The organism is Streptomyces sp. NPDC017056 (genome assembly GCF_044332485.1).
GTDB lineage: Bacteria > Actinomycetota > Actinomycetes > Streptomycetales > Streptomycetaceae > Streptomyces.
Genome location: NZ_JBIRPD010000021.1, coordinates 56,786 through 114,456 on the forward strand (window position 1 = coordinate 56,786; position 57,671 = coordinate 114,456).

40 protein-coding genes and 2 pseudogenes (2 of these 42 running past the window's edge) are annotated in these 57,671 nt (G+C 72.9%); 11 read left to right on the forward strand and 31 right to left on the reverse strand.

Annotated elements, in window-relative coordinates; genetic code table 11:
* The 3 genes from ACH4OW_RS31250 to ACH4OW_RS31260 all read left to right on the forward strand — a co-directional run.
* Positions 1-967: the 3' portion of a sucrase ferredoxin gene (locus ACH4OW_RS31250; RefSeq protein ID WP_398031145.1), read on the forward strand. Its footprint begins 86 nt before the window's first position; only the last 967 of its 1,053 coding nucleotides appear in the window; the start codon falls outside the window, past its left edge; the stop codon is at positions 965-967.
* Between the two features lie 510 nt (positions 968-1,477).
* On the forward strand, positions 1,478-3,175 hold the full coding sequence (locus ACH4OW_RS31255) for an ATP-binding protein (RefSeq protein ID WP_398031231.1): 1,698 nt from the start codon (positions 1,478-1,480) through the stop codon (positions 3,173-3,175).
* Positions 3,172-3,846, forward strand: coding sequence for a response regulator (locus ACH4OW_RS31260; RefSeq protein ID WP_398031147.1), 675 nt, complete (start codon positions 3,172-3,174; stop codon positions 3,844-3,846). The genes ACH4OW_RS31255 and ACH4OW_RS31260 overlap by 4 nt, the downstream gene beginning before the upstream one ends.
* Positions 3,847-3,918: 72 nt before the next feature.
* Here ACH4OW_RS31260 and ACH4OW_RS31265 read toward each other — a convergent pair whose 3' ends face one another.
* The 4 genes from ACH4OW_RS31265 to ACH4OW_RS31280 form a co-directional block, all read right to left on the reverse strand.
* Positions 3,919-4,590, reverse strand: a complete 672-nt coding sequence (locus ACH4OW_RS31265; protein ID WP_398031148.1) for a response regulator — start codon at positions 4,588-4,590, stop codon at positions 3,919-3,921.
* A complete protein-coding gene (locus ACH4OW_RS31270; protein ID WP_398031150.1) occupies positions 4,587-5,777 on the reverse strand; it encodes an ATP-binding protein in 1,191 nt (396 codons plus the stop codon). Before ACH4OW_RS31270 ends, ACH4OW_RS31265 begins: the two co-directional genes overlap by 4 nt.
* A 39-nt stretch (positions 5,778-5,816) precedes the next feature.
* On the reverse strand, positions 5,817-6,305 hold the full coding sequence (locus ACH4OW_RS31275) for a DUF1453 domain-containing protein (protein WP_398031152.1): 489 nt from the start codon (positions 6,303-6,305) through the stop codon (positions 5,817-5,819).
* Between the two features lie 179 nt (positions 6,306-6,484).
* Positions 6,485-8,605: a type IIA DNA topoisomerase subunit B gene (locus tag ACH4OW_RS31280; RefSeq protein WP_398031154.1), complete on the reverse strand. Its 2,121-nt coding sequence runs from the start codon at positions 8,603-8,605 to the stop codon at positions 6,485-6,487.
* A 446-nt stretch (positions 8,606-9,051) separates the two neighbouring features.
* Between ACH4OW_RS31280 and ACH4OW_RS31285 the strand changes: the two genes are divergently transcribed.
* Positions 9,052-9,282, forward strand: a complete 231-nt coding sequence (locus tag ACH4OW_RS31285; RefSeq protein WP_003981845.1) for a hypothetical protein — start codon at positions 9,052-9,054, stop codon at positions 9,280-9,282.
* A 209-nt stretch (positions 9,283-9,491) separates the two neighbouring features.
* Here ACH4OW_RS31285 and ACH4OW_RS31290 read toward each other — a convergent pair whose 3' ends face one another.
* From ACH4OW_RS31290 to ACH4OW_RS31320, 7 genes are all read right to left on the reverse strand, one after another.
* Positions 9,492-10,304, reverse strand: coding sequence for a S1 family peptidase (locus ACH4OW_RS31290; RefSeq protein ID WP_398031156.1), 813 nt, complete (start codon positions 10,302-10,304; stop codon positions 9,492-9,494).
* A 151-nt stretch (positions 10,305-10,455) separates the two neighbouring features.
* Entirely contained in the window at positions 10,456-12,012 is a 1,557-nt protein-coding gene (locus ACH4OW_RS31295; protein WP_398031158.1) for an RNA polymerase sigma factor, read from the reverse strand.
* 622 nt (positions 12,013-12,634) lie between these two features.
* Positions 12,635-13,570, reverse strand: coding sequence for a FadR/GntR family transcriptional regulator (locus tag ACH4OW_RS31300; RefSeq protein ID WP_398031232.1), 936 nt, complete (start codon positions 13,568-13,570; stop codon positions 12,635-12,637).
* A gap of 192 nt (positions 13,571-13,762) precedes the next feature.
* Positions 13,763-16,213 (reverse strand): ATP-binding cassette domain-containing protein, encoded by a 2,451-nt coding sequence (locus tag ACH4OW_RS31305; RefSeq protein ID WP_398031159.1) that lies wholly within the window; start codon positions 16,211-16,213, stop codon positions 13,763-13,765.
* Between the two features lie 219 nt (positions 16,214-16,432).
* Complete coding sequence (locus tag ACH4OW_RS31310) at positions 16,433-17,197, reverse strand: NUDIX domain-containing protein (protein WP_360133439.1); 765 nt, start codon at positions 17,195-17,197, stop codon at positions 16,433-16,435.
* Between the two features lie 48 nt (positions 17,198-17,245).
* Positions 17,246-19,330 carry a glycogen debranching N-terminal domain-containing protein gene (locus ACH4OW_RS31315; protein ID WP_398031160.1) on the reverse strand — a complete coding sequence of 695 codons (2,085 nt, stop codon included), beginning with the start codon at positions 19,328-19,330 and terminating at the stop codon, positions 17,246-17,248.
* Between the two features lie 113 nt (positions 19,331-19,443).
* Entirely contained in the window at positions 19,444-20,979 is a 1,536-nt protein-coding gene (locus ACH4OW_RS31320) for a DUF4192 family protein (protein WP_398031161.1), read from the reverse strand.
* 126 nt (positions 20,980-21,105) lie between these two features.
* Here ACH4OW_RS31320 and ACH4OW_RS31325 point away from each other — a divergent pair, with 126 nt between their 5' ends.
* Entirely contained in the window at positions 21,106-23,271 is a 2,166-nt protein-coding gene (locus tag ACH4OW_RS31325; protein WP_398031162.1) for a RecQ family ATP-dependent DNA helicase, read from the forward strand.
* A 230-nt stretch (positions 23,272-23,501) separates the two neighbouring features.
* Positions 23,502-24,065: pseudogene (locus ACH4OW_RS31330) on the forward strand (hypothetical protein); the annotation flags it as partial.
* 534 nt (positions 24,066-24,599) lie between these two features.
* Here ACH4OW_RS31330 and ACH4OW_RS31335 read toward each other — a convergent pair.
* From ACH4OW_RS31335 to abc-f, 5 genes are all read right to left on the reverse strand, one after another.
* Positions 24,600-25,241, reverse strand: coding sequence for a hypothetical protein (locus ACH4OW_RS31335; RefSeq protein WP_398031164.1), 642 nt, complete (start codon positions 25,239-25,241; stop codon positions 24,600-24,602).
* A gap of 66 nt (positions 25,242-25,307) precedes the next feature.
* Positions 25,308-26,009, reverse strand: a complete 702-nt coding sequence (locus ACH4OW_RS31340) for a ribonuclease HII (protein ID WP_360133425.1) — start codon at positions 26,007-26,009, stop codon at positions 25,308-25,310.
* Between the two features lie 354 nt (positions 26,010-26,363).
* Positions 26,364-27,269, reverse strand: coding sequence for an ADP-ribosylglycohydrolase family protein (locus ACH4OW_RS31345; RefSeq protein ID WP_398031165.1), 906 nt, complete (start codon positions 27,267-27,269; stop codon positions 26,364-26,366).
* Positions 27,270-27,280: 11 nt separating this feature from the next.
* On the reverse strand, positions 27,281-27,940 hold the full coding sequence (locus tag ACH4OW_RS31350) for a histidine phosphatase family protein (protein WP_360133420.1): 660 nt from the start codon (positions 27,938-27,940) through the stop codon (positions 27,281-27,283).
* Positions 27,941-28,045: 105 nt separating this feature from the next.
* Positions 28,046-29,668, reverse strand: coding sequence for a ribosomal protection-like ABC-F family protein (abc-f, locus tag ACH4OW_RS31355; RefSeq protein WP_398031167.1), 1,623 nt, complete (start codon positions 29,666-29,668; stop codon positions 28,046-28,048).
* 110 nt (positions 29,669-29,778) lie between these two features.
* Here abc-f and ACH4OW_RS31360 point away from each other — a divergent pair, with 110 nt between their 5' ends.
* Positions 29,779-30,462 carry a TetR/AcrR family transcriptional regulator gene (locus ACH4OW_RS31360; protein WP_398031169.1) on the forward strand — a complete coding sequence of 228 codons (684 nt, stop codon included), beginning with the start codon at positions 29,779-29,781 and terminating at the stop codon, positions 30,460-30,462.
* Positions 30,463-30,537: 75 nt separating this feature from the next.
* Here ACH4OW_RS31360 and ACH4OW_RS31365 read toward each other — a convergent pair whose 3' ends face one another.
* Together ACH4OW_RS31365 and ACH4OW_RS31370 are read right to left on the reverse strand one after the other, a co-directional pair.
* Complete coding sequence (locus ACH4OW_RS31365; protein ID WP_398031171.1) at positions 30,538-31,143, reverse strand: YdbC family protein; 606 nt, start codon at positions 31,141-31,143, stop codon at positions 30,538-30,540.
* A 68-nt stretch (positions 31,144-31,211) separates the two neighbouring features.
* The gene (locus tag ACH4OW_RS31370; protein WP_398031172.1) at positions 31,212-32,639 is read right to left on the reverse strand and encodes an amidase; all 1,428 of its coding nucleotides are present in this window, start codon (positions 32,637-32,639) and stop codon (positions 31,212-31,214) included.
* Positions 32,640-32,787: 148 nt separating this feature from the next.
* On the opposite strand from ACH4OW_RS31370, the gene ACH4OW_RS31375 reads away from it, so the two are divergent.
* Both ACH4OW_RS31375 and ACH4OW_RS31380 read left to right on the forward strand, forming a co-directional pair.
* Positions 32,788-33,375: a TetR/AcrR family transcriptional regulator gene (locus ACH4OW_RS31375; protein ID WP_398031173.1), complete on the forward strand. Its 588-nt coding sequence runs from the start codon at positions 32,788-32,790 to the stop codon at positions 33,373-33,375.
* Between the two features lie 208 nt (positions 33,376-33,583).
* Positions 33,584-34,105 (forward strand): TerD family protein, encoded by a 522-nt coding sequence (locus ACH4OW_RS31380; RefSeq protein WP_398031175.1) that lies wholly within the window; start codon positions 33,584-33,586, stop codon positions 34,103-34,105.
* 103 nt (positions 34,106-34,208) lie between these two features.
* Here ACH4OW_RS31380 and ACH4OW_RS31385 read toward each other — a convergent pair whose 3' ends face one another.
* Positions 34,209-37,085, reverse strand: a complete 2,877-nt coding sequence (locus ACH4OW_RS31385; RefSeq protein WP_360133400.1) for a vitamin B12-dependent ribonucleotide reductase — start codon at positions 37,083-37,085, stop codon at positions 34,209-34,211.
* Positions 37,086-37,205: 120 nt separating this feature from the next.
* Positions 37,206-37,736, reverse strand: a complete 531-nt coding sequence (nrdR, locus tag ACH4OW_RS31390) for a transcriptional regulator NrdR (protein ID WP_030679420.1) — start codon at positions 37,734-37,736, stop codon at positions 37,206-37,208.
* Positions 37,737-38,279: 543 nt separating this feature from the next.
* Between nrdR and lexA the strand changes: the two genes are divergently transcribed.
* Positions 38,280-39,068 carry a transcriptional repressor LexA gene (lexA, locus tag ACH4OW_RS31395; RefSeq protein WP_360133396.1) on the forward strand — a complete coding sequence of 263 codons (789 nt, stop codon included), beginning with the start codon at positions 38,280-38,282 and terminating at the stop codon, positions 39,066-39,068.
* A 65-nt stretch (positions 39,069-39,133) separates the two neighbouring features.
* Here the strand turns inward: lexA and ACH4OW_RS31400 are convergent, their stop codons facing one another.
* From ACH4OW_RS31400 to ACH4OW_RS31420, 5 genes and pseudogenes are all read right to left on the reverse strand, one after another.
* Complete coding sequence (locus ACH4OW_RS31400; RefSeq protein WP_398031176.1) at positions 39,134-41,107, reverse strand: ATP-dependent DNA helicase; 1,974 nt, start codon at positions 41,105-41,107, stop codon at positions 39,134-39,136.
* A gap of 41 nt (positions 41,108-41,148) precedes the next feature.
* A pseudogene (locus ACH4OW_RS31405) lies at positions 41,149-42,834 on the reverse strand (IucA/IucC family protein); the annotation flags it as partial.
* 856 nt (positions 42,835-43,690) lie between these two features.
* The gene (locus ACH4OW_RS31410; RefSeq protein ID WP_398031178.1) at positions 43,691-44,455 is read right to left on the reverse strand and encodes a GNAT family N-acetyltransferase; all 765 of its coding nucleotides are present in this window, start codon (positions 44,453-44,455) and stop codon (positions 43,691-43,693) included.
* A gap of 99 nt (positions 44,456-44,554) precedes the next feature.
* Entirely contained in the window at positions 44,555-46,690 is a 2,136-nt protein-coding gene (locus ACH4OW_RS31415; protein ID WP_398031180.1) for an IucA/IucC family protein, read from the reverse strand.
* Positions 46,691-46,838: 148 nt separating this feature from the next.
* The gene (locus tag ACH4OW_RS31420; protein WP_398031181.1) at positions 46,839-48,308 is read right to left on the reverse strand and encodes a diaminobutyrate--2-oxoglutarate transaminase family protein; all 1,470 of its coding nucleotides are present in this window, start codon (positions 48,306-48,308) and stop codon (positions 46,839-46,841) included.
* Positions 48,309-48,851: 543 nt separating this feature from the next.
* Here ACH4OW_RS31420 and ACH4OW_RS31425 point away from each other — a divergent pair.
* Entirely contained in the window at positions 48,852-50,039 is a 1,188-nt protein-coding gene (locus ACH4OW_RS31425) for a trypsin-like serine peptidase (protein ID WP_398031183.1), read from the forward strand.
* Between the two features lie 79 nt (positions 50,040-50,118).
* Here ACH4OW_RS31425 and hflX read toward each other — a convergent pair whose 3' ends face one another.
* The 6 genes from hflX to miaA form a co-directional block, all read right to left on the reverse strand.
* The gene (hflX, locus tag ACH4OW_RS31430; protein ID WP_360133375.1) at positions 50,119-51,606 is read right to left on the reverse strand and encodes a GTPase HflX; all 1,488 of its coding nucleotides are present in this window, start codon (positions 51,604-51,606) and stop codon (positions 50,119-50,121) included.
* 176 nt (positions 51,607-51,782) lie between these two features.
* Positions 51,783-53,417 carry a M1 family metallopeptidase gene (locus tag ACH4OW_RS31435; RefSeq protein ID WP_398031185.1) on the reverse strand — a complete coding sequence of 545 codons (1,635 nt, stop codon included), beginning with the start codon at positions 53,415-53,417 and terminating at the stop codon, positions 51,783-51,785.
* A gap of 150 nt (positions 53,418-53,567) precedes the next feature.
* Complete coding sequence (locus ACH4OW_RS31440; RefSeq protein WP_398031186.1) at positions 53,568-55,880, reverse strand: RelA/SpoT family protein; 2,313 nt, start codon at positions 55,878-55,880, stop codon at positions 53,568-53,570.
* Positions 55,881-56,020: 140 nt separating this feature from the next.
* Positions 56,021-56,950 (reverse strand): diaminopimelate epimerase, encoded by a 930-nt coding sequence (dapF, locus tag ACH4OW_RS31445; RefSeq protein WP_398031188.1) that lies wholly within the window; start codon positions 56,948-56,950, stop codon positions 56,021-56,023.
* A gap of 29 nt (positions 56,951-56,979) precedes the next feature.
* A complete protein-coding gene (locus ACH4OW_RS31450) occupies positions 56,980-57,540 on the reverse strand; it encodes a hypothetical protein (RefSeq protein WP_398031234.1) in 561 nt (186 codons plus the stop codon).
* A gap of 108 nt (positions 57,541-57,648) precedes the next feature.
* Positions 57,649-57,671, reverse strand: partial view of a tRNA (adenosine(37)-N6)-dimethylallyltransferase MiaA gene (gene miaA, locus ACH4OW_RS31455; RefSeq protein WP_398031189.1) — the final stretch only. 916 nt of this gene lie beyond the right edge of the window; only the last 23 of its 939 coding nucleotides appear in the window; its start codon lies off the right edge, out of view — the gene reads right to left on this strand; the stop codon is at positions 57,649-57,651.

Below are 57,671 nucleotides of genomic sequence, written 5' to 3' on the forward strand. Positions count from 1 at the left end.
ACAGACCGGGCCCTGGGGCACCGAAGCGCTGACCGAAAGTCACCTCGATCCGCGTATCGGCCGCGCCCTGGAGACGGCGGCGAACGGCACGGGCGTACGCGTCGCATTGGTCCGCCGGCCGGGGCGGCATGCGGATGGCCGTCGCCTCGACGGCTGCCGGGTCTTTGTCGCGCACACCGCGCCGGGCCGCCCCTGGATACGCACCACCACCCTCGCCGACGCAGAACCATTGCTGGGCCTCGACTTCGTCCGGCTGGGTGCCGGCGAGCACGACGGCCTCTGGGAGCCATATGACGGTGAGCCGCTGGTCTTCATCTGCACCAACGGCAAGCGTGACCGCTGCTGCGCCGTCCTCGGGCGGCCGCTGGCCGCGGAGCTTGCCGCCAGCGGGGCCGAGGCGTGGGAAGTGACCCACATCGGCGGTCACCGTTTCTCCCCCACCCTCTTCGTCCTGCCCTATGGATACGCCTACGGTCGGGCCTCCGCTCCCCTGGTCAAGGACGCCGTGGCGTCGGCGCGCGAGGGCCGGATCCTGTTGGACCACTGCCGGGGCCGATCGACCTGGGAGCGCCCGGCGCAAGCCGCCGACCTCGCGGTCCGTGAGCTGATACTTGAGGACCGAGCAGATGCGCTCGACGTCGTGCGCACCGAAGCCGCACCATTCCCCGCGGTCACGCCGCCCCTCGGGGGCCTGCCGCTCACCACGGTCACGCCGTTCCCTGCAGTCGCGCCACCCCCCGCGATGGCACTGTCCTCCGCGGCCGTGGCGACCTCTCCGGCCGCACCGCCGCGTCCTCGCGCCACCTCCACGCCCGCCTGGACTGTTACCGTCGCGCACCGCGACGGCCGGTCCTGGCAGGTCGCCGTCGAGCAACGCGCAGACGGCACCCCGGCCCCTGCCAGCTGCGGCTTTCCGCTCGGCAAGCCCGCCCGCATGGCCGTGTTGTCCATACGCCGCCTCGCCTGATGTCGTCCTGCCAGACGTGCCCTCCGCCGGGTTCTCACACCCCGTGCCGGTCGCTCGCCTCGCCCGGCGGCCGCGCCACCTGCCCAGTACTCGCCCCACCAAGCCCGTCGACCTCATGCCGTCGCCTCCCCCGTCCCGCTCCCGTCCACTCCTCGCGAACGGTAGCTTCGCTGTGACTCTGCGAGATTAGGCCGACGCGGAAAGCCCGCGAAAGGCCTGTGGATAACCTCCGCAGCGACGGCCGGAGCGCTTATCCACAGGGGATCGGCAGGAGTTCGTCAGGGGTTCGTCAGGTCCTTGTTTGTTGGCGTCCGCACCCAGCTCCTGCGGCCGGGCGGATTACCCGGCCGGCCGCCGCCCCGCTTACTGTCTGGTCGTATGGGCGTGAGGGACGAGATCGACGCGCGGCAGGGGGCCGGGCGGGGCACCGGCGGCGGGCTCCGCGCCGCGCTGTCGGGCCTGCGTTCCCGCCTGGGCTGGCCGCGCCGCGTCTTCGCCCAGGTGCTGCTCATGCAGCTCGCCATCGCCGCCGGCGTGACGGCGCTCGTCACCGGCCTTTTCCTCGCTCCGCTCAGCGCACAGCTCGACGACCAGGCGATGCGCCGTGCTCTCGCCATAGCCCAGACCACCGCAGCCGAGTCCCGCCTCGACGACGCGCTGGAGGGTTCCCGCCCGGCCCGCAACGGTCCCGTGCAGAACGAGGCGGAGCGGATCCGCCGCGCCACGGGGGCGGAGTACGTCGTGATCATGGACGTACGGGGCGTGCGCTGGTCCCACACCGACCCGGACGAGATCGGGCGGCGCGTCTCCACCGACCCCAGCGGCGTCCTGGCCGGTCATGAGGTCATGCAGATCGACGAGGGCACCCTCGGCCGCTCCGCGCGCGGCAAGGTGCCGCTGCGCGACGAGAAGGGTGAAATCGTCGGCGCCGTCTCGGTCGGCATCGCGTACGAGAGTGTCCAGGAACGGCTGCTGTCCACGGTGCCGCAACTGCTCGCGTACGCCGGCGGGGCGCTCGCCGTCGGCGCGCTGGCCGCCTATCTCGTCGCCCGGCGTCTCCAGCGCCGCACCCATGGCCTGGCCTTCTCCGACATCTCCGCGCTGCTCGCCGAGCGCGAGGCGATGCTGCACGGCATCCGGGAGGGGTTCATAGCGCTCGACGAGCGCGGCCGGATCCGGCTGCTGAACGACGAGGCGCAGCGCCTCCTCGACCTGCGTGCCGAGGACACCGGCCGTCCTCTGGAGGACGCGCTGCCACCGGGACGTACCGCCGAGGTCCTGGCCGGGCGGGTCCGCGGTGCCGACCTGCTCGCCGTCAGCGGGCAGCGCGTCCTGGTGGTCAACCGGATGCCGACCGACGACGGCGGTGCCGTGGTGACGTTGCGCGACCGTACCGAGCTGGAGCGCCTGGGCCGTGAGCTGGACGGCACCCGCGGGCTGATCGACGCGCTGCGCGCCCAGGACCACGAGCACGCCAACCGCCTCCACACCCTGCTCGGCCTCCTCGAACTCGGGCTGCACGAGGAGGCCGTGGAGTTCGTCACCCAGGCCGTGGGCGTGCACCGGGCGACCGCCGAGCAGGTCACGGAGCGGGTGCGCGATCCGCTGGTCGCGTCCCTCCTTGTCGGCAAGGCGACGGTCGCCACCGAACGCGGCGTCTCGTTGAGCATGTCCGCCGGCAGCCGGCTGCCTGACCGCGTGGTGGACCCGCACGGCCTGGTCACCGTCCTCGGCAATCTGGTCGACAACGCCCTGGACGCCACGGCCGGGCGGCCCGGTGGCCGGGTCGAGGTGGAGATCCTGGCCGAGGGGCGCACCGCCGTGGTGCGGGTCCGCGACAACGGTCCCGGCGTGCCCGAGTCCCGGCGCGCGGAGATCTTCACCGAGGGCTGGACGACCAAGGAGCCTCCGGCGCACGGGCAACGCGGCATCGGTCTCGCGCTCGTACGCCGGCTCGCGGAGCGGTACGGCGGTGCTGCCGAGGTGGGCGAGGGCCCTGGAGGCGGCGCGGTGTTCACCGTCACTCTTCCGGATGCGCTGTCCGACGCGCTCTCCGAGGACCCACCGGAGCAGCCGTCCGGCGTGCCCGGCACGGCGGATGGCGCCGTGCCGGGTGAGCGGCATTCGGAGGGTGGAGAAACCGCAGGTCCCGGTGGGTGTGTGGCGGACGGTCGGCGGTCCGGTGACGCTCCGGGGGGCGTTCGGTGATCGACGTACTGGTCGTGGACGACGACGTGCGGGTCGCCGAGATCAACGCCGCCTACGTCGCGAAGATCGCGGGCTTCCGCGTCATCCGCCTCGCCCACTCCGCCGCCGAAGCGCTGGCCGCCCTGGAGACGCTCCCCGTCGACCTCGTCCTCCTGGACCACTACCTGCCCGACGGAACCGGCCTCCAGCTGGTCTCCCATCTGCGGCAGCGCGGCCTGCAGACCGATGTGATCATGGTGACCGCGGCCCGCGACATCGCGACCGTCCAGGCGGCCATGCGCCAGGGCGCGTTGCAGTACCTGGTCAAGCCGTTCACTTTCGCCGGTCTCCGTTCCAAGCTGGAGGGTTACGCGGCTCTGCACCGCACCTTCGAGGGCGGCGGGCAGGCGGAGCAGTCGGAAGTCGACCGGATCTTCGGGGCGTTGGGCGGCGCCAACGCCGGGCCCGCCGAGCTGCCCAAGGGGCACTCGACGGCGACCGCCGACCGGGTCCGTTCCGTCCTGCGGTCGGCCGAAGCACCGCTGTCCGCCCAGGAGGTGGCCCGGCAGGCGGGCCTGAGCCGGCAGACCGCCCAGCGCTACCTGAAGCTCCTCGAACGCGCCGGACGGGTCCGCCTCAGCCTCAAGTACGGTGAGACCGGGCGCCCTGAGCACCGCTACGTGTGGGTCTGACGGCCGGCTCCACCGGCTCGCGTCACAGGTCGCCACGGCCGCGCGGCACGCCTGTGCTCCGCCATCACCCCATCAGGTGATGGACGCTCCGGGCGGCTGTGCGAGACCGTGCCGGTACGCGTAGTGGATCGCCTGGGCCCGGTCCCGCAGCCCGGCCTTGGCGAAGAGGTTGTTGATGTGCGTCTTCACGGTCGCGTTCGAGACGTGCAGCGACCGGGCGATCTCCGGGTTGGACAGCCCCTCGGCGACCAGCCGCAGCACCTCCACCTCGCGCGCGGTCAGCCCGTCCGGGGGCTGGGCCGGCGCCGCCGGCTTCCGTACGGGTTCGGCGAACCGTTCCAGCAGCCGCCGCTGCACCTTCGGCGACAGCCCCGCCTGCCCCGACAGGACGTCCTCGATGGCCCGTACGATCTCGTCGCCGTCCGCGTCCTTGGTCAGGTAGCCGCGCGCACCCGCCTCCAGGGCCGGGAAGAGGTGGTCGTCGTCGGCGTAGGTCGTCAGCACCACGACCTCGGTACCCGGGTGCTCCGCCCGGATGCGCCGGGTCGCCTCGACACCGTCGCAGCGCGGCATACGGAGGTCCATCAGGACGACGTCCGGGGCCAGTTCGGCGGCGAGCCGTACGGCTTCCTCGCCGTCGCCCGCCGAACCCACCACCTCGATGCCCGGCAGCAGCCCCAGCAGCATCACGATTCCCTCGCGCACCACGGTCTGATCGTCGGCGACCACCACTCGCGCCGTCACGCCGGCACCCTCAACCGCACCACGAAACCCTCCTCGGCGGGACCGGACTCCAGCGTTCCGCCGAGGAGTTCGGCGCGCTCCCGCATCCCCAGCAGACCGTACCCGGAACCGGACGTGCCGAGGTCCCGGAGGGCCCCCGGCCGGTCCGCCCTGGGCTTCCTGCGCGCTCCCGAGTCCCGTACTTCCAGGCCCACCTCGCCCTCCGCGTAGTCGAGCCGTACGGTCACCCGTGCGCCCGGAGCGTGCTTGCGTACGTTGGTGAGCGCCTCCTGCGCCACCCTGCGCAGCGCGAGTCCGGCCTCGGGGGGCAGTTCGCGGCGTTCTCCCGTCACTTCCAGGCGCGCGCTCTCAGCGGCCGTCAGATCGCGCAGGTAGTCCTCCACCGGGGCCATCTCGCCGCGCAGCGCCGACAGCGCCTGCCGGGTGCCGTCCAGCCCTTCCCTGGCCATGCTGCGGGCTGCCACGACCCGGTCCAGGATCTGTTCGCGCTCCTTCTCCAGGTCGTCGCTGCGCTGGATGAGCAGCCGCGCCGCTTCCAAGTGCACCAGCTGTGCGCTCAGGCTGTGCGCGAGTACGTCGTGGATCTCACGGGCGATGCGGCCCCGCTCCGCGAACGCCGCCGTCTCGGCCTCGGCCTTGCGGGCGGCCCGGTCCTGGGCCAGCAGCCGCCGCGCGTTGCCGCGCGCCTCGGAGTCCAGCCGGAGCACGTACCCGGCCAGCCCGAGCCCGATGACGGTCGTCCCAATCGACATCCAGTCGTCCGGGCTGCGCACGGCGTACGCGGCCAGGGAGAACACCATGCACGGCACCGCCGTCGCCAGCGGCAGCCGCTGCATCGAGACGACGGCACCGGCGCCCCACACCACGGCGGCCGGCGCCGTCGCGCCCTCCAGGTGGAAGACGACCGCGCTCGCCTCCAGAAGCGCCAGCAGGCCGAGCGACGGCCACAGCCGGTGCTGGAGCGTCGTACGGAAGAAGGCCCACAGGGCGGCCCCGCACAGCGCGACCCCGGCCAGGCCCAGCGCTACGCCCGTACCGCTGAACTGCCGGTTGGCCACGGCGCTCCACAGGAGGGCGGCCAGCACCAGAATGCGGATGGCCCGCCCGACCCACAGCCGTGAACCGCTGAACCCTTCTCGGGAGAGCGCCTCCCGCAGGGGCCAGCTCGTCCAGGAACTCAACTGCACAAACGGTCCTTCCGGCATGGGCCGGCGGGGCGTACGGTCTCAGCCACCGGCAGCAACACGGTACGTCGGCCGCAGCGTCTGGGCCCGCCAGACCATGGTGCCCGTACGGGCCAGCAGGGTGGCGGCCACGGACAGCATCGTGGCCTGGGTGCCCAGGTGGACCCCCATCAGCAGCCCCACGCCGTACAGGCCGAACCGCAGTGCCGCACCGAGGAGCCAGGCCGCGGCGGTCACGGGGCGGACCGAGGACCAGACCGCGCCGTCCGGATCGGTCCAGATCCGCATGGTCCACGCCCAGGCCGCGCCCGTGAGCGCCCCGATGACGACTCCCACGGCCAGCAGGGCGCCGGACTCCGCCGGGTGCGCGGCGTCGAGCAGCCCCGGTTCGCGTACCGCCATGAAGGCGAGGACGGCGGGCAGCAGCCACCAGACCTTGCCGTTCGCGTCCAGCCGCTGCGGTTTGAGCTGTCGTACGACCACCAGGGCGATGATCGCGACGATGACGAGAACGTTGAGCGAGCCGCTCATGGCCTGGGCCTCCGTGGCGTGGGAACAACAACGCTGTCGACGCTACGAAGCGCGGCCCGCCGCCCGGATCGGCGCACGGGTGGGCCACGGGTGGAAAACGGAGGGCGCCTCTCCACCCGTGGGTGGACAGGCGCCCGTACCGGCGCGTGCGGCGCTTCACACGCCCCCGCGGACTCCCGTCACGTGTCGATACGGGAGAGGTCCAGGGTGGCGGCGGAGCTGGTGATGAACTCCCGGCGCGGAGCGACGTCGTTGCCCATGAGCAGGTCGAACGTCTTCTCGGCGGTTTCCAGGTCGCTGATGTTGATGCGGCGCAGGGTGCGGTGGCGGGGGTCCATGGTGGTCTCGGCGAGCTGGTCGGCGTCCATCTCGCCCAGGCCCTTGTAGCGCTGGATGCTGTCCTTGTAACGCACGTTCTTGCGCTGCAGTTCCAGCAGGGTCTGGCGCAGTTCGTTGTCGGAGTACGTGTAGATGTACTTGTCCTGGCCCTTCTTGGGCTGCGTCAGCTCGACCCGGTGCAGCGGCGGCACGGCCGAGAACACCCGGCCCTGCTCGACCATCGGGCGCATGTAGCGCTGGAAGAGGGTCAGCAGCAGGGTGCGGATGTGGGCGCCGTCGACGTCGGCGTCCGCGAGGAAGATGACCTTGCCGTAGCGGGCGGCGTCGATGTCGAAGGTACGGCCGGATCCGGCTCCTATGACCTGGATGATGGCGCCGCACTCGGCGTTCTTGAGCATGTCCGAAACGGACGCCTTCTGCACGTTGAGGATCTTGCCGCGGATCGGCAGAAGCGCCTGGAACTCGGAGTTGCGCGCCAGTTTGGCGGTGCCCAGCGCCGAGTCGCCCTCGACGATGAACAGCTCGCTGCGCTCGACGTCGTCACTGCGGCAGTCGGCCAGCTTGGCGGGCAGCGAGGACGATTCCAGCGCGGTCTTGCGGCGCTGGGCCTCCTTGTGCTGACGGGCCGCGATACGGGTGCGGGCCGCCGCCACGATCTTGTCGAGCACGGCGCGGGCCTGCTGCTTGGCGTCCCGCTTGGTGGAGGTCAGGAACGCCTTCAGTTCCTTGGCCACGACCTGCGCGACGATGCGGGAAGCGGCCGAGGTGCCCAGCACCTCCTTGGTCTGGCCCTCGAACTGCGGCTCGGCCAGCCGGACGGTGACGACCGCGGTCAGGCCCTCCATGGCGTCGTCCTTGACGACGTCGTCCTCGGCGACGCGCAGCAGCTTGGTGGCGCGCAGGGCCTCGTTGACCGTTTTGGCCACCGACCGTTCGAATCCGGACACATGCGTGCCGCCCTTGGGGGTGGCGATGATGTTGACGAAGGACCTGACGGTGGTGTCGTAGCCGGTGCCCCAGCGCAGCGCGATGTCGACGCCCAGCTCCCGGGTGACCTCGGTGGGCGTCATGTGGCCGCGGTCGTCCAGGACCGGCACGGTCTCCTTGAAGGTGCCCTGGCCGGACAGGCGCAGCACGTCGCAGACGGCCTTGTCCTGCGCGAGGTACTCGCAGAACTCGCTGATGCCGCCGTCGTACCGGAAGGTTTCCTCCGTCACCGCCTCGCTCTCGACGCCGCGCTCGTCCCGTACGACCAGGGTCAGGCCCGGCACCAGGAAGGCGGTCTGGCGGGCGCGTGCGTGCAGGTTCTCCAGGGAGAGCTTGGCGTCCTTGAGGAAGATCTGCCGGTCGGCCCAGTACCGCACGCGGGTGCCGGTCTTCGCCTTGGCGATGCGCTTGCTCTTGCGCAGGCCGTTGGCCGGGTCGAAGGGGGCGTCGGGTCCCGACTCGGTGAAGATGCCGGGTACGCCGCGGCGGAAGCTGATCGAGTGGGTCTTGCTGTTGCGGTCCACCTCCACGTCCAGCCGCGCCGACAGCGCGTTGACCACGGAGGCGCCGACGCCGTGCAGGCCGCCGGAGGCCGCGTACGAGCCGCCGCCGAACTTTCCGCCGGCGTGCAGCTTGGTCATCACGACCTCGACGCCGCTGAGCCCGGTCTTGGGCTCCACGTCGACCGGGATGCCACGGCCGTTGTCCCGGACCTCCACCGAGCCGTCCTCGTGGAGGACGACCTCGATGTGGTCGCAGTAGCCGCCCAGCGCCTCGTCGACGGAGTTGTCGATGATCTCCCAGAGGCAGTGCATCAGGCCGCGGCTGTCCGTCGAGCCGATGTACATGCCGGGGCGCTTGCGGACGGCCTCCAGCCCCTCCAGGACGAGCAGGTGCCGCGCGGTGTAGTTGGAACCGTCCCGGTCTGCCCCGGTCAGCACTGCGGTGGACGGCACGGACATCTCGGCGGTCACGCGGTTCGCTCCTCGCTGAATTACTGGTGGTCCGCATTCCGCGGACCCGGTCGTGGCGGTGTCGCCGGTCAGAGCGTACCGAGGCCCGGTAGAGCCGATGTGACGCCACCCGTAAGGATGTCCATGGTAGTAGACTTTCGCTCACGTGTTCGATACCTCGATGGGGTGAGTCCCCAGTGACGCGCACATCACGTTCCCTTCGAGGCATGAACCATTTAGGCTCCGGGCACGTCCTCTTGAACAACCGGCAAGCCAGCCGGGAGGACAAAATCCCAGCAACCAACGTGAATCAGACCACCACGCAATACGGCTCATTCGCCGCCACCCGGCAACACCCGGCTTCCCCGGAAAAAAATTTTCAGGGAATAGGCACGAGCGGGAACGTTTTCGGCCTGGTTGGATGTTGACCCTGGTACGACAGCTCGTCGAGCTAGAGAAGAGGCGACGTGACTACTGTTCTGACCCCCGCGAGCCCGCTGACGGCCGCTGACCGCTGCGACCGCTGCGGCGCCCAGGCATACCTGCGCGTCGTCCTGATGTCCGGCGGCGAACTGCTCTTCTGCGCCCACCACGGTCGCAAGTTCGAGCCAGAACTCAAGAAGATCGCCGCGGAAATACAGGACGAGACGGAGCGGCTGACCGCCTCTCCCGCGTCTGCGTCCGACGAGGAACGCTGACACATCGCATCCGACGACGAGCGAGCAGCGGCCTAGGGCCGTGCGGCGGGCGGTCTCCCGGCACCCCGGGTGACCGCCCGCACTCGCGTCTGCTTCCACGTCCGACGGACCCTGCGTTACGGCTGCTGCCGCACGTGCCCTCCTGGGCCCGCTGAGGCTCCGCCGGCCTCCGCCTCGCACCTCGGGGTCCCTGCCCCGCGCTACGGCTCTCAGCCGGCGCCATGGGCGGTCACGTGCTTCATCATCGTCGAGATGCGCGTATAGACACCCGGCTTGCCGACCTTTCCGCAGCCCGTCCCCCAGGAGACCAGTCCCACGAGGCGCTTTTGCGCCACCAGCGGACCGCCGCTGTCCCCCTGGCAGGCATCCCGGCCGCCTTCCGGCGCGCCCGCGCACAGCATGGAATCGGCCATGTACTTACCGTCGGCATTGCCCGGGTACGCCCTGCTGCACGCCGCGTTCGAGAGCACCTGGACCTGCGCCGTGCGGAGCGCGTTGGCGTAGCTCCCGTTCCCGGTGGTGTCGCCCCAGCCGTACACGTTCGCCCTGGTGCCCGCCTTGTACGCGGCGTCTCCGGCCTTGGCCATCGGGAGCGACCGCCCCTTGGGCAGCTGCTTGCCGAGCGTGAGCACCGCGATGTCGCCGGCGTTGCTGTAACTGTCGTACGCCGGGTTCACCCAGACCCGCCGCGGCACCAGCTCCTCCCCGGTGCGGCCCCGCATGTTCTCGCGGCCCACGATGATCCGCAGGTCCTTGACCTGCTGCCACTCCACTCCCAGCACGGCGCGGCTCAGGCAGTGCGCCGCCGTGACCACCGTCGCCCGGCCGACCAGCACCCCGCCACAGAACTGGCCGGAACGGTCCGAGCCGAAGCGCGAGCGGGAGCTGATGGCCACCATCCACGGGCTGTTGGAGAGCTTCACCTGCTGCCCTCCCACCACCACCCCGTCCGCCTGCGCGGTCACCGGTACGGCGAGAACCAGGACTAGGGCCCCGAGGGCGGCCCGGACATAGGCTCGCATACACGCTCCTGACTGTGCGGAAGTGTTCGCACACCCAGGGTGAGCCAGCCGCGCTGATCACGCACCCGGACACACCGCGGGCCCGGCCCTCCCGGAGGAGGACCGGGCCCGCAGTCCCTCGTACGGCCGTCCGAAACGGCCGCCGCCCGGATCAGTCCAGGTAGTCGCGCAGCACCTGCGAGCGCGAGGGGTGACGCAGCTTCGACATCGTCTTGGACTCGATCTGCCGGATCCGCTCACGCGTGACGCCGTAGACCTTGCCGATCTCGTCCAGCGTCTTGGGCTGGCCGTCGGTCAGGCCGAAGCGCATGGAGACCACGCCCGCCTCGCGCTCGCTGAGCGTGTCCAGGACCGAGTGCAGCTGCTCCTGCAGCAGCGTGAAGCTCACCGCGTCGGCCGGCACGACCGCCTCGGAGTCCTCGATCAGGTCACCGAACTCGCTGTCGCCGTCCTCGCCCAGCGGGGTGTGCAGCGAGATCGGCTCGCGGCCGTACTTCTGGACCTCGATGACCTTCTCGGGGGTCATGTCCAGTTCCTTGGCCAGCTCCTCCGGGGTGGGCTCGCGGCCCAGGTCCTGGAGCATCTGGCGCTGCACGCGCGCCAGCTTGTTGATGACCTCGACCATGTGGACGGGGATACGGATCGTACGGGCCTGGTCGGCCATGGCGCGGGTGATCGCCTGGCGGATCCACCACGTCGCGTACGTGGAGAACTTGTAACCCTTCGTGTAGTCGAACTTCTCGACCGCACGGATCAGACCGAGGTTGCCCTCCTGGATCAGGTCCAGGAAGAGCATGCCGCGGCCGGTGTAGCGCTTGGCCAGCGAGACCACCAGACGGAGGTTGGCCTCCAGCAGGTGGTTCTTGGCGCGGCGGCCGTCCTCGGCGATGATCTCCAGCTCGCGCTTGAGCTTCGGCGCCAGCTTGTCGGAGTTGGCCAGCTTGTCCTCGGCGAACAGACCGGCCTCGATGCGCTTGGCGAGCTCGACCTCCTGCTCGGCGTTGAGCAGCGGGACCTTGCCGATCTGCTTGAGGTAGTCCTTGACCGGGTCGGCGGTGGCACCGGCCGCCGCGACCTGCTGCGCGGGGGCGTCGTCCTCGTCGTCGTCGGACAGCACGAAACCGGCGTTCTCGGCGCCCTCGGGCACCTCGGCCGCGGCGTCGCCCTTGCCGGCGGGCGCCGTCTCCTCGATCGGCTCGTCTTCGAGGAGCTCGTCGACGTCCTTCTTGGCCGCGGTCTTCTTCGCCACGGTCTTCTTGGCGGCGGTCTTCTTCGCGACCGTCTTCTTGGCGGCGGCCTTCTTCGCGACCGTCTTCTTCTCGGATGCGCCCTCGGCCTCGCCGTACGGACTGTCGCCCATCGGGGCGGCCGCGGTGGTGGCCTTCTTCGCCGTGGCGGTCTTGGCCGCGACGGTCTTGGTGGCGGTGCGCTTTGCCGGACTCTTCGCTGCGACGCTCTTGCGGGTGCGCTTGGGCGCCTCTGCGGCACTGACCATCAGCGTCACACCCTCCTCGTCGAGGATCTGGTTGAGGCTGCGCAGAACGTTCTTCCACTGGGTTGGCGGAATCTGGTCAGCCTCGAAGGCCCGACGCACGTCATCGCCGGCGATCTGCCCATCAGCCTTTCCCCGCTCGATGAGCGCCATCACTGACTCGGACTCGGCGATCTCCGGCGGGAGCGTACGGGATGTGCTGGCCGACACGAACAACCTCTCGGAACGATGGAAACGGCTTCCGACCCCGTCCACTGTGGATCGGAGCCGACGACCGCCGGCGGGGATGGACCGACGGCGCGGGGGAAGCCGGGGAGTTGAACAGCGCCGAAAGCGCCGCTCGCATTCCCTCCTCGGCTATCACCTCTTAAGTCATCGCGCCTCCCCGGCGAGCGTTACGCCCAATCTGCGTGGCCCGAGTCACACCGCATATCCACACATTCCCTCCCTTACGGTGCGCAATCCTCCCAAGCAATCGCCGGGCCCGGAGCATGCTCCCGGGCCCGGCGGCCTTCCGTATGTGGGCTCGCGCGGCGCCGAGCGGCGCCGCCACGCTCGCGGCGGCGCACCGCCGCGGGCCGCGCGGCAGCGCTTGTGCGCTCCGATGGCGTCCGCATGCCGTGTGCGCCTTGTGCGCCCCAGTGCGCTTCGTGCGCCGGGCGTCTGCTTCACGCGCCCCGGGTGCTTCGTGCGTTTTCGGCCAGTCTGTCGCGTGACGGAGGCAGGGCGTCCGCCCCGCGCGAACGCGCCTCCGTCCCGTACACCCGCGCCCTCCGGCCGGTGCCGCCCGGCCGGTACGGGCTCCCTGCTGGCGGAGGCCGCCGGCGGCCTCTGGCGTTCAGTGTTCGCGGGGCGGGGGGACGGTGAGGTCCCCGGAACCGCCGGCGTTCTGGCCGACCGCCTCGCCGTGGGCGGCCAGGAGGGTCCGCATCGCGCTCTCGGCACCCGTGGCGTCTCCGGCGCCGATCGCGTCGACGATGCGCATGTGCTGGCCCACGGCCTTCTCCGCGGGACGCTCGCAGCCGCCGGCCGGGCCGCCCGAGACGTGCAGGGCGGAGGAGACGATTCCGGAGAGGTGCTCCAGCATGCGGTTGCCGGCGAGCTGGAGCAGCAGGCTGTGGAACTCGGAGTCGGCGCGGGCGAAGGTCAGCGAGTCGCCCTGGGCCGCGGCGTGCCCCATGATCTCGACCATGTCGGCGAGGCGCTGCTGGATGTCGTCGCGGCCGTGGCCCGCGGCGAGCCGGGCGGCGAGGGGTTCGATCGTCCAGCGCAGCTCGGACAGTTCACGGCGCTGGTCGTCGCGCTGCGGTCCGTACGCCCGCCACTCGATGATGTCGGGATCGAGCAGGTTCCAGTCGCTGACCGGACGCACCCGGGTGCCCACGTTCGGCCGGGCGCTGACCAGGCCCTTGGCTTCGAGGACGCGCAGGGACTCGCGCACCACGGTGCGGGAGACCTCGAAGCGCTGGCCGATCTCCTCGGGCACCAGCGGGCGGTCGGCGCCCAGGTCGCCGGAAACGATCATCTGCCCGAGCTGCTGGACGAGTTGGCCGTGCAGTCCGCGGCCGCGGTTGCCCGCCGCCCGGCGGCCGGCCCTGGCCATGTCGGCCTCGGGCCCGTCCCAGACGGGCGGCACGCGATCGGCCCGCTCCACACCCGGAGCGTGGCCGGCGCCGACGGCGCCGGGCGCGCCCGCGGCGTTGGCGTAGGAGTAGCGGTCAAGCTCGCCCGGGCCGGCGAGGCCGGCGTCGGCGGGGCGAGCCGCGGTCATCATGGTGTGCGCAAGGGTACTCACGCATCATTTGTCGGCGACGCCCCGGGACCCCTTGAGGTCTTTGGTGAAAAGCACACGAAAGGGTGATCGCCCATCCTTCCCCAATTGACGCTTTATCGGAAAGAAGACGCGTCTCGCGGGCGGGTGCGGAGAGTTGCCAGGTGAGCAGGCCACCGCGGGGGTCGCCCGCGGTCAGCGGGCCCCCCTTCGCAGGGCGGTCAGGGCGTAGGCGCAGACCAGTACGGCGAGCGACAACGCGACGGCTCCGCCCACCGGTTGGGCCGCCAGCCGCAGCACCGCGGCGACCGCCTGGTCGAGCCCGGCCGGCCACTGGATCAGCGCCGCCGACCGCAGCCGCGCCGGCACCCCCACCAAGGAGCGGGCGGCCGGAACCGCCAACGCCTGCTGTACGAGCGGCAGCACGCCGACCGGTACGGCCAGGACCGCCGCCATCCCCAGCGCAGTGGACCTGAACGCTCCGGCCGCCAGGACGCCGGTCCAGGCGCAGCCGACCAGCAGGGCCGTCCAACTGACGGCCAGTACCTTCCAGTCGCCGCCCTGCGGGAGGCCCGCCGAGCCGAACAGACCGCGCACCAACACGCCGTCCAGGAGCAGCGTGCCGATCGCGAGCAGCACCGCGGCACCACCGCTGACCAGCAGTTTGGCACCGAGCAGGCCGAGGCGGCGGGGAACCGTCCCCTGCGCGGGGGCGAGCGCGGGATAACGGAACTCCTGACCGAAGGAGAGCGCGCCGATCAGCCCGGCGGCGAGTGCGGTCGGCGGGAACGGAAGTTGACGCGGCCATCCGGTGATGACGTGTACACGCGAGGTATCGCCGACGCGGGCCAGCGCGAGCGCGAAGACCAGGGTGACGACGAGCGAGAGCACGGCCGCGATCGGCCCGGTGGGGTCGGTCGAGGCGCGGCGGAGCTCGTAACGCAACGGCCACTCCGGGCCGCGCCCGGAAAGCCGCAGAGCGGTGAGTTTCAGGGCGGCGGCTTCGGCGGATTCGGCGGAAACGGGCGCGGGGCCGGGAGAACCCGTGGGGAGGGAGGTGCGCAGGGGCTTCAAGGGCTTGAAGGTGGATGCCGGGCGCTGGGTCGAGGTCGCGGCAGGGGACGGCGGGGAGGTTGGTGTTCCGGCGAGCGCCGAGTCGGGCGAGGTGGGAGATGTGGGTGAGGTGGCTGAGGTGGTGGAAGCGGGTGATGTGGGTGAGGCGACTGCGGGCTCGGGGTGGGCCGGGGATGTGGGGGCGGCCGCGGGCGACGGGAATGCGTGATGGGAGACCGTCGCGTCGGTCACTTGAGAGGCCGTCGCGTTGGTCACTTGAGAGGCCGCCTCGTTGGTCACTTCGGGCAGGACGACCGTCTCGGCGAAGGCAGCGGAGCTGGCGAGCCGGCCTGTGGCGGCGAGCGGGGCCGGGTCGGTGAGCAAAGTCGGTTCGGTGCACGAGGCCGGGACGGTGAGTGAGGCCGAGTCGGTGAGTGAGGCCGAGTCGGTGTACGAGGCCGGGTCGGTGTGAGGCATCGGTTCGGCGGGGGACGGAGATGCGGCGTGCGGGATCGATTCGGCGCAGGTCGCGGGCTCGGCAGGGGCTTCCGCGCCGACGGCTGCGGCCATCGCGTGGACCGCGCCCTCGGCGGGCCCGGGCGAGGCGGGCGCGGCGGAGACCGGGGCGTCCGGGCGGTCGCTGCCGGCGGTGCGGCTTCGCGCGCGGCCGTCGGCGCGGGTGAGCGGGGTGACCGGGCCGGTGTCGCCCACTTCGTCGGCGAGCCGGTGCACGAGGATGCCGTGCCGGAAGGCGGTGTCGCCCACGGTGGCGCAGTTGCTGCCGTAGACGGCGATACGGCTGCCGCTCTCCCGTACGACTTCGACGGCGTGACCGGCGTTCGGGTGCGCTGCCGGGCGGGCGCGCTGCGACTCGTCGACGAGGAGTGACGCGAGCCGGTCGGCGTGCGGCGAGCGGACCACGACGCGGGGGCGCAGCCGGGTGCGGGCGAAGTCGGACGCGTTCTGGTCGGCGATCAGCCTGCCGTCCTCGACGGTGACCACACGGTGGGCGAGCCGGGCGGCCGACCGGGCGTCGCGCGACGTCAGGAGTACGGTACCGCCCTGTGCCGCGTACCCCTGGAGCAGGCCGTGCAGCCACGCCGCCTCGCGCGGGGACACGCCCTCGGACGGCTCGTCGAGGAGGAGGGTGTGCGGGTCGCCGAGGAGGGCCACGGCGAGGCCCAGCCTGCGGTCCATGCCGCGCGAGAACGCGCCGAGCCGTTCGTCGGCCAGGCCGCTGAGGCCGACGACGTCCAGGACGTCGTCGGCCCGGGACGCGGGGACCCCGGCCGCCGCGCTGAGCATGCGCAGGTGCCCACGCGCCGTCCGGGCCGGGTGGCCGGGGACGTCTCCGAGAAGCACGCCGAGTTCACGGGCCGGGTTCGGGACGCGGTGCAGCGGACGGCCGCGGAAGAGCGCGACGCCCCGGCCGCTCTCCAGCTGGAGCATGAGCCGCAGCGCGGTGGTCTTGCCGGCGCCCTCGGGGCCGAGCAGAACGGTGATCCGGCCGGCCGGAGCCTCGAAGCTCAGGTCGTCGACGGCGGGGCGCTGCCCCTCGCGGGACCCGCCGGTCAGCCCGATGGCCTGGATCATCGCGGCCTCCACAGGGTGCGGGACCGTACGGAAGCAGGGGGGAGGAGGTGGGGACTCACCCGACCAAGGTAGCCGTATATGTCTGATTTGCCGGTAATGCCCAGCGGTTGCTGCCCGTTCGTGTCACGCCCCGCCGCCGGCGGCGCCCCCGCATCCCGCGACCAGCCCTCCTCCGGCCGTCACGGCACCGGAGACCCCCGTGCCCCCGCGGGCCGCCGCTCAGACCTCGGGACGCAGCATCGGCGGATTGAGCAGGGTGGCGCCGCCGGCTCTGAACAGCTGGGCAGGGCGGCCCCCCTGACGGGTCGTCGTGCCACCGGTGGGCACCAGGAACCCCGGAGTGCCGGTGACCTTGCGGTGGAAATTACGGGGGTCCAGCGCCACGCCCCACACCGCTTCGTACACCCTGCGCAGCTCACCGACCGTGAACTCCTGCGGGCAGAAGGCGGTGGCGAGCGAGGAGTACTCGATCTTCGAACGGGCCCGCTCCACCCCGTCCGCAAGGATGCGCGCATGGTCGAAGGCGAGCGGCGCCGACTGCTCTTCGTCCCGGCCCAGGCCGCCGTCCTGCTCCAGGAACGTCTCGACGGGGGCCCAGCGCGCGCTGCGGGCGTCGCCACCCGCCGTCGGCGCGGGGAGGTCGGGCGCGAGCACCAGGTGGGCGACGCTGACCACCCGCATACGGGGGTCGCGCTTGGGGTCGCCGTAGGTGGCGAGCTGTTCGAGGTGCGCGCCGTACGGCGGCGGAGGGCCGGCCGGGCAGTGGGCGTGCAGACCGGTCTCCTCGGCCAGCTCCCGCGCCGCGGCCGCCTCCAGGTCCTCGTCGGCCCGCACGAAGCCGCCCGGCAGGGCCCAGCGCCCCTGGAACGGCGGCTCGCCACGGCGCACGGCCAACGCGCACAGCGCGTGCCTGCGCACGGTGAGCACGACCAGATCGACGGTAACGGCGAACGGAGGGAAGGCCGACGGGTCGTAGGGAGGCATGGCGCGATCATAGTCGTCCGCCTGACGATAAACAGGCCCCGGCGCACCTCACGCCCCCAGTTGCAAGCCATTCGCGGCCTCCTCCACCAGGCCCATGCCCAGCCTGCTGATCCGCACGGCGAACGGCTGCTCGGCGACGCTGAGCCCGGTGAACTGCATGGCTCCGAGCGGTGCGCCGGCGACCGGGCGGACCGCCACGGTCCCGGAGGGCACGTCGGGACGCACCCCGGCCAGTGCGGTCAGGGCGTGCACCGCGCCCGCCGCGGCCACGGCCGCCGGGCGGCAGGCCGCGGGGTGCGGGACGGGCGCTCCGTCGCGGGTGCGCTGCTCGCCCGCGTACATCTCCGGGAGCCGGTAGGCGAAGCTCTGCGCCGCGTCGAGGAGCCCGCGCACCAGGGCTCCGGCCTCCTTCTCGTAGCCCGCGGCGGCCAGGCCCGCGACGGCGACCGCCGTCTCGTGGACCCGCACGGCGCCGCTGCGGTGGCCGAAGGGGTTGTAGCCGCTCTCCTTGGCCCCGAGGCCCCGCAAGCCCCAGCCCGAGTCCATGGCCGGGCTCCCCAGCAGCCGGGCGAGCTGCTCGGTACGCACCCTGTCGAGCAGGCCGACGGCCGACCGGCCACCGCCGAGCAGGCCGGTGTCCAGGAGGTGGGCGGCGGTGGAGCCGAGGTGCGGCAGCAGGCGCCCGCCGGGGGTCCGCAGCGCGGCCGGGCTGCCACCGCTGCGGCTCTCCACCCAGAACTCCTCACGGAACCTCGCCCGCAGACCCGCCGCCCAGTCGCGCAGCTCCGGCGCGCCCGGTCTCCCGTAGGCGTCGAGGAGGTCGGCACCGAGCAGCGCGGCGCGGTGCGCGTGCGCCTGCGTCGCGCAGCGGTAGGGCCCTCCGGGCACGGGATCGGGTACGTAGCCGCTGCCTCCGCTCAGGGCTCCGTCGCCGGACGCGCGCCCGTCACCGGCGGTGGTGCGCAGCCATCCCAGGCAGCGCTCCGCGGCCGGGAGCAGCTGCTCTGCCTCGCGTTCGGGCAGCCCCCACCGGCGGGCCTCCGCGAGGACCGTGGGGAACAACAGCGTGGCCTCGACGCCTGTGCAGCTGGGGGGCGCGTACGGTCCCGCGTCCCGCAGCGCGCCGGGAATTCGGCCGGAATCCGCCCCTGACCCGCCCAGTTGGAGGCGGGCGAGGGCGCGCAGAGTGTTCGCCGCGAGCCGGGTGCCCAGGGGCAGCAGCATGCGGGCGGCCCAGAGAGCCTCGGCGGGCGAGAGGCCGCAGCGCCAGGGGACGCCACCCGCGACGTACATGTCCGCGGGAGCCCCGGGGCCGCGCATCAGCAGGCCGTGGAGGTCGTCGAGCCCCGTCGCCAGCAGCGCGTCGGCCCGGGCGTCGTCGCACTGGAGCCGCGCCGCCGACCAGGGGCGGGGCGGCTGTTCGCCGCCACGGGTCGCCGGAAGCAGCGACCCCGGTCCGCCGGAGAAGGCTCCTTGGGCGGCGTGCTCCAGCCGGACGCGCACCTCGATGGTGTGGTGGCCGCCTGGCGGGAGGTCCAGCTCCCAGCACAGCAGGCCGGCCGAGGCCATGACGTCCGAGGGCGCGGGGGATGCCGCGACGACGGCGTGCGCCCCCGCGGCGGACCAGCGGAGCCCTGAGCCGTGGACGCTGGCGGGCAGTTCGGGCCCGGTGAACCCGACGGCGATCGCGCCGAGTTCGGCGAGGTCCGTGCCGAGCCGCAGCTCCACGGGCAGCCGTACCCGCCGGGGGGCACTGCTGTGGAACGTGAGCCGTTCGACGCCGTCGGCGCACCGCAGCCGTTCGACGCGGATCTCCGGGTCGGGGCCGCGGTCGACGGCCGTACGGACCGTACCGACGAACCGCGCGCGGTCCGTAGCGATCAGTCTGCCCTGCACCACGACGGGTTCGGCGCCTCCGGCACTCAGCTGGCACCGCGACAGGACGCGGCGCCCGGCGCGGTAGAAACCGTCCGTGCCCCTGCCGGTGAGCTGGCCCTGTTCGGAGGAGATGGCCAGGGCGGGCAGGGCCACGCAGATGAGCGCTCCGTGGACAGGCTGCGGTTCCGGGGGCCTGGGCACCCCGGAGCGGTGTTCTCCGGGTGCCCGGCGGGCCGGCTGAGTGGTGGGAACCATGCCTGACACTCTCTGCGCTCCCTGCTGGGGTCTGGGCTCCAAACGGACTGCGCCACAGTCCTGAACGGCGAGGCCGGCGCGCAGGTCACGCCGGCACCGCGGCGCCGGCGGGCTCACGGCCGGCTCCGGTCACCGTTGCGGCCGGTACGCCGCTTGGTCCGGCCGGGGCCCGTACGCGGCCCGGGACGCGTACTGCCGCGCGGGCCGCCGGGGCGGTCCGAGCCGCCGCAACGGCCGCTGCCGCCGGGGCGGGCCGTCCCGCGGGGGCCGCCGTCCGCGGTGGGCCGCCCGGGCCGGCCGGCGCGGGCCGCCTCCCCCGGTCCGGCCGCCTCGGACGGGACTCCGGGCACCGGTACGGGCCCGTCGACAAGCACCGGTACGGAGTCACACCCGGACGCCAGTGCGAGCGACGTGTCCGAAGAGCTCCGCTCCGCACGCTCCTCCCGCAGGCAGCGCCGCAGCGACTCCGGGTCCAGCCCCGCGTTGACTCCGCGGTGCAGCAGTTGGGCGAAGAGGCATTCGGGGTCGAGCGTCAGCGCCCGGCCGAGCGCGACGCGGGCGGACGGCTGGTCGCCCGTCGCCCAGGCGACCCAGCCTGCCAGTGACAGCGGGGCCACGGCGTACTCGGCGTAGCCGCCGACACAGCGGCGGGACAGCGCCTGCCACAGGCGCAGCGCGGGTTCGGCGTCCGGGCCCTCCATCCACTCCGCGGCGCGGTCCCGGGCTACGCGGTCCTGGAGACCGACGATGAGGCGGGCGGCCTCGGCGTCGGTCAGGAGCGCGTCGTCGCAGGCGTCCCTGGCCCGGCGGCTGCCCGTGGGCGGGTCCTCGCGGAACCGGCGGATCAGACGGCTCGCGTGCGCCAGGGTCTCCGTCCGCACGGGCGCCGCCGTCTCCTCCTGCACCATGCGCGTAACGAGCGTGCCGGCCACCGCGTCCAGCGCGCCCGTCTGTTCCGCGGCGCGCGGGCCGGTGCGCGCGGCCAGCCGGGCTTCCATCTCCCGGAGCGAGCCGCGCACCTGGATACCTGCGTACGCAGCGGCGGCGGCCATCACCGACGTGCCGGGAAGGGCCATGGGTGTGCCCTCGGCAGGGCAGCAGCGGTAGTCAGGGCAGCAGTAGGACCAGAAGCGGCCCCTGGAGATGCACAGTGCTTCGAGCACCGGGACGTCCAGTGCTCCGCAGGCGACGCGCAGCCGTTGTGCGAGCGGACGGAGGCGCTCCATCACGTCCCGGCCGTTCTCCCCCTCCGCGGGTTCCTGGCAGAGGTAGACGATGATGCCTTCGGGCCGGGAGCCACGCTCCTGGCCCGCGGCCACGAGACAGCTCGCGAGCTGGTCGGACACGTACGGCCACTGCCCACGCTCGGTGGGGATGCCGAGGCGGGCGCGGCCGCCGAAGCGGCCGCTACCGCCGTGCAGGCCGACGAGGACGATGCTGTCGTCGGGGTAGAAGCCGAGGAGGTAGGGCAGCGCGTCGGCCAGCTCGCCCGGCCCGCGCAGGGTGACCCTGGTCTCTTCCGCCGCTGCCGCGTCGTCGGGCGAGGGCGGTGTGGCGGGTCCTGGCTGGGCGGACGGGTGGGTCGGTACGGACGGGTGGGACCGGGCGGGCCGGTCGGGGTGATGAGGCGTGTCGCCGTGCTGGTTCATGGCTCGAAGATCCCGCGATTCGCCGTGCCGCCGCGACCCCTGTGGATAACTCGCGGGTGACGCAAGTTGTCCACAGCATCGGGCGGCGGTTCGCGCGTTGTCGGTGGCATCGGGTTGCATGGAGCCATGAGCAACGAAGACCTGCGTGCCTCGGCCGATGCCGTCCTCTCCCGCCTCGTCGGGGACCCCGGCGGCACGGCACGGCTGCGCGAGGACCAGTGGCGGGCGATCGAGGCGCTGGTCGCCGACCACCGCCGCGCGCTGGTGGTGCAGCGCACGGGCTGGGGCAAGTCGGCGGTCTACTTCGTCGCCACCGCGCTGCTGCGCGAGCGCGGCGCCGGGCCGACCGTGATCGTCTCCCCGCTGCTCGCGCTGATGCGCAACCAGGTCGACGCGGCGGCCCGCGCCGGGATCCGCGCCCGCACGATCAACTCCTCCAACACCGAGGACTGGGACACGATCCAGGCCGAGGTGGCGGCGGGCGAAGTCGACGTCCTGCTCGTGTCGCCCGAGCGCCTCAACAACCCCGACTTCCGCGACCAGGTGCTCCCGAAGCTGGCCGCGGCCACCGGACTGCTGGTGGTCGACGAGGCGCACTGCATCTCGGACTGGGGCCACGACTTCCGCCCCGACTACCGGCGGCTGCGCACGATGCTCGCCGACCTGCCGCCCGGTGTGCCCGTGCTCGCCACCACGGCGACGGCCAACGCGCGGGTCACGGCCGACGTGGCCGAGCAGCTGGGTACGGGCGAGGGCACCGCCGAGGCGCTCGTCCTGCGCGGCCCGCTGGACCGGGAGAGCCTGAGCCTGGGCGTGCTCCCGCTGCCGGACGCCGCGCACCGGCTGGCCTGGCTGGCCGACCATCTGCACGAGCTGCCGGGCTCGGGGATCATCTACACGCTCACGGTGGCCGCGGCCGAGGAGGTCACCGCCTTCCTGCGGCAGCGCGGCCACACGGTGGCCTCGTACACCGGGAAGACCGAGAACGCCGACCGCCAGCAGGCCGAGGACGATCTGCTCGGCAACCGCGTCAAGGCGCTGGTCGCCACCTCCGCGCTCGGCATGGGCTTCGACAAGCCGGACCTCGGGTTCGTGGTGCACCTGGGCTCGCCGTCCTCCCCGATCGCCTACTACCAGCAGGTGGGGCGCGCCGGCCGCGGCGTCGAGCACGCGGAGGTGCTGCTGCTGCCCGGCCGTGAGGACGAGGCGATCTGGAAGTACTTCGCCTCGCTGGCGTTCCCGCCAGAGGAGCAGGTGCGCCGGACGTTGGACGTGCTGGCGGGCGCGGACCGGCCGCTGTCGCTGCCCGCCCTGGAGCCGCTGGTCGAGCTGCGCCGCTCGCGCCTGGAGACCATGTTGAAGGTGCTCGACGTGGACGGCGCGGTGCACCGGGTCAAGGGCGGCTGGACCGCGACCGGCCGGCCGTGGGCGTACGACGCCGAGCGGTACGCGTGGGTGGCGCGGCAGCGCGAGGCCGAGCAGCAGGCCATGCGGGACTACGCCACGACGACCGGCTGCCGGATGGAGTTCCTGCGGCGGCAGTTGGACGACGAGGCTGCGGCGCCGTGCGGACGCTGCGACAACTGCGCGGGAGCGCGCTTCACCACCGAGGTGTCCGCGGCGTCGCTGGACGCGGCGCGCGGCGAGCTGGGGCGGCCGGGCGTGGAGGTGGAGCCGCGGCGGATGTGGCCGACGGGCCTGCCCGCCATCGGTGTCGACCTCAAGGGGCGCATCCCGGCGGGCGAGCAGGCGTCGGCCGGGCGTGCCCTGGGGCGGCTCTCCGACATCGGCTGGGGCAACCGGCTCCGTCCGATGTTCGCCGCGCAGTCCTCGGACGGTCCGATTCCGGACGATGTCGCTTCCGCGGTCGTCACCGTTCTCGCCGACTGGGCGAAGGGCCCCGGGGGCTGGGCGTCCGGTGCTCCGGACGCCCCGGCGCGCCCTGTGGGGGTTGTGACGCTCGACTCGCGCACCCGCCCCCAGCTGGTGCGTTCCCTCGGGGAGCGCATCGCCGCCGTAGGACGGATGCCGTTCCTGGGGACGGTGACGTACGGGGAGCACGCCGAGGAGGCCCGCGTGCCGCGGAGCAACAGCGCGCAGCGACTGCGGGCGCTGCACGGCTCGTTGAGCGTGCCGCCGGAGCTGGCTCAAGCCCTGGCGGCGGCAGGGGGCCCCGTCCTGTTGGTCGACGACTACGCGGATACGGGCTGGACCCTGGCCGTGGCCGCGCGGCTGGTGCGCAAGGCGGGTGCCACGGGGGTGTTTCCGCTGGTCCTTGCCGTACAGGGGTGAGGTGAAGGGGGCGGCCGGGCGTCAGGGGCCCGTGCGGCGGGCAGGAATAGGGAAGGCGCGCCAGAGGATTCCGGCCGTGCGCGCCCACGGTTCATTGCCGCATGCCTGTACGAACGTAAGAATTGGACCGCTTCCCCGTACCCGCCGCCCACGGTCAGGTACGGCGGCACCGCGCCGTGCCCGCACGGCCGTCCGCCGTCGGGCGTGGACGCGTAGACGAAGGGAGGGCCGTGACCTTCGGCTTCGCCCAGCCCCCGGGTGTGTCCCTGCCCACCTCCGCCGATTCCGCCGCCCGGCTGAGCCGCATGCTGGAGCCCGCCGAGTGGGCGTCGGCGGGGATTCCCCTGCTGCGCAACCCGCGTGAGGTGGTCACCGGTCTGCACGACCGCCATCTGCCGGGTCTTTCGACGGCCATCGTGGCGGTGCTCGGCCCTGAGGAGCGTGTCACCGCCAGCGCGTCGTTCGTCCAGCACGCCTCGGCTCCGGACGGCTGGGAGTTCCGCAACGCGCTTCTGGCGCGGTTGCGGCTGGTCATCCCGCACGACCTGCGGCTGCGGGTGCCGGTCCGTACGGCTGTGCTGCTCTACTGCCGCGAGGGCGACCCGCGTTGGACCGAGGCGGACGGCGCTTGGATGTGGGGGCTGCGCGACGCTTGCACCTTGCACGGACTGCGCTGTGGCGCGTACATCACGCTGACCCGCAGCGGCTGGCAGGTGCTGGGAGAGGGCCGTGGTGGTCGGCGGCCGCGCTCGGTCGTTGGTACCGAGCGCGCGCGTACGGCGGAGGAGCCGCCGCGCGGGCGCGTTCCGAAACGGCCCGGTCCGGCAGGATGGCCTGCCGCGGCCGAACGGTCTTTCGCGGTGGGGCAGCCGACCGGCACGGGGCGGCCGGCCCCGTCGCTGCGTACGCAGTCGGCGCACCGGCCGGCGCGGGCCGGCCCTTCGGAACGGAAGGAAGCGTCCGGGCAGGCCGGAACGCAGGAACCCGGGCACGCCGACAGCGCGGGGCAGTCCGAAGCGTCCAGACACGCCGACGCGGAGCAACGGCCAAGGCCGACGCCGTCCGGTTCACCGGAACGGTACGGTCCACCGGAACGGTTCGGTCCGGCTGAACGGCCCCGCAAGGCGGAACGGCCGCGTACGGCGGCACCGCAGGCGCACCCGACGGAGCCGCACCCTCCCACGGAGCCGTCGCGCAACGACGGCAGGCAGGCGGCACGGCGCGGCGGAGTCCCGCCGGGGTCCCGCGGACCGCTGACGGTCCGCGCGCACCCGGCGTGAGACGCCCGGCCGGCCCACGGGCCGCCGGGCTCCCCCTGCCGGCGTCCGTCAGGCGTTCACGCCCAGGAGGGCGTTGATCCGCTGCGGGTCACCGCACACGACCAGGAGCGCCCCGGCGCGGGCCATCGCGGCGGGCAGGGCCCGGGCGACGGTCTCCTCGGCGCCACCGTTGACCGCGACGACCACGACGGGCCGTCCGGTCGCACGCTCGGCGGTGGCGTCCGCGTAGAACACGTCGTCAGCGGCGTCCTGCTGCGCCCAGTAGGACGCCTCGCCGAAGGACAGTTCGTGCGCGGCCCAGGGGTGGGTCTCGCCGGTGGTGAGCACCAGGACCTCGCCCGGCGCGCGTCCGGAGTCCAGCAGCAGGTCGACGGCCTCGTCGGCGGCGTCGAGAGCGCCGGACTCCGGGGCCGGGATCAGCTGGAGCTGCGTTCCGGAAACAGCACCGGCGGCACCGGGCTTGGGGCCCGAGCGCTGCGCCGGAGGAGCGCCGGCCGGCCCACGGGGCGGCGCGGCGGGTCCGGGCTTGCCGGGGCGGGCGCTGGCCGCGGGGGCGCCGCGCGGAGGCGCGGGGCGGGGACCGGGGCCAGGAACAGGACGGGGGGTCGACGCGGTACGGCCGGTGGCCGGAGTTGCGCGGGGACCCGGGACACTCTCGTGAATCTGAGGCTCCTCGGGGATGAGAGGCATAAAAGGATGTCTATCAAACGTAGGTGCGGGACACGTCATCGGGTACCGAATTGATGCCCGCACCGCTCAGAAGTCGAAGCCGAGTTGGCCACCGGCCTCCAGAGCGGCTGCTTCGGGGGTGCTGCGCACCTTCTTCAGGTGGCGCCAGCGGGGCAAGGCGTCCATGTAGGACCACGACACCCGGTGGTACGCGGTGGGGCCGTACTCCTCCAGCGCCGTACGGTGCGCGGGCGATGGGTAGCCGGCGTTCTCCGCGAAGGCGAAGTCGGCGTGTACGCCCACCAGTTCACCCATCATCGCGTCGCGACGGACCTTGGCGAGCACGGAGGCCGCGGCCACCGCGATGCAGGACTGGTCGCCCTTGACGACCGTACGGACCTTCCAGGGACCGCCGAGGTAGTCGTGCTTGCCGTCGAGGATGACCGCGTCCGGACGGACCGGCAGCGCCTCCAAGGCGCGCACGGCCGCCAGTCGCAGTGCCGCGGTCATGCCCAGTGCGTCGATCTCCTCCGGGGAGGCATGCCCCAGGGCGTGCGCCGTGACCCAGCCGTCGAGCACTTCGGCGAGCTCGGTGCGTCGCTTGGGTGTCAGCAGCTTGGAATCGGTGAGTCCGGCCGGCGGGCGGCGCAGTCCGGTGACGGCTGCGCAGACGCTGACCGGACCGGCCCAGGCGCCGCGCCCGACTTCGTCCACCCCAGCGATGATCTTGGCGCCCGTGGTGGCGCGAAGCGATCGCTCGACGGTGTGGGTTGGGGGCTCGTACGGCATGGCGCCAGCAAGCGTACGCCTAATCGGAGCGGCCGTGCGCACCGGGTACCGCCTGACCGCGGCGTATACCGCGGCCGGCCGCCGACCGGGCTTCGGCGCCGACGGCACGCGGGCTGATCAGCGGCTTCGCGGCCGGGGGGCGGGAGCGCCACTGCCGGTCCCGGCGGGCCGCCCGACGCCCCCGGGCCACGGCGCACGCCAAGATCAACTACACGCTCGGACGGCCTCCTTGGCCGCCCGAAAGCCACGGAGGCGCACGGAAGCCCACGCCGCCCACCCGGGAGCCCATACGGCAGGCCGCCCGGCGGGCCACCCCGCGAGCCCGCCCCCTCGGCAGGCCGTCCGCCGAACGCTTCAGCCGGAGAGCGCCGGAACCCAGCCCGGGAGCGGTTCCACGCGGTCCAGCCAGTCCTGGGGCGGGGTGCCGCCACCGGCGGCGACGATCCCGCCGACGATGGCGCAGGTGGTGTCCACGTCCCCGCCCGCCTGGGCGGTGGCCCAGAAGGCTCCCTCGAAGTCTCCGAGGTGGCGTGCGGCCGCCCACAGCGCGAACGGCACCGTGTCGTGGGCACTGGTCCGGCGCCCGCAGCCCAGTACGGCGGCGACCGTGCCGGGATTCCCGTAGTCGAGCATGTCCCTGGCACGCCGCAGCCCGGCCTGTACGGCGCTGCGCGGGATCAGCCCCAGCACGCCGTCCAGCAGCGCTTCGGGCCCGGTCGTACGGCCGGGAGCGGCGGCCAGCGCGGCGGCCGCGGCCACCGCCATCGCCCCGACCACCGCTTCGCGGTGCTGGTGGGTGGTGTAGGCGGAGATCTCCGCCTGGTGCGTCGCCTGCTCGGGGTCGTCGCCGTACCAGGCGCCGAGCGGCGCGATGCGCATGGCCGCGCCGTTACCCCAGGAGCCCTGGCCGTTGAAGAGCGCCGAGGCCAGCTCGCGCCAGTCGCCGCCTTCCCTGACCAGCCGGAGCATACGGTTCACGGCCGGGCCGTAGCCGCGGTCGAAGTCGTGGTGGTCGGCGAAGGACCGGGCGAGCGCGTCCTGGTCGATGCGGCCGTGACGTGCGAGTACGGCCAGTACGGAGCAGGCCATCTCGGTGTCGTCGGTCCACTGCCACGGTGCGGGCGGCAGTTCGCGGCGCTTGAGGGCGGGGTAGTTGGCGGGAACGAAGAACTGGGAGCCGAGGGCATCGCCCAGGGAAAGTCCGCGCAGGCTCGTAAGGGCCCGCTCGAAGCGGTCTGCGTCACGGTGGTCGGCGCTCATCGGTGTGCACTCTAACCGGTGATGCCGTACGACTCCGGTTCACACCAGTGCTCGAACGGCCGGTCCAGCGCATACCGGCCGTCCGGGCCCAGGAGCAGCGAGCGCCACTCCGCGTTGCCCGGATTGGACAGGGACTCGAATTCGGCCACGGTCCAGTGGAACCACCGCATGCAGAAGAGCCGCATGGTCAGGCCGTGCGTGACGATCAGGACGTTGGGCGGGTGGCCCGGGTCTTCGAAGCTGCGCCACAGGCTCTCCAGGAACGCGCCGACGCGGTCGTACACATCGGCGCCGGACTCGCCCTGGGCGAAGCGGTAGAAGAAGTGGCCGTAGGCGTCGCGGTAGACCTTCTGCAGCCGCACGTCCTCCCGGTCCTGCCAGTTTCCCCAGTCCTGCTCGCGCAGCCGGGGCTCCTCGCGGACCCGGACCCGGTCCATGTCCAGGCCCAGGGCGCGGAACGTCTGGTGCGTGCGCCGGTACGGCGAGACGTACGCGGAGACCCGCTCTTCGCCGAAGAGCGCACGCAGCGACCCGCCCGCCTCCTCGGCCTGGCGCAGCCCGTCCTTCGTCAGGCTCAGCGCGTGGTCGGGCTCCCGTTCGTAGACGGTGTCGTCTGTGTTCCCCTCCGATTCTCCGTGGCGGATGAGGACGATGCGTCGGGGCCGTGCCATGCCGCCACCCTAAAACGGTTGCCCTGTACATGCCTCATCCCCCGTCTTCCGCCTCCGCAGCCACTCCCGTCCCGTCACTCTGCGCCTACAACGCCCCCTCCCCGGTCACCGAACGTCGAACACCGGCCGCCCGGCCCGTATCTCGCACCGGCGGCCGCGGAAGCGCCTGCCGAGCAGCCGGTCGTGCGAGACGACGACCAGCGCGCCGGGCCAGGCGGCCAGCGCCTCGTCCAGTTCCTCCACGAGGCCGAGCGCCAGGTGGTTGGCCGGCTCGTCCAGGAGCAGGAGGTCGGCGGGGCGGGCCAGCAACCGCGCCAGGGCCAGCCGGCGCCGCTGACCGGCGGAGAGGGCTCCCACCGGCACCCGCAGATCCCCCTCCCTGAACAGACCGAACGACAGGAGAAGTTCGGTGAGCTCCTCCGGGTCTTCGGCCAGGCCCCGGCCGAAGGCCGACAGCAGCCGCTCCCCCGGCCGGGACACCGGTATCTCCTGAGCCAAATACCCGATGCGCCCACGCCGCGCGACCGCACCCGCGTCGGGCTGCTGCACGCCCGCCAGGACCCGCAGTAGGGTGCTCTTCCCCGCGCCGTTGTCGCCTTGGACCAGCACCCGCTCCCCCGCCGCAACGGTCAGCGAGTCCACCGCCAGCCGCGACCCCACGCGCACCCCGTCCAGCTCGACGAGCGTGCCCTCGGTGCCCCCGGAGGCCGGCGCGGCACGGAAGCGGAGCGGCTCCGGCGGCCGGGGCACCGGGTCGGCGCGCAGCCGCCGCAGCCGCTCCTGCGCGTTGCGCACGCGGCCGGCCACCGACGACTGGACCCGCCCTGCGGCCCGGTCGTACGCCATTTTGTTGTTGTCCTTGATCGCCCGGCCCTGGGCGACGTGGTGTGCCGCTCCCGCCGCGAAGTCCGTCAGCCGCTCCGTCTCGGCGCGCCACTGTTCGTACTCCGCCTCCCAGCGGCGGCGGGCCGCGGTCTTGGCCGCGACGAAGGTGCCGTATCCACCGCCGTACCGGACGACGGTGCGCCGGTCGGCGTCGACCTCGACTATCGCGTCCGCCACGCGCTGCAGGAAGAGGCGGTCGTGCGAGACCGCGAGGACCGTTCCGCGGTGGGCCGACAGCGCGCCTTCCAGCCAGTCCAGCGCTGCCGCGTCGAGGTGATTGGTCGGCTCGTCCAGCAGCATCACCTCGGGCGAAGCGGCGATCAGGCAGGCCAGCCCGAGCCGTGCCTGCTCCCCGCCGGACAGGCTGCCGAACGGGCGGTCCCGCTCGACGTGCCCCACCCCCAGGCCGTACAGCGCCTTGTCGACCCGCGCATCGGCCTCGTAGCCGCCACGCAGCTCGTAGACGCCGAGCAGCCGGCCGTACTCCTCCATGTCCTCCGGTCTGCCGTCGCCGAGGCGCGTCTCCAAGTCGCGCAGTCTGCGCTCCATGGCCCGTATCTCCGCGAGCGCCTCGTCCACGGCCTCCTGGATCGTGCAGTCGGCGGGCGCGTCGGGCACCTGGCCGAGGTAGCCCGTCCCGCCGTCGGCGGTCAGCACGACGCGTCCGCCGTCCGGCTGCTCCAGGCCCGCGACGACACGCAGCAGCGTCGACTTGCCGGCGCCGTTCTCCCCCACGATCCCGACCCGGTCGCCGGGGCGTATCGACAGGGAGATCCCGTCCAGCAGAAGCCGGTCGCCGTAGGACTTGGACACCTCGTGAAGCGCGATCTGAGTGGTGGCCATGCGGACCTCCCGGGGCAGTGACGCGGCTTGACACCGCAATCAAACGCTACGCTTGTTGCATTACGTCGATGATGGCACACGCCGACGACCTAACGCAACAGGAGTAGCAATTGTCTGGTGACCTGGGACCTTCCGCACCGACCGCCGATGCCCGCCCGCCGGGCCCCGGCACCCGCCGCCCGGGCGGCCGGACCGCCCGCACCCGCGCCGCCGTCCGCGACGCCGTGCTGGCCGGGCTGACCGAACACGGCTACCCCGGCCTGTCCGTCGAGTACGTCGCGGAGCGTTCGGGAGTCCACAAGACGACGCTCTACCGCCGCTGGGGCAGCCTCGAAGGGCTGCTGGCCGACACGCTCGACCTGGCCGGCGAGGACGACTGGACGCCGCCCGACACCGGATCGCTGGAGGGTGACCTGCGCGCACTCGCCCATGAGGTGGTGGAGTCGTTCCGCGACCCGGCGATGTTGGCCTCCAGTTCCGCGATCATCGCGGCCGCTTTCCAGTCACAGCAGGCCGCCGACGCGCTGCGCGCCTTCTACGCCGAACGTTTCAGGCGCTGCGAGGCCATCGCCCGGCGCGCGGTCGAACGCGGCGAAATCCCGGGCATCCGGGAGGGGGGTATCGACGCGGGAGCACTGGTGCGCGCCGTCTCCGCGCCGCTCTACTTCCGGCTCTTCGTCACGCGCGAGCCGGTCGACGGACACAGCGCCGACCAGGCCGCCGCCGCGGCCCTGGCGGCCGCACGTGCCGGAGCGTTCACCCGGCCGGAAAACGCCGCGCCTACCGGGGCGTGACAGCGGCGCCACCGGAAGCCGGGGCAGCCGACGTGCCCCGTCACGCCCCCAGGGCCGTGTCGGGGCACGCGCCCGTCACACCGTCCACGACGGTTCGAGGTCGGCCACATCCCCCGTCACGGCCCGCACGTCGGCCTCCGTCTGCGCCCGCAGCGCCAGCCGCTCCACCCGCTCCGGCCGGTACTTGCCCCGCTCGGCAGCCGACTCCCACATGGACAGGATCAGGAACTCCTCCCCGGGGGCCCGCCCCACCAGGCCGCGCAGCATCCCGGGAGACCCGGCCATGGCCGGATTCCACACCTTCTCCTGCATGAGCGTGAAGTGCTCGACGCGGTCGGCGCGCACCTGGCAGTGGGCGATCCGCAGCACGTCGGCGTCCGCGAACACGGGTTTGAAGCCCACCTTCACGTCGAGTTCGTACTCGAACAGGCGCACCCGGGAGTCCTTGAACGTACCCACCTGGGCCGCCGCCAGCCGGTCGTGCGAGCGCGCCATGAAGGAGTCGTAGAACGCCCTGCTCTCCCAGAAGGCGACCAGATGCGCGACCGACGGCCGCGTCCGGCTCCAACCGCCGCCCTGCCCCCGGAATCCGGGTTCGCCGAGCAGCCCCGCCCATTTCCGCTGCCCCCGTTCGAACCCCCGGCGGTCCACGACCGTGCATCTAATCCACTTGACCAGCACCGCGCCATGGTACGGCCAGGGAAGGCCGGAACTCACCGCCCGCCACGGACCGGCCTCCGCGAACTCCCCTACGGGCGCGGGTCGATGGGTGTGAACACCCCGAGCCGCGCTTCCACGGCCTCCGCCGCCTCCAGGCACAGGTCCTCCCGGCAGGCGCGGCCGATCAGCTGCACGCCGTACGGGAGCCCGTCGACCACCGCGGTCGGCACGGCCACCGCCGGCACGCCGGCGAAGCTCGTGGCCGTGCACAGGCGCATCGCCTTCTGGACGCGCGCGTGCCCCTCCTGGTCGCGCGCTTCGAGCCCCGGCTCGAAGGGCGGCTCGGTGAACACCGGGCCCAGCAACAGCGGGTAGGTGTCCAGGAATTCGGCCCACGCCCGCCGGATACCGAGCCGCAGGCCCGTCAGCCGCAGGTACGCCGGTACGTCCTTGGGCACGGCGTCCCGTGCCGCCGCCATGGACAGCTCGATGTAGCGGTGCCCGCCCTCGCCGAGGAGGTCGCGCACCACCGGCCAGGAGGGGGCGAATTCGGCCAAGGTCATACAGCCGTACACCTCCAGCGTCTCCTTCAGGCGCGGCACGTCCGGCACCTCGCACACCTCGTACCCGGCGTCGCGCAGCGCGCCCGCCGCGTCCTCGACGGCCTTGCGCACCAAGGGGTGCACGCCCTGGCCGCCCGGATCGGCGACCATCGCGACCTTCATCGGCCGCGGAACGGGCGGGCCGTACAGGGGAGCCGGTACGGCCCTCGGGTCGCGCGGGTCGGTGCCGGCCAGCGCCTCGTACGCCAGCCGCAGGTCACCGACCGTGCGTGCCAGCGGCCCGTCGACCACCAGTTCCTGGGTGGCCAGCGCCGGATCGTCCGCGCCGAGGCGGTGGTCGGCGGGGAAGCGCCCGTAGGTGGGCTTGAGCCCCGCCACACCGCAGAAGGAGGCCGGCAGGCGCACCGATCCCCCGGAGTCGTTGCCGAGGCCGATCGCCGCCATGCCGCCGGCCACCGCTGCGGCGTCGCCTCCGCTCGTGCCGCCCGGCGTCACGCGCCGCGCCCACGGGTTGGCGGTGTCGCCGTACAGCTCGCTGCGCGTGTGGACACCCGCGAGCACGAGGGTGGGCATGTTGCTGTGTCCGATCGGGACGGCACCCGCCGCGCGCAGCCGCGCCACCGGGGGCGCATCGCAGCGCGCGACGTTGTGACGGAAGCGCTCCGCGCCGTACGTGGTCGGCACCCCCTCGATGGCGGTGGTCTCCTTCACCGTGAAGGGCACCCCGGCGAGCGGCCCCGGATCCTCCCCCGCGGCCCGCCGCCGGTCCACCCCGGCCGCCGCGGCGCGCGCCCGTTCGGCGAGCAGTTGCGTGACGGCGTTGACGGCCGGATTGACCTCGGCGATCCGCTCCAGGTGGCGGTCGGTCAACTCGACGGCGCTCACCTCGCCGCTGCGCACGGCCGCCGCCTGCTCCCCGGCCGACAGCTCCCACAGCGCCTTCTGCGCTCCCACTTCGCACTCCTTCATCCCGGACGGCCGGCGGCGGGCACGGGCCCACCGCCGTGACGCCCCGCGGCCTCGCCACGCAGCGTTCCGATGCAAGTGCATCACATCGTACCCTTGTCATCGATACGAACGCATCGCATAAACGGGAGCCCCCATGCCCAAGCAGGTGGATCACGAGAGCCGCCGCCGGCAGATCGCCGAGGCCGTCTGCCGCCTCGCCGACGAACACGGCCTGGAGGGCGTCACCCTGCGCGACGTGGCGGCGCGCGCCGAGGTGTCCATGGGGGCGGTCCAGCGGTGCTTCCGCACCAAAGAGGAGATGCTGGTCTTCGCACTCGGCCACATCGGCACACGGATCGCCGCCCGTGTGTCGGCCCGGCTCACCGAGTCCCCCGCGCAGTCGGCCCGTACGGCACTCGGGCACGCGACCACCGAGATCTCGCTGCTGCGCCCCGAGCACCGCGCCGAGGCGCGCGTCTGGCTGGCCTTCGTCGCCCAGGCCGCGGTCAGCCCGCCGCTGGCCGAAATCCTGCGCGGCAACTACGCCGATCTGCACAGCCTCTTCACACGCCTCATCACGGAGGCCACCGGAACGCCGGACGCCGAGCGCGAGGCGCGCACCCTGCTCGCCCTCACCGACGGGCTCACCACGCACGTCCTGATCGGCCACCTCTCCCCCGAGGCGGCCCTGGACGCCCTAGACAGCCATCTGACGCGCCTCTGGGACGACTTGGCAGCCTGATCGTACGGGTTGACCCGACGGGCCGGGACGGCCGGCAGGTACCCCGATGGAACTCCCGTGCTACCGAAAACGTCGGAGTGGCAGTACGCGTACCAGTCCTGCCGACCGGGACGGCGTCGCCCCGACCGCCGGGGCAGGGCGTGCGGAGCGTGACACGATGGTGGTCGCCTTGCACAGCCCGGGAGTTGCAACACCGGAAGGGATCTCTGTGAGCAGCCTCAACAAAGGGATCGGCAAAGCCGAAGTGACCCTCAAGTGGGACCCGAGCCCCAACGGCACTCCGGCGAACGATCTGGACATCGTCGCCGCGACCTACACGAGGGACGACCCGCGCGGTGAGCCCGCCTACCTCGTGCACTTCGACAGCCGCTCCCCCGACGGCACCATCTTCCTCAGCAGGGACAGCCGGACCGGCCTCGGCCTGGGCACCGACGAGGCCATGACCCTGGAGCTGAAGCGGCTGGCGGACCGCTACGCGCGGGTGGTCGTCGGTGTGGCCATCCAGCAGCGCAACGGACGCAAGACATTCGGCGACATCGCCAATACCGCCGTCCGCGTCAGCGAAGGATACGAAGAACTGACCGCGGACGACTTTTCCTCGGTCGCCGGTTCCACCGCCGCGGTGATAGCGGAATTCGACCGTGACGAGTCGGGCGAATGGCGCTTCCACCGCTCCGTACGGGGATTCGACGCCGACCCGGAGACTTTCGCCACCCTCATGGGCGACTGAGCGGGCCAAAAAAGAAAACGACGGCACACGAAAACAGGGTGGGGAACCGCTTTCCGGTTCCCCACCCTGCTCACTCAGTCACCCGCGAGGGCTCCCGGATATATCAGCTGCAACCGCTGGTCGAGCCGCAGCCCTCGCACAGGTAGCAGCTGCCCGCGCGCTGCATCTTCGTGCCGCAGGAGAAGCACAGCGGCGCGTCGGCGTTGATGCCGAGCTGCATTTCCACCAGTTCGGCGTTGGTGTGCGCCTGCTTGGGGGCCGGGGCCGCGGTCTCCTCGACGATCTCGGTCGTCGAGGCGGGCTCCTTCGCCGACTCCAGGCGGCGCGGTGCCGACTGGGCCAGGCCCTCGACGTCCAGCTCCTCGTCGGTCGGCTCGTACGAACCGGTCTCCAGGTGACGCTGGCGCTCCTCGACGGAGTGGATGCCGAGCGCGGAGCGGGTCTCGAAGGGCAGGAAGTCCAGCGCCAGGCGGCGGAAGATGTAGTCGACGATCGACTGCGCCATCCGCACGTCCGGGTCGTCCGTCATGCCGGCCGGCTCGAAGCGCATGTTGGTGAACTTCGAGACGTACGTCTCCAGCGGCACGCCGTACTGGAGGCCCACCGAGACGGCGATGGAGAAGGCGTCCATCATGCCCGCGAGGGTCGAGCCCTGCTTGGACATCTTCAGGAAGACCTCGCCCAGACCGTCGTCCGGGTAGGAGTTGGCGGTCATGTAGCCCTCGGCGCCGCCGACCGTGAAGGAGGTGGTGATGCCGGGACGGCCCTTGGGCAGGCGCTTGCGTACCGGACGGTACTCGACGACCTTCTCGGCCGGCTTCTCCTCGGCCTTCTTCTCCTCCTCCTTCTTCTTGGCGGAGAGCGGCTGGCCGACCTTGCAGTTGTCGCGGTAGATCGCGAGCGCCTTCAGGCCGAGCTTCCAGCCCTCGAAGTAGACCTCCTCGACCTCTTCGACGGTGGCCGACTCGGGGAGGTTGACGGTCTTGGAGATCGCGCCGGACAGGAACGGCTGGGCCGCCGCCATCATCCGTACGTGTCCCATGGCCGAGATGGAGCGCTCGCCCATGGCGCAGTCGAAGACCTCGTAGTGGGCGGGGTCCAGGCCGGGGGCGTCGATCACGTTGCCGTTGTCGGCGATGTGGGCGACGATCGCCTCGACCTGCTCCGGCTGGTAGCCGAGCCGCTTGAGCGCCTTGGGGACCGTGTTGTTCACGATCTGCATGGAGCCGCCGCCGACCAGCTTCTTGAACTTGACCAGGGCCAGGTCCGGCTCGACACCCGTGGTGTCGCAGTCCATCATCAGGCCGATGGTGCCGGTCGGCGCGAGCACCGACGCCTGCGCGTTGCGGAAGCCGTTCTTCTCGCCGAGGCGGAGCACGTCCTGCCATGCCTCGGTGGCCGCGGCCCAGACCGGGGTGTCCAGGTCGTCCATGCGCTTGGCGGCGCCGTTGGCGTCCGAGTGCTGCTTCATGACGCGCTTGTGGGCGTCGGCGTTGCGGGCGTAGCCGTCGTACGGGCCGACGACCGCGGCCAGCTCGGCGGAGCGCCGGTAGGAGGTGCCGGTCATCAGCGAGGTGATGGCACCGGCGAGGGCGCGGCCGCCGTCCGAGTCGTACGCGTGGCCGGTGGCCATCAGCAGGGCGCCGAGGTTGGCGTAGCCGATGCCCAGCTGACGGAAGGCACGGGTGGTCTCACCGATCTTCTCGGTGGGGAAGTCCGCGAAGCAGATGGAGATGTCCATCGCGGTGATGACCAGCTCGACGACCTTCGCGAAGCGCTCGGCGTCGAACGACTGGTTGCCCTTGTCGTCGTCGCGCAGGAACTTCATCAGGTTCAGCGAGGCCAGGTTGCACGAGGAGTTGTCCAGGTGCATGTACTCGCTGCACGGGTTCGAGGCGGTGATCCGGCCCGACTCCGGCGAGGTGTGCCAGTGGTTGATCGTGTCGTCGTACTGGATGCCGGGGTCGGCGCACGCCCAGGCGGCCTCCGCCATCTTGCGGAACAGGCCCTTGGCGTCGATCTCCTCGATGACCTCGCCGTTCATCCGGCCGCGCAGGCCGAACTTCGAGCCGGTCTCGACGGCCTTCATGAACTCGTCGTTCACGCGGACCGAGTTGTTGGCGTTCTGGTACTGGACGGACGTGATGTCGTCGCCGCCCAGGTCCATGTCGAAGCCCGCGTCGCGCAGCGCGCGGACCTTCTCCTCTTCCTTCACCTTGGTCTCGATGAAGGCCTCGACGTCCGGGTGGTCCACATCCAGGACGACCATCTTGGCCGCACGGCGGGTGGCGCCGCCCGACTTGATCGTTCCGGCGGACGCGTCGGCGCCGCGCATGAAGGAGACGGGGCCCGAGGCGTTGCCGCCGGAGGACAGCAGCTCCTTGGAGGAGCGGATGCGGGAGAGGTTCAGGCCGGCACCGGAGCCGCCCTTGAAGATCATCCCCTCTTCCTTGTACCAGTCCAGGATCGAGTCCATGGAGTCGTCGACGGAGAGGATGAAGCACGCGCTGACCTGCTGCGGCTGCTTCGTGCCGACGTTGAACCACACCGGGGAGTTGAAGCTGAAGACCTGGTGGAGCAGGGCGTACGCCAGCTCGTGCTCGAAGATCTCGGCGTCCGCCGGGGAGGCGAAGTAGTTGTTGTCCTCACCGGACTGGCGGTAGGTCTTCACGACCCGGTCGATGAGCTGCTTGAGGCTCGACTCCCGGGTGTCGGAGCCCACCGCGCCGCGGAAGTACTTGCTCGTGACGATGTTGACCGCGTTCACCGACCAGAACTCGGGGAACTCGACGCCACGCTGCTCGAAGTTGACCGAGCCGTCGCGCCAGTTGGTCATGACGACGTCACGGCGCTCCCACGCCACCTCGTCGTACGGATGCACGCCGGGAGTCGTGTGGATGCGCTCGATACGCAGACCCTTGCTCGCCTTGCTGCCCTTGGCGCGGGAGCCTCGTGCCGGGCCGCTCGTCGTCTCTGTCATTCCGCCTCCCTGTACGGGCAAACGCCCATATGTGCGCACTTTCTTCCCGTGGCACGGTGTGTTCTGTCTGGAACCAGGGCGCCTGCACGTTGCCCTGGTCAGGTCTGTGATGTGCCGATCTCAGTCGGCGGCGGTGGCGGGCACGGGGACCGCCGGGTGACCGGCGCCCCCTTCGCACCCGCACTCCCGCGCGGGCGGTCCCTGCTCACGCTGCTCCCGCAGCTCGGCGATGGCCGCCTCGAAGTCCTCAAGCGAGTCGAAAGCCCGGTAGACGCTCGCGAAACGCAGGTACGCGACGAGGTCGAGCTCCTGCAGCGGGCCCAGTATGGCCAGCCCGACGTCATGGGTGGACAGCTCGGCGCTGCCGGTGGCGCGCACCGCTTCCTCGACCCGCTGGCCCAGCTTGGCGAGGGCGTCCTCGGTGACCGGCCGGCCCTGGCACGCCTTGCGCACCCCGGCGATGACCTTGTTGCGGCTGAAGGGCTCGGTGACCCCGCTCCGCTTGATCACCATCAGTGACGCCGTCTCGATGGTCGTGAAACGGCGGGAGCAGTCCGGGCACTGGCGGCGCCGGCGGATCGAGGTGCCGTCATCGGTGGTGCGGCTGTCGACCACCCGGCTGTCGGGGTGTCTGCAGAAGGGGCAATGCATGAATTCACCCTCCTCACCCTCGAAAATTACGGTCGTACGCCCATGGTCCCGGCGTACGGCTGATGAGCCCCGGACGGCCCTCACGGGCCCCTCGGAGCAGCCCCAAGCATAGGCGATCCACGGAGTCCCGAAAGACACAGCCACCACTACTTCTAGGTGGCCGCAGTCATCAAAGCACTACATGTGGTGTTGGGTGGCTATCCGCACACCCAGCGTGTCGCGGTGCCGCGCGGCCGGGCCGGCCGCTCGAAGGGCCGCCGACGAGGGTACGGGACGAGCCCCGGAAGCGGGTCCGGCGGGGCGGGGATGGCAGAATCGGACGCGTCGCGGCGGCCGTCCGACCGGATGGCCCGGAGCGCTGCGCCCGGCCATAAGCTCGCGGCGAAGAGTACCGCAATGACCCGAATTGCCTTTCGGCTATACACCTCAGCCCGTGATCAGGTCAGCTAATCCGGAAATTTTCACTCGAACGTGTGTTTGGCGCAACCTTTCGAAAGCAACTACCGTTGGCTAACTAGGGAGCACATTCCGAGAGGGGCCGACGTGACCACCACCGCAGACAGCGCCACCATCACCGCCCAGAGCCACTCCCAGAGCCGATTCGAGCCGACCCGGAAACCGCCGATGGACGACGCAATGACCCCCGAGGGGCAGAAGCCAGCCCGCTCACTGCCCGGCCGTCCTCCAGGCATCCGCGCCGACAGTTCGGGCCTCACCGACCGGCAGCGCCGGGTCATCGAGGTCATCCGGGATTCCGTCCAGCGCCGCGGCTACCCGCCGTCCATGCGCGAGATCGGCCAGGCGGTGGGGCTGTCCAGCACCTCTTCCGTCGCCCACCAGCTCATGGCTCTGGAGCGCAAGGGATTCCTGCGCCGCGACCCGCACCGCCCCCGGGCGTACGAGGTCCGCGGCTCCGACCAGCCGAGCAGCGCGCCGACCGACACGGCCGGCAAACCCGCCGCCTCGTACGTCCCCCTGGTGGGCCGGATCGCCGCCGGCGGCCCGATCCTCGCCGAGGAGTCGGTCGAGGACGTCTTCCCGCTGCCCCGGCAGCTGGTCGGTGACGGCGAGCTGTTCGTCTTGAAGGTCGTCGGCGACTCGATGGTCGAGGCCGCGATCTGCGACGGCGACTGGGTCACGGTGCGCCGCCAGCCCGTGGCGGAGAACGGCGACATCGTGGCGGCGATGCTGGACGGCGAGGCAACGGTCAAGCGCTTCAAGCGCGAGGACGGCCACGTGTGGCTGCTCCCGCACAACGCGGCGTACCAGCCGATCCCCGGCGACGAGGCCACGATCCTCGGCAAGGTGGTGGCCGTGCTGCGGCGCGTCTGACCCACCCCACGACCGAACCCCGGGACCACTGCGCCGGTCCCGGGGTTTGGGGTGTTCAGGGGCTGTTACGCCCCGTCCGTCGCCTTGGCTGCCGCGTCGATGGCGGCCAGGGAGCGGCGGACCTGATTACGGTCGGTGGTGTACCAGAACTCCGGCATGGACTTGCGGAGGAACGAGCCGTAGCGGGCGCGCTCGACGCGGGGGTCCAGGACGGCCACGACGCCGCGGTCGCCCGTGGCGCGGACCAGGCGGCCCGCCCCCTGGGCCATGAGCAGGGCGGCGTGGGTCGCCGCGACCGCCATGAAGCCGTTGCCGCCGGCTTCCTCCACGGCCTTCTGCCGGGCGCTCATCAGGGGGTCGTCGGGGCGCGGGAACGGCACCCGGTCCATGACCACCAGCTGGCAGTTCGGGCCCGGCACGTCGACGCCCTGCCACAGGGAGAGCGTCCCGAACAAGCAGGTGCGGGCGTCGGCGGCGAAGGTGCGGATCAGCTCGCCGAGGGTCTCCTCGCCCTGGAGGAGGATCGGCACGTCCAGCCGTCCGCGCAGGTTCTCGGCGGCGGCCTGGGCCGCGCGCATGGAGGAGAACAGGCCGAGGGTCCGGCCGCCGGCGGCCTCGATCAGCTCGGCCAGCTCGTCGAGCATGTCCGTACGGCTGCCCTCGCGGCCGGGCTGGGCGAGGTGCTTGGCGACGTACAGGATGCCCTGCTTGCCGTAGTCGAACGGCGAGCCGACGTCCAGGCCCTTCCACTGCGGTACGTCCTCGCCCTCCGTGCCCTCCGGGGCGAGGCCGAGCGAGGCGCCGACGCCGTTGAAGTCACCGCCCAGCTTGAGGGTGGCCGACGTGAGCACGACGGAACGGTCCGCGAAGAGCTTCTCGCGCAGCAGGCCGGAGACCGACAGGGGCGCGACGCGCAGGGACGCGCCGAAGCGGTCGTGGCGCTCGTACCAGACGACGTCGTACTCGGAGCCGTTGGCGATGCGCTCGGCGACCGCGTGGACGTTCTCCACGGAGGCGAGGGCCTGCTTGCGCACGGCGTCCTCGTCCTGGACGGACTTGTCGCGGGTCGTGCCGAGGGCCGAGATGACCGTACGGGCCGCGTCCCGCAGCGCCATCAGGCAGTAGCCGAGGTCCTCGGGGATCTCCTCCAGGCGGCCGGGCAGCGCCAGCTCCATCAGCCGCTCGAACGTCTCCGAGGCGGTCTGTAGCTGGTCGGCGGCCTTCTCGTTGACCAGCTTGGCGGCGCGCTTGACGGCCCGGTTGACCTGGCCGGGCGTGAGCTCACCGGTGGCCACGCCGGTGACGCGGGAGACCAGCTCGTGCGCCTCGTCGACGATCAGGACGTCGTGCTGGGGCAGCACCGGTGCGCCCTCGATGGCGTCGATGGCCAGGAGGGCGTGATTGGTGACGATCACGTCGGCGAGCTTGGCGCGCTCGCGGGCCGCCTCGGCGAAGCACTCCGCACCGTACGCGCACTTCGAGGCGCCCAGGCACTCGCGCGAGGAGACCGAGACCTGGCCCCAGGCCCGGTCGGAGACGCCGGGAGTGAGGTCGTCGCGGTCACCGGTCTCGGTCTCGTCGGCCCAGTCACGCAGCCGCAGCAGGTCCTTGCCCAGCTTGCTGGTCGGCGTCGCGTGCTCGAAGGGGTCGAAGAGGCCCTCCTCCTCTTCCTGGGGGACGCCCTCGTGCAGGCGGTGCAGGCAGACGTAATTGGAGCGGCCCTTGAGCATGGCGAACTCGGGACGGCGGCGCAGCTGCGGATGCAGGGCGTCGACCGTGCGCGGCAGGTCGCGCTCGACCAGCTGGCGCTGGAGCGCGAGCGTGGCCGTGGCGACGACCACACGGTCGCCGTGGGCCAGCGCCGGCACCAGATAGCCGAGGGACTTTCCGGTGCCGGTGCCGGCCTGCACGAGCAGGTGGGAACCGTCGTCGACCGCTTCGGCGACGGCTTCGGCCATGGCGATCTGGCCGGGGCGCTCGGTGCCGCCGACAGCGGTGACGGCGGCGTGCAGCAGATCGGGGAGGGAGGGCTTCGTCATAGCGTTGCCACCCTACGCGGGCCCACTGACAATCTTCCCGGTCATGGGTGATGGAGGGGGTTGGGCACGGTGCCGTGTACGGCGGCATGCGGGCGCTGGGCGCGGTCGCGGTAGCCGTCCAGGTGCAGACGGTTGCGGTTCAGGCACAGCCGGGCGATGCGCGGGGCGAGCAGGTCGAAGGTCTCGTGGCGTTTCTTCAGGTGCGGGAAGCGCCCTTGGTGACGCAGGATCTCCGCCCGTACGAGGGACCAGAACTCGCCCTCCGGGACCGCCAGTTGTTCCTCGCAGAGCGGGGCGAGGTAGCGGAAGACCCCCACGAAGAGACCGGAATGGATGAACTGGGTCAGGAAGTCCGGTGGTTCGGTGAGCAGCACCGCGCGCACGTCCTCGGGCATGGTGGCGTGCTCGGGCAGCCGCTCGGCGCTGGTGTTGACGTCGTCGACGAAGTCCTTGACCGCGAGGCGGGTGGGGACGTCCTGCTGGTCGAAGACGACGATGGCGTTCTCGCCGTGCGGGGAGAAGACCGTGCCGTACTGGTAGAGGAAGTGCAGCAGCGGCGGCAGCAGGGCGGCGAAGAGGTGGCGCAGCCAGACCCGGGGGGCCAGGCCGGAGCGCTGGACCAGCTCGGCCGTTAAGGCGCGCCCGTGCGGGTCGGTCTGGAGGAGTGCGGCCAGGGTACGGGCACGCTCGCCCGGGTCCAGGTGGCGGCTGACCGGCTCGCGCCAGATACAGCCCAGCAGTTCCCTGTACTGGTACGGGACGCCCGGCAGCCGGTCGTACAGCGGGTGTTCGACGGTGACGGACGCGGTTTCGCCGAGCAGGACCACCCGGGTCTCGTCGCGCAGGTACGGGTCGGCGTCGCGCAGGCCGTGTACCCAGGCGGTGACGGCGGGGGCGGCGATGGTGCGTTCGGTCGGCAGGCCGCGCCAGACCAGGGTGTTGAGGACGGAGAGCGGGAGTTTGACCGTACGGGCCCGGGGGCGGCTGGTGTTGAGGAAGGTGCGGATGGACTGCTGCGGCAGGCGCAGGTCGTTGTCAGTGGTGAGTGCGACGATGGATTTGTCGGCGAGCTGGGGGGCGAAGAGGGGCGCGATGGTCTCGTCCCACTGCCAGGGGTGGACGGGGAGGTAGAGGTAGTCGGCGGGGTCGAGGCCCTGCGTGGAGAGGATGCGGGCGAAGGCGTCGCGGGTTTCGGGGGTGAGTTCGTCGGCGTAGAGACGATCGGGAGTGGCCAGGGAAGGGATGCCCCGGTAGACGGCCAGTCGGCGGTGCGCGGCGATCCAGGGCAGGCGCTGCGGGGTGCGGGCCTCGGGTGACCAGGCGGCGGCGTCGGTCGCGGAGAAGCCCAGGCGGCCCTTGTTGGCGACGAGCCAGGGGTGGCCGGTCTGGTGGCCTTCCAGCGCGGCGTAGTCGAGGTCGGCGAGCTGCGCGGCGCTGAGGGCCGTGGCGTCGAGGCGGACGTCGGCGGCGAGGGTGGCGGTCAGCTCGCGGATGAGGTGGCCGGTGGTGTCGCCGGACAGGCCCAGGACGGTGTCGTGGGCGTGGAAGAGAAAGTGAAGGGGGTCGCCTGTGGGGGTGATGGAGTCGGGGTCTACGCGCCAGTGACCGTACGCGCCGCGACAGGCCCGGAAGCGGTAGGTGACGTCTTCGGTGAGGCGGAGGTGGTAGGGCCGGTACTCGCCCTCGGTGTGGGTGGGTGAGGGGCCCTGCGGGGCCTGGGGTCCCGGTCCGCCGGGGTCTCCCAGCCCGCCCGGTCCGCCGGGTTCTCCCGGTCCGCCGGGTCCTTTGCGTCCGTCCGGTTGTTCCGGCCCGCTCGGTCCGCCGGGTTGCTTCGGCCCGCCCGGTCGTTGTCCCGGCCCGCCCGGCCGTTGTCCCCGGCCGCCCGGTTGTCCCGGTGCTCCCGGCTGCCCCGGGCCACCCGGTGCTCCTCGCGTCGGGGGCTCGGGGCTGGTGGTTCGGGCGCCGGGGCGGGGGGCCGGGAGCTGGACGGTGCCCGGGCCGGGGCGTGGCTCGGGAACGCGGCCGCGGCCGGGAGCGCGCTCGGGTCCGGAGCCGGGGTCCGGCCCGGGAGCGTGGCCGGAGGCCGGGTGGGTGTCGGGTTCGGGGGTGATGACTTCCTCGTACGCGAACTCCGCCAAGGTCTTGGCCAGCAGGCGGCGAGCGGCGCTGCGCCATGTGCGGTCGCTGTCGGCGTCACGTCCGGGTGCGCCGGCGCCCGGAAAGCCGTGACCTGCGGAGCCGGGGCTGCTGGAACCGGGGGTGCCGGAGCCGGGGCTGCTGGTGCCGGGACTGGCGGTGCCGGGACTGGCGGAGCCGGGGGCGGTGGTGCCGTGAGCGGGGTTATGGAGAGGTTCGGATGTATGGAGAGGTTCGGATGAAGGAGGCAAGGCGGGGCTCCTGGGGACGAGACCTGGGCAACACGGACCGTGCGAGAGGAGAGGAGATCGGGCGTGGGGACGGGCGCGAGGGGGCGGACGGCGCGGGCGGACGGAAGGGCGGAACCGGTGCGAGCGTGACGGGCGGCGAGCAGGCGTGCGCCGCCGGCGGGACGACGACGGCGGCAGGCGCGGCTGGCGGCGGTGGTCACAGCAGATGGCGGTGGGCCCGGTCGCGGACCATGAGGGCCGCGCGTTTGGCGGGCAGGTCGATCTCGTCGCAGTAACGGAACCCGGCGCTGAGGAACGCGGCGACGGAGGGGGTGTTGCGCAGGTCGGGCTCGGCGATGACCCGGCCGCACTGCGGGCGGTGGTCCAGGACCAGGTCGGCGGTGGCGCGCAGCAGTGCGGTGCCGAGGCCCCGGCCGCGGTCGGCGACGGCGCCGATCAGCAGGTGCAGTCCGGTGTCGTGCGGCCGTGCCGGGTAGTAGCGGGCGACCGGGTCCAGGTCGGCGCGGTAGACCTCCCAGTAGCTCATGGGGATGCCGGACAGGACGCCGAGGCAGGGCACGCTGCGTCCGTCGCCGTCCAGCTGGGTGCGCAGGTGGGCGGCGGTGACCTCTTCGGGCCCTGCGAGTTCCCAGAAGGCCGCGACGGCCGGGTCGTTCATCCAGCCGGAGATCAGCGACAGGTCACGGTCGAGGCGTACCGGTACGAGTTGGAAGGGCCCGGCGTGGGTGTCGGCCGGGCCCCAGTCGGCGATGTCGTCGAGCAGGAACCCGGCGCGCGGGCTGCCGGCGGGGTCCGCGGCGAGCGGCTCCGCGGGGTACGGCCCGGCGCCGAACATCGCGGTGACTTCGGGCGGGAGGTGCAGGTCGAGGGTGTCTTCGAGCGCGTCATCCGGAGAGTCTTCGCGGGGGTGGGCGAAGGTCTCCTCGGATCCTGAGCTGGTGCCGGATTCGGTGGGGGGCACGGCGGCGCTCTCTCCTTTCCGGGCCTCCTCACGAGGTCACGGTGCGGGCGGACGGGAACCGGAGGCGAAGGGCGTGGGATCGAAGGGGAAAGGGCAGGGTCAGGGGTGGAGGGGGTTGGGGATGGTCACGTAGACGGACTGGGTGTCGACGGGACCGACGAGTTCGTCGAGGCCGCGCAGCCGGGTCAGCAGGTTGGCCTTGCAGCGCAGGGTGCGGGCTTCGAGGAGCAGGCCGGGCAGCGGTGAGCGGTGTCCGGCGGGCCCGGCGGCGGCGTCGGCCAGGAAGCGCCGGAAGGCCGCGAGGAGCACGTTCTCGCGGGCCAGGCGCTGGGAGCCGAAGGCCCCGATGAGCCCGAGGACGTTGTTGATGCCGAGGTAGTAGGCGAAGCGTTCGTCGGTGACCTCGTCGGAGACGAAGGTGTCGCTGGTGGCGCCGATTCCGGGCAGCCGTCGCTCCAGGTCCGTACGGCGTGACTCGCGGAAGTAGTAGCCCTGGTTGTCCCGGTAGCGGCCGCCGGCGGGCCAGCCGTCGGCGTCCAGCAGGACGAGCGTGTTCTGCTGGTGGGCTTCGAGGGCGATGCCCGCGGTGCCGTCGAGCCAGAGGACGGGGCGTACCACCGCTTCGAGGTAGCGCAGGAACCACTCGGTGGCGACGGCGCCCGCGGGCCGGCCGGTGCGGGTGGTGAGCGTGCCGATCAGGTCGGCCAGGCGGGAGCGCAGGCCGGTGCGGCCCGGCCAGGGGCGCAGGGAGGTGAGCGCGGCGATGCACAGGGCGTCGTCGGAGTCGGCGAGCGGGTTGTGCCGGACGACCACGTCAAGGCCGCGTACCGGCTCGCCGTCGGCCCCGGTGACGCCGAGCCAGGCCGGGTCGCGGACGATGTCGAAGCCCGGGGCGCCGGGGAAGGCGGCCCGCCACTGCGCGGCGAGGCCGGTGCGGAGCAGGCGGTGCACCTCGACGCCGCGCTCCAGTTCCTTGCGGAGGTTGTCCCGCCGGGAGTTGGTGATGCGCAGGCCCAGGGAGAGCTTGAGCATGGCGTCGGAGCCGGGGCGGAAGACGGTGCGGACGGAGGAGGTGGGGTGCCAGGCGGGTCCGCCGGGGCCCAGGTCGTGGAGGAAGCCCACCTCGCACAGCTCGGCGATGTCGGGGCGGTGGCTGAGCTGGTGCGCCTGCCAGGGGTGCAGCGGCAGCGGCAGGGTCCCGGCGGGGCCGCGGGGCGCTCCGGCGGCGAGCCGCGCGGCCAGCTGCTCGGCGGGTACGGTCCGGCCGCGCTCGGTCCAGGCCGAGTCGGCGGTGAAGACGTCCGGGTCGACGGCCATCCAGTGGAGGCGGAAGGCGCCGCGCAGCTCCGGGGAGTAGGCGCGGGCCTCGGCGTCGGTCAGGCCCTCCCGGCTCTTGGGGGTGGGGTGCATGGGGTGGCCGAAGAGCAGGGCCTGTTCGGCGGCGAGGAAGCGGGAGCCACCGGGGGCGTCGGCCGGGGCGGCGCGCCGGTCGGCGAGGAACGCCGCGGTGTGCCGTACGGAGTCGGCGACCCGGCCGACGAGGTCGGTGCTCTCGCTGTCCGGCGCGCCGCAGGACCGGGCGGCGGGCGGGTCTCCGGCGGGGTCCGGCGCCGGGGCGCCGTGCACGGCCTCGCGGCGCAGCAGGGCGGCGAGGGTCACCGCGTCCAGGGGCGCGGCGTCGGCGGGGGCGCCTTCCAGTGCGGGTGCGCCGAAGCGGTGCCAGCCGGTGTCGGACCAGTAGAGGACGGGGACGCGCAGGGCCGCCGCGCTGGCGTCGAGCGGGAGGAGCAGCCGTTCGCCGGCCGGGCGGGGTGTGCCGCTCTCGCGGATCCAGCAGCGGAGCAGTCCTTCGGTTCCGGCGGCGTCGGCGGCGACGGCCGGGTCCGGGTGTGCCAGCCGGTCGGGGCCGGGGGCGCGGTGGGCGGTGTCCCGCTCGGTGCCGGTCCCGGCGGGGGCCGCGGCGGCTTCGGTCCCGGTTTCGTCCTCCTCGGAGAGCACGGTGACGACGCGGGTCGCCCCGAGGCCGTGGCACTCCTCGTGTCCGTGCCGCTCCAGGTGTCCCACACGGACCGTACGGGCGGCGTGGCCGGCGAGGTCGGCGCTTTCGGTGGTGTCGTGGGCGCCGCCGCGCCGGTTCTGGCGCGGTACGGCCGGCTCCCGCAGCCGGGCCAGGGGTTCACGGGGCAGACGTCGCTCGTCGGCCGGGGTCCCGTCGGGGACGGGGCGTTCGTTCATCGGGGTGTGCCTCGCAGGGTCGGCGCGGTCGACGCGCGCTGGGCGATCGTGGGGCGGTGGTCGGTGGGCGGGATCGGGGGCGGCGGCCGGCGGCCGGAGCGGCTCGGGGTGCCGGTGGCCGGGGTGCTGCCGACCGCCGGTGCGCCGGTCACCGGTCCGCTCCGAGCGGTGCCGTCCGGTACGGCGTCACGGTCTCCGCGGCGGGCTCTGCCGTGCCCGGTGTGAGCGCCGCGCCCGCCTCGCCGCCGGCGCGCGCCGCACCGGCCCCGCCCGGTCCCCTGCGCACCGCGGCCCCCAGCGCGTCGGCGAGGCGTTCCAGGACCGCTTCCGCCTGTTCGTCGGTGATGGTGAGCGGGGGAAGCAGCCGGACCACCGCGCCGTGCCGGCCGCCCAGTTCGACGATCAGCCCCCGGGCCAGGCACTCCTCCTGGACGGCGGCGGCCAGGAGGGGCGCGGCGGGGCGGGCGCCGGCGGGGTCGGCGGGGCCGTCCTCGTCGACGAGTTCCAGGCCGAGCATCAGGCCGCGGCCCCGTACGTCGCCGACGCAGCCGTACTCGGCGGCGAGCCCGCCCAGCCGGGAGAGCATGCGGGCGCCGAGGTCGCCGGCGCGCCGCGCCAGGTCGTTGTCCCGTACGTAGGCGAGGGTGGCGGCGCCCGCCGCCATCGCGAGCTGGTTGCCACGGAAGGTGCCCGCGTGCGCGCCGGGCGGCCAGGCGTCCAGTTCCTCGCGGTAGACGACGACCGCCAGCGGCAGGCTGCCGCCGATCGCCTTGGACAGGACGAGCACGTCGGGCACGACGCCGCTGTGTCCGACGGCCCAGAACGCGCCGGTACGGCCGACGCCGGTCTGCACCTCGTCCACGATGAGCGGGATGTCCCGCTCGGCCGTCAGGTCGCGCATCCGGCGCAGCCAGCTGTCGGGCGCAGGGATCACCCCGCCCTCGCCCTGGACCGGTTCCAGGATCATCCCGGCCGGCTTGCGGACGCCGCTCTTCTCGTCGTCGAGCACGTTCGCGGTCCAGCGGGCGGCCAGCTCGGCGCCGCGCTCGCCGCCCGTACCGAAGGGGCAGCGGTAGTCGTACGGGTACGGGAGGCGAGTCACGGTGGTGTCGCGCGCGCCCCCGGACGCCGCGAGCGCCCCCGCCGTCATGCCGTGGTACGCGCCGGTGAAGGCCGCGAGCCCGTCGCGGCCGGTCGCGGCCCGTACCAGCTTGAAGGCGGCCTCGACGGCGTCCGTGCCGGCCGGTCCGCAGAACTGGACGCGGCCGTGGTCGGCCAGTTCGGGGGGCAGGGTGGCGAACAGCTCGGTGGTGAAGGCGTCCTTGACCGGGGTCGCCAGGTCGAGGACGTGCAGCGGGGCGCCGGAGTCCAGGACGGAGCGGATCGCCTCCAGGACGACAGGGTGGTTGTGCCCGAGCGCCAGGGTGCCGGCGCCGGAGAGGCAGTCCAGGTAGCGGCGGCCGTCGGCGCCTTCGATGGTCAGCCCGCGGGCCCGCACCGGGACGATGGGCAGCGAGCGCGCGTAGGTGCGGGCGGCGGACTCGCGGAGCGACTGCCGCCGCAGGATGCCCTCGTGGGCGGGAGGGGGTGCCATCGGCTGAGGCTGGGTCACGGCCACGGCGGTTCGGTCCTCCTGCTGCTGAATGCTCTGCTGCTGGGCTGCGGGCGGGCCGCCGTGCTCCGACGGCTCCACCGGACTGCGGGCGGGCCGCTCACGCCGGCGACGGCCCGGCGCACTCGTGGCCGCACGCCGCAGGCGGCGGATTCACGAGGGCACCGAACCGCTCCGTCACGACCGGGCCCGCCCCCTTCCGGCGGGCCCGCCGGCCCTCCTGGCGGACCGCCGGTCCGGGCCGCAGGCGGCCACGGCTCAGCTGTCCCCCGTACGTACCAACGACGCCGCCGACGGGGGAACACGGCCTGCCGGAAGATCCTTGCGACGGGCCTTCCGCGAAGATCCGCCGCGGACCGGAACCGGGGACCCGCCCGCCGCCGTCCCCATCGGCACCGGCATAGTGGGGACCTGCGCCATACCTTTCCGGTGCATGACAAAGCAGCAGATCGGAGCAGGACCGGGCAAGTCCGCCCAAGGCGCGGTACGGCCTCCCGAGGCCGGACAATTTCACACGGCAAACTTGAACAAACCAGGGGGAGTTCACCCATGCGATCCATACGTCGGCCGGTCCTGGCCGCCGCCGCTCTCACCGCCGTGGTGGCGCTGACCGCCACCGGCTGCGGCCCGGAAGGCGACCAGGCGGACGGCAAGCCCGGCCAGTCCGCAGATCAGGGCAGCGCGGGCGGGGGTGGCTTCACGATCCCCAAGGACATCCAGGACAAGCTCAAGGAACACGGCGTCGACCTGGACAAGTGGAAGAACGGCGAGTGGAAGAACTGGGACAAGGACAAGTGGCTCCGCGAGGCCAGTGACTTCATCAACCCGATCATCAAGGGCCTGTGGGACCCGGACCGGGCGAGCAAGGCCAAGCCGCCGAAGGAGCCGACGCCCAAGGACATCTCCGGTGACCAGGGGCGGACCGATCCGGAGCCGCGCGCGGTGCGGGCCCAGGCGGTCAAGCCGCCCTTCGGGCAGAACGCGCCCGGCCTCGGCAAGATCTTCTTCGACACCCCCGAGGGCCACGCGGTCTGCTCCGGCGCGGTGGTCAAGGACCCGGCGCACCCGGGCAAGTCGAACCTGGTGTGGACCGCGGGCCACTGCGTGCACGCCGGCAAGACCGGTGGCTGGTACCGCAACATGGTCTTCGCCCCGTCGTTCAACGACACCGGCAAGACCGCGGCCCAGCTGGAGAACGCCTCGCGCGAGCAGATGTTCCCCAAGGGCGTGTGGTGGGCCGACGGCGCGTCGACCTCGGACCAGTGGATCAGCCAGGGCGGTGCGCAGGGCAACGGCGTGCCGATGGCGCCGTACGACTTCGCGATCATGCATGTGACGCCGGAGAAGGGCGCGGGCAGCAAGTCCCTCGAAGAGGTCGCCGGCGGCGCCTACCAGGTCGACTTCAACGCCTCGGCGATCCCGCAGATCCCGAGCCTCACGGCGCAGGGCTACCCGGCCAAGGCCCCGTTCGACGGCGCGACGCTGCAGCAGTGCACCGACAAGCCGGGCCGGCTGTCGCTGGACGCCAAGAAGCCGACCATGTACCGCATCGGCTGCCTGATGACCGCCGGTTCCTCCGGCGGCCCCTGGTTCGCGAAGGGCTCGGACGGCAAGCCGGTCCTGGTGTCGAACACCTCGATCGGCCCGCGTCCGGCCGGCTGGCTGGCGGGCCCGCACCTCGGCCCCGAGGCCAAGAGCCTGTTCGGCGCGATGAGCAAGAAGTTCGCCACGAAGTGACCGGCGTGCGCCGGTAGGTGACACACGGCGAAGGCCCGCCTCCGGAATCCGGGGGCGGGCCTTCGTAGTGCTGCGGTCGTCACGCCGCCTGTACGTACGGCTGGAACTCGGCGGCCAGTTCCTCGTGCACCCGCGCCTTGAGGACGGTGCCCTCCGCGACGTGCTCCTCGGAGATCACCTCGCCCTCGGCGTGCGCGCGCGAGACCAGCGCGCCCTGCGTGTACGGGACCAGCGCCTCGATCTCGACCTGCGGGCGGGGCAGCTCCTCGTCGATCAGCGCGAGCAGCTCCTCGATGCCCTGGCCCGTGCGGGCCGAGACGAGCAGCGCGTGCTTCTCGTTGCGCAGCAGCCGCTGGAGGACCAGCGGGTCCGCGGCGTCCGCCTTGTTGACGACGACGATCTCCGGTACGTGGGTGGCGCCCACGTCGCGGATCACCTCGCGCACGGCGGCGAGCTGCTCCTCCGGCACCGGGTGCGAGCCGTCGACCACGTGGAGGATCAGGTCGGAGTCGCCGACCTCCTCCATCGTGGAGCGGAACGCCTCGACGAGGTGGTGCGGGAGGTGACGCACGAAGCCGACGGTGTCGGCGAGGGTGTAGAGCCGCCCGCTGGGCGTCTCGGCCCGGCGCACGGTCGGGTCCAGGGTGGCGAACAGCGCGTTCTCCACCAGGACGCCGGCCCCGGTCAGGCGGTTGAGCAGCGAGGACTTGCCCGCGTTCGTGTACCCGGCGATGGCGACCGAGGGGACCTTGTGACGGCGGCGCTCCTGCCGCTTGATGTCCCGGCCGGTCTTCATCTCCGCGATCTCCCGGCGCATCTTCGCCATCTTCTCGCGGATCCGCCGCCGGTCCGTCTCGATCTTGGTCTCACCGGGGCCACGCGTGGCCATGCCGCCGCCCGCGGAGCCGGAGCCACCGCCACCCATCTGCCGGGACAGCGACTGGCCCCAGCCGCGCAGCCTGGGCAGCATGTACTGCATCTGCGCCAGCGAGACCTGCGCCTTGCCCTCACGGGACTTGGCGTGCTGCGCGAAGATGTCGAGGATCAGGGCCGTGCGGTCGACGACCTTGACCTTGACGACGTCTTCGAGGTGGATCAGCTGGCCGGGGCTCAGCTCACCGTCGCAGACCACCGTGTCCGCGCCGGACTCCAGGACGATGTCGCGCAGCTCCAGGGCCTTGCCGGAACCGATGTAGGTCGCCGGGTCGGGCTTGTCGCGGCGCTGGATGACGCCGTCGAGCACCATGGCGCCCGCGGTCTCCGCCAGCGCGGCCAGCTCGGCGAGGGAGTTCTCCGCGTCCTGCGCCGTCCCCGTGGTCCAGACGCCGACCAGCACCACGCGCTCCAGGCGCAGCTGGCGGTACTCGACCTCGGTGACGTCTTCGAGCTCGGTGGACAGTCCCGCGACGCGGCGCAGCGCCGCACGCTCCGAGCGGTCGTACTGGTCGCCGTCACGGTCCCCGTCGATCTCGTGGCTCCAGGCGACGTCCTCTTCCATCAGGGCGTCGGCCCGAAGGCTCTCGGGGAGGCGCTGCCGGTCCTGCGGAAGGGAAGAAGAGGAGGTCATTTGATCCTTTGCGTCGTTGGGAAGCCCCGTGACGGGGCCGTACGGCCCCGGGGCTCTCGTTACGTGACAACGTCCGGACCGCCCGGGAGATTCCCGGCCGCCGTGGCGTCGGCCAGACGATGGTCGCACGACCGGCACGGACCGTCACGCGGGTTTTCCCGGGCCCGTGCGGGTGTCTAGGAGCGCGTGCGGCCCGCGGGGCGCTGCTTGCCCGGCTTCGCTGCGGGCGCCTTGGCGGGTGGCTGCGGGGTCCGGTAGTGGGCCTTCCAGTCCGGGTGCCCCGGCATCGGCGGGGTCTTCGCGTCGTACAGCCAGCTGCGGAAGAAGGCGGTGAGGTCCTGTCCCGAGACGCGCGACGCCAGCGCGGTGAAGTCGGCGGTGCCCGCGACGCCGTCGCGGTGCCGGGTCACCCAGGTGCGCTCCAGCCGGTCGAAGGCGGCCGGTCCGATCTTCTGGCGGAGCGCGTACAGGACGAGCGCGCTGCCGTCGTACATGACCGGGCGGAAGATCCCGGTCTTGTTGCCGGGCGCCGGCGCCTTCGGCGAGCCGGGCGGGCCGCCCTCGGCCCGCATCCGGTCCGACACGCTGTAGGCGCGCCGGGTCCGCTGGTCCATGGACACCTTGGAGTGCTCGTGCGCGTACAGCTCCTCGTACCAGGTGGCGTGCGCCTCGTTGAGCCAGACGTCCGACCAGGTGCGCGGGGTGACGCTGTTGCCGAACCACTGGTGCGCCAGCTCGTGGACCATGACGGCTTCGATGTACCAGCGGGGGTACTGCTTGGTCGTGAAGAGCCGCTCCTCGAAGAGCGACAGCGTCTGGGTCTCCAGCTCGAAACCGGTCTCGGCCTGTGCGAGCAGCACCCCGTACGTCTCGAAGGGGTAGCGGCCGACCTTGCCCTCCATCCAGGCGAGCTGGCCGGGGGTCTCGGCCAGCCACGGCTCCAGGCGCTTGCGGTCGGCCGCCGGTACGACGTCGCGCACCGGGAGGCCGTGCGGGCCGCCGCGGCGCACGACCGCCGAGCGTCCGATGGAGACCTGCGCCACCTCGGTGGCCATGGGGTGGGCGGAGCGGTAGACCCAGGTGGTGGCGGCCGCGGGCGCCGGCCGCTGCCCTACGTCCCGCCCGCCCCGTGCGGCCGGTGCGTGCCCGTCGTCCGGCAGGCCGCGTACGGCGCTCGGGTAGCGCGCGAGGCGCAGTCCGTTGGCGACGACCGTCAGACCCTTGGGCGCGGTGACGCGGAAGGTGTACAGCGCCTTGTCCGAGGGGTGGTCGTTGCCGGGGAAGACGCGGTGCGCGGCGTCGACCTGGTTGGCCATCGCCAGTCCGTCCTTCGTGCGCAGCCAGCCGCCCTCCCGTCCCTGCCCGGTCTTGCCGGGGCGCGGGTCGCTGGTGTGCCGGACGACGATGCGCAGCGGTGTGCCGGCGCGTACGGTGCCGCGCGGCGTGACGATCAGGTCCTCGCCGCGGGCGAGGTGGCGCGCCGGGCGCCCGTTGACCTCCACGGAGCGGACGGTGCCGTGCGAGAAGTCGAGGTTGATGCGGTCCAGGCGGGCGGTGGCGCGCGCGGTGATCTTCGTGACGGCGTCCAGCGGCCGGTCGTTGCGTCCGGAGTACGCCAGGGCGATGTCGTATGCGCGGACGTCGTAGCCGGGGTTGCCGAGGTGCGGGTAGAGGCGGTCGCCGACGCCGAGCGGTCCGGCGTCGGGCAGCGCGGCGGCGACCAGGGAGACGGCGGCGAGCACGCCGAGCGCGGCCCGGCGGCGGAGGGCGGACCCGGGGCCTGGGGCGGTGGGGTACGGGGAGTGCGGCATGACAAACGGCTATCAGCGCGGCGCCCTCCCCCGTGGCTGGCGCGACAGTACGGCACCCGAACGAGCGGGTTCGTGCGTCCGACGAGGCTGGAGTGGCACGTGTGGGTGGCGGCGAGGGGCGAGGGGCACGTGTGGGTGACGGCGTCGCCCTCAGGAGCGCGCCGCCACCGTCGACTGCGCCCGGCCCGCCCGCAGCACGTCGAAGACGCCCGGCACCTGCCGCATCGCCCGCATCAGGGACGGCAGCTTGGCCGCGTCCGGCAGGTGCAGCGTGTACGTATGGCGCACCCGCTGCTCGCGGGGCGGCTCGACGGCCGCCGCCACCACCGCGGCCCCCTCGGCGGCGATGGCCTCGGTGAGGTCGGCGAGCAGATGCGGCCGGGTGAACGCCTCCGCGAGGAGGGTGACCCGGCAGCCCTGCGCGCCGTCCCCCGGGCCGTGCCAGCGGGCGCCGACCGGCTGCCGCCCGGCCGCCGCCATGCGGGCCACCACGGGGCACAGGGCGCGGTGCACGGTGACGAAGCCGCCCCGTACGGCGAACCCGGTGACGGTGTCCGGCGGTACGGGCGTGCAGCAGCCCGCGAGCCGTACGGTCGCGTCGGGGAGGTCGGTCGACAGGCCGGCGGCGTTCGGTCCGGGGTGCCTGGGCGCGGCGGCGGCACCGGGGGCCGCGCAAGGCTGGAAGGCCCCGGCCGCACCGGCGTCGGCCGCACCGGCCGGTGCCGTCTCCGCCCCCGGGTGCGCCGCCAGCCACCGGGAGATGGCGAGCCTGGCCGCGGGGGTGCGGGCGTGGTCGAGCCAGTCCGGCGAGGGGCCGGCGGCGGAATCGGCGGCGGAGTCGGCGGCCATGAGCAGGTGCAGGCTGTCGCCGTCGCACAGGACCGTGGAGAGCGTGGCGAGGCGGCCGTTGACGCGCGCGCCGATGCAGTGGTGCGCGCCCTCGCCGTACAGCGCGTAGGCGGCGTCCACACAGCTCGCGCCGGCCGGCAGCCCGACCGTGCCGGTCACCGCCGTGCCCGTGCCGGCGGCGTCCGGCTCCGCCGCGCCGCTCTCGTCGTCGAAGCCGCCCGCCGCGCAGAAGACCGTGATCTCGCGGTCCTGGGCGAGGTCGGCGCGCAGCGAGGTCCAGAACGTGTCCGGGTCGGGGGTGGCGCGCTGCCATTCGAGGAGCCGGCACAGCCATCCGGGCTGGGTCGGGTCCACCCGCTCGCCCTCGTCGTCCGCGCTCCCCTCGGCGGCCGCGCGCTCGGCGCCGGAGGTGTCGGCGCCGTCCGCGGGGGCGTACGGGTTGCCGAGCGCGATCACGCCGGCCTCCGCGACCCGGTGCATCTGGTGCGTGCGGATGAGCGTTTCCGCAATCGCGCCCCCCTCGCCCGTGACGGCCGTGTGCAGGGACTGGTAGAGGTTGAACTTCGGCGTGGCGATGAAGTCCTTGAACTCCGAGACCACCGGCGTGAAGCAGGTGTGCAGCTCGCCGAGGACCGCGTAGCAGTCGGCGTCCTCCGCGACGAGCACCAGCAGCCGGCCGAGGTCGGCGCCGGTGACCGTGCCGCGGGCCAGGCGCACCCGGTGCACGGAGACGAAGTGCCGCGGCCTGATGAGGACTTCGGCGTCGATGTCGGCCTCGCCGAGGACGGCGCGCACGCGCTCGGCGATGGCGGCGAGCGGGTCGGGCCGGGCCGCGTGCTCCAGGACGAGGGTACGCGTGGTGGCGTACTCCTCGGGATGGAGGATGGCGAAGACCAGGTCCTCCAGCTCGGACTTGAGTGCCTGTACGCCCAGCCGTTCGGCCAGCGGGATCAGCACGTCGCGCGTCACCTTGGCGATCCTGGCCTGCTTCTCGGGGCGCATCACGCCGAGGGTGCGCATGTTGTGCAGCCGGTCGGCCAGCTTGATGGACATCACCCGGACGTCGTTGCCGGTGGCGACCAGCATCTTGCGGAAGGTCTCCGGTTCGGCGGCGGCCCCGTAGTCGACCTTCTCCAGCTTGGTGACGCCGTCGACCAGGTAGCAGACCTCCTTGCCGAACTCGCGGCCCACCTGATCCAGCGTCACATCCGTGTCCTCGACGGTGTCGTGGAGCAGGGAGGCGGTCAGGGTGGTGGTCTCGGCGCCCAGTTCGGCCAGGATCAGGGTCACCGCGAGCGGGTGGGTGATGTACGGTTCGCCGCTCTTGCGCAGCTGCCCGCGGTGCGAGCTCTCGGCGAGCGCGTAGGCCCTGCTGAGGGTGTCCAGGTCGGCATCCGGGTGGTGGGCGCGGTGCACCTTGGCGACGTGCTCCAGGGCGTCCGGCAGGCCGTCGCGGGGGGCCGGCCCGAGGAGGGCTGCGCGGCCGATGCGGCGCAGCCCGCGCAGCTCCAGGCGGGGGCGGCCGCGCTTGCGGTGCGAGGCGTCCACCAGGTCCGGCGGGGCGGCCTGGGGAGGCGCGGCGGGGTTACCTGGGTTCGTGGCCTCTGCGCTCATGGGCACCTCCGGCGGCGTCGACCGGCAGTGGGGCGCCCGCAGTCGGGTGCCCGCGCCGGTGCTTGATGCTACCGAGCCCATCACGCAGCGCTGTCCCGCTCTCGCCCAGCGTGAACCGGATCACCCATTCGAGCGAAGTCTCAGTCCAGGGCCGTGACCAGCCACGCCGGGTCCAGCGTGCCCTGGGCGACGATCACCGCGGGGCCGGTCATCTCGACCGTGCCGTCGGGCCGCTCGGTGATCTCCAGGCTGCCGCCCAGGACGTCGACCCGGTACGTGACGGGGGAACCGGTGACCGCGGGGTCGGCGCCGTCCCTGCGGGCGGCGGCCACGGCGACGGCGCAGGCGCCCGTACCGCAGGAGCGGGTCTCGCCGGAGCCGCGCTCGTGCACCCGCATCGCGACGTGGCGCGGGCCTCGGTCGGCGACGAACTCGATGTTGACGCCGTGCGGGTAGACGGTGGCTGGGCTGAACGGCGGGACGCCGCGCAGCTCACCGGCGTGGCCGAGGTCCTCGACGAAGGCGACCGCGTGGGGGTTGCCCATGTTGACGTTGCGGGCGGGCCAGCTGCGGTCGCCCACGGTGACCGTCACGCCGTCCGGGAGCAGCTCGGCGCGGCCCATGGAGACCGTGACGTCGCCGGTCTTGGCCAGGTGGGCGCGGCGGACGCCGGCCCGGGTGGCGATGGCGAGGTCGCCGGCCTCGGCCAGGCCCGCGTGCTGGAGGTAGCGGGCGAAGACGCGGACGCCGTTGCCGCACATCTCGGCGACGGAGCCGTCGCCGTTGCGGTAGTCCATGAACCACTCGGCCTCGCCGGCCAGGGCGCGGGCCTCGGGGTCGGCGGCGGAGCGCACCACGCGCAGCAGGCCGTCGCCGCCGATGCCGGCCCGGCGGTCGCAGATCCGCGCGACGGCGGCGGGGCTCAGCTCCAGGACGCCGTCCGGGTCGGGGACGATCACGAAGTCGTTCTCCGTGCCGTGGCCCTTGAGGAAGGCGATGCCGCGCCCGGGGCCGCCGGCGGCGGCCGGCTCGCTGTCCACTGCGGTCCCCGTGGCCTGTGCGTTGGTCATGTCTGCATCGTACGGCCAGGCACCGACAGTCAGTGCAGGCGGGCGACCCGCCACACGGCCAGCAGCGCCAGGACCACCACGACCGCGGCGTACGCGAGGACGACCCGCCAGTCCGGGCGGCGGCCGGAGCCGCGGGCGGGCAGGCCGGGCCAGGTGTGGCCGACCCGGCGGGCGGCCATCATGCCCCAGCCGGCGGCGCAGCCGAACAGCAGCAGGCCGAGCATGGAGATCACCGAGCCGCCGTCGCCGCCGAACTCGAAGGCGAGCGGGAAGGCGAACATCAGCGAGCCCAGGATGGCCAGCCCCACGATCGGCGCGAGCTGCCAGACGCGCAGCCGGCGCGGCGGGCGCAGCTCGCGGAAGGACTCGCCGCCCCCGGCCGCCTCCTCGGGGCCGTCGGCGGCCTCCAGTGACGCGGGGCGCGCCGGTTCGTCCAGCAGACCGGGCCCGCCGGCCGCGGCGGGGTCCAGGGCAGGGCTGTCCGGACGCTCGGCGTCGGGCCCGTCCTGGGCCAGCGACTCCGTCGCGTCCTGCGGTCCGTCTCTTCGCCCGTCCGGTTGCTGCGGTCTGTTGCGAGGGCCGGCCTCCATCGCCACGCGCCCTCCCCACTCCCGACTGCACGCCTCGATCGAAGGTCGATGATGACACGCTCCCGGCGGCCCGGATGACGGGCGGAGCGTCCCGATGCCATGACGTGATCAGGCTGTGACCGGTCGTTCGA

Excerpts from the sequence above, each read along its gene's own strand:
- ACH4OW_RS31255 (WP_398031231.1), top strand. The coding sequence starts at position 1,478 with ATGCAGCTCGCCATCGCCGCCGGCGTGACGGCGCTCGTCACCGGCCTT.
- ACH4OW_RS31275 (WP_398031152.1), bottom strand. The coding sequence starts at position 6,305 with ATGAGCGGCTCGCTCAACGTTCTCGTCATCGTCGCGATCATCGCCCTG.
- ACH4OW_RS31290 (WP_398031156.1), bottom strand. The coding sequence starts at position 10,304 with ATGCGAGCCTATGTCCGGGCCGCCCTCGGGGCCCTAGTCCTGGTTCTC.
- ACH4OW_RS31300 (WP_398031232.1), bottom strand. The coding sequence starts at position 13,570 with ATGATGACCGCGGCTCGCCCCGCCGACGCCGGCCTCGCCGGCCCGGGC.
- ACH4OW_RS31305 (WP_398031159.1), bottom strand. The coding sequence starts at position 16,213 with ATGATCCAGGCCATCGGGCTGACCGGCGGGTCCCGCGAGGGGCAGCGC.
- ACH4OW_RS31310 (WP_360133439.1), bottom strand. The coding sequence starts at position 17,197 with ATGCCTCCCTACGACCCGTCGGCCTTCCCTCCGTTCGCCGTTACCGTC.
- ACH4OW_RS31315 (WP_398031160.1), bottom strand. The coding sequence starts at position 19,330 with ATGGTTCCCACCACTCAGCCGGCCCGCCGGGCACCCGGAGAACACCGC.
- ACH4OW_RS31320 (WP_398031161.1), bottom strand. The coding sequence starts at position 20,979 with ATGAACCAGCACGGCGACACGCCTCATCACCCCGACCGGCCCGCCCGG.
- ACH4OW_RS31325 (WP_398031162.1), top strand. The coding sequence starts at position 21,106 with ATGAGCAACGAAGACCTGCGTGCCTCGGCCGATGCCGTCCTCTCCCGC.
- ACH4OW_RS31335 (WP_398031164.1), bottom strand. The coding sequence starts at position 25,241 with ATGCCTCTCATCCCCGAGGAGCCTCAGATTCACGAGAGTGTCCCGGGT.
- ACH4OW_RS31340 (WP_360133425.1), bottom strand. The coding sequence starts at position 26,009 with ATGCCGTACGAGCCCCCAACCCACACCGTCGAGCGATCGCTTCGCGCC.
- ACH4OW_RS31345 (WP_398031165.1), bottom strand. The coding sequence starts at position 27,269 with ATGAGCGCCGACCACCGTGACGCAGACCGCTTCGAGCGGGCCCTTACG.
- ACH4OW_RS31350 (WP_360133420.1), bottom strand. The coding sequence starts at position 27,940 with ATGGCACGGCCCCGACGCATCGTCCTCATCCGCCACGGAGAATCGGAG.
- abc-f (WP_398031167.1), bottom strand. The coding sequence starts at position 29,668 with ATGGCCACCACTCAGATCGCGCTTCACGAGGTGTCCAAGTCCTACGGC.
- ACH4OW_RS31375 (WP_398031173.1), top strand. The coding sequence starts at position 32,788 with ATGCCCAAGCAGGTGGATCACGAGAGCCGCCGCCGGCAGATCGCCGAG.
- ACH4OW_RS31385 (WP_360133400.1), bottom strand. The coding sequence starts at position 37,085 with ATGACAGAGACGACGAGCGGCCCGGCACGAGGCTCCCGCGCCAAGGGC.
- nrdR (WP_030679420.1), bottom strand. The coding sequence starts at position 37,736 with ATGCATTGCCCCTTCTGCAGACACCCCGACAGCCGGGTGGTCGACAGC.
- ACH4OW_RS31400 (WP_398031176.1), bottom strand. The coding sequence starts at position 41,107 with ATGACGAAGCCCTCCCTCCCCGATCTGCTGCACGCCGCCGTCACCGCT.
- ACH4OW_RS31415 (WP_398031180.1), bottom strand. The coding sequence starts at position 46,690 with ATGAACGAACGCCCCGTCCCCGACGGGACCCCGGCCGACGAGCGACGT.
- ACH4OW_RS31425 (WP_398031183.1), top strand. The coding sequence starts at position 48,852 with ATGCGATCCATACGTCGGCCGGTCCTGGCCGCCGCCGCTCTCACCGCC.
- hflX (WP_360133375.1), bottom strand. The coding sequence starts at position 51,606 with ATGACCTCCTCTTCTTCCCTTCCGCAGGACCGGCAGCGCCTCCCCGAG.
- ACH4OW_RS31435 (WP_398031185.1), bottom strand. The coding sequence starts at position 53,417 with ATGCCGCACTCCCCGTACCCCACCGCCCCAGGCCCCGGGTCCGCCCTC.
- ACH4OW_RS31440 (WP_398031186.1), bottom strand. The coding sequence starts at position 55,880 with ATGAGCGCAGAGGCCACGAACCCAGGTAACCCCGCCGCGCCTCCCCAG.
- dapF (WP_398031188.1), bottom strand. The coding sequence starts at position 56,950 with ATGACCAACGCACAGGCCACGGGGACCGCAGTGGACAGCGAGCCGGCC.
- ACH4OW_RS31450 (WP_398031234.1), bottom strand. The coding sequence starts at position 57,540 with ATGGAGGCCGGCCCTCGCAACAGACCGCAGCAACCGGACGGGCGAAGA.